Genomic DNA, 57,671 nt, shown 5'->3' on the forward strand with positions numbered 1-57,671 from the left:
ATCCAAGTGGTTTTGTTCGCGACGCACACGCTGGCCGGGCAACTGAATGACCATGCGCAACAGGCTGTGTTGCTTGTCATTGCGCTCGGCATAGCCGAACTGCACGAACCTCAACGGCCGCAGGCCAGTGGCGCGGTCGGTGGCCAGGGGGGCCAGGCGCAGCATCTTGAAATGTTCGGCCTGGACATCCGCCCACGGCAGAGGCGCCGCGTCGACGGCCTCGGTTTTTTCAGCCGGGGTGTCGGCGGTCGGTTCTGGTGTTGATTCAGTGGTTGTCATGCGGCGCGATCCTGTCCAAGCCCAGCAAGCCGACAGTCTTTTTGCTGTCGACTCTTGGCTTATCGGCCGTTTTTGCGAGGACTGGAGGCAAATTGTCGCTTAACGGGGTTGAAGTCCGGCGATAAAGCGCACCACGCGGTTACCTAGCTCTGCGGCGAGGGGTAATTGCGGGTCATTGTAGGAGGCCAATTGCTGCTTCACGTCATTGGGCACGATGCGCATGACGTGGTTCATGCCTTCGATCACCGTCAGCTCGGCATCAGGCTTGGCCCTTTTCAGTTGCTGGGCGTCACCGACACCGACCTGTATATCGTTGGTGCCCTGGACGATCAGTGCCGGCATGCGCAGTTTGGCAAAGGCTGCGGACGGATCGGCGCGGAACAGGCTGATCAGGTAAGGCTGCACACTGGGTCGGAAAATAGCCTCCAGCGGGCCAGGTACATCGGCATCCACCTGACCGGCCTTGAGGTGATCGAGGATTTCATTACTGCGCAGCAGCAGGGCAGGGGGCAAGTGATCGGCCAGTTGCTGGCGGATGACCTGGTCCACCGGACGAGCGCTACCTGACAGGGAGATCACACCGGCCGGGTCGAGTTGCGGGGCGGCGAGGGCGGCGACCAGCGCGCCTTCGCTGTGGCCCAGCACAATCAGCGGGCCCATGCGTTTGTCGGCCTTGAGCATTTTGCCCCAGGCCACTGCGTCGGCCACGTAGGCGTCGAGGGTCAGGTTACGCTCGTCAGGTGTGGCGGCGAGGCTTGCGGCCACACCGCGCTTGTCGTAGCGCACGCTGGCGATGTTGTGTCGTGCCAGCACCCACGCCAGGCGCTTGAGACTGTCGTTGCGCGCGCCGTCGGCACTGTTGCCGTTGCGGTCGGTGGGACCGGAGCCCGCGATAATCAGCACCACGGGCACCGGATGGTCGGATTGGGGCAGCAGCAGCGAACCAAACAGCTCGCCGCTGCCGGTGTCCAGGCTGATGGGCCGTTGCAGTACGACGGGGGACGCGGCGTGGGCCACGGCGGTAAACAGGGTGAGGGTAAACAGCAAAACTCGCAGCATCATCGCGCCATCATTGGTGAAGTGTCGGTTGGACCTGTGCCGACCGGTAAGGTTTCGAGGATGAACTAGTCGGTTGGCCCGCGTATACTGGCGCGCTTGGTTATCACCCCCGAGTGATTACAACTGATTTCACGGAGCGCCCTGCATGTCCGGCAATACCTTCGGCAAGCTGTTCACTGTCACCACCGCAGGCGAAAGCCACGGCCCGGCGTTGGTCGCCATTGTCGACGGCTGCCCGCCCGGCCTGGAACTGTCCCTGGAGGACCTGCAGCGCGACCTCGACCGCCGCAAACCCGGCACCAGTCGCCACACCACCCAGCGCCAGGAGCCCGACGAAGTCGAGATCCTCTCCGGCGTCTTCGAAGGTCGTACCACCGGTTGCGCCATCGGCCTGCTGATCCGTAACACCGACCAGAAGTCCAAAGACTACTCGGCGATCAAGGACCTGTTCCGACCGGCCCACGCCGACTACACCTATCACCACAAATACGGCGAACGCGACTACCGTGGCGGTGGCCGCAGTTCCGCGCGCGAAACCGCCATGCGCGTGGCCGCTGGCGCCATCGCCAAGAAATACCTGGCCACCCAGGGCATCGTGATCCGTGGCTACATGAGCCAGTTGGGCCCGATTGAAATCCCGTTCAAGACCTGGGACAGCGTGGATGACAACGCTTTCTTCTGTCCTGACCCGGATAAAGTGCCGGAACTGGAAGCCTATATGGACCAGTTGCGCCGCGACCAGGACTCCGTCGGCGCCAAGATCACCGTGGTCGCAGAGGGCGTCAAGCCAGGCCTGGGCGAGCCGATCTTCGACCGTCTGGATGCAGAACTGGCCCACGCACTGATGAGCATCAACGCCGTAAAAGGCGTGGAAATCGGCGCAGGCTTCGCGTGTGTGTCCCAGCGCGGCACCGAGCACCGCGATGAGATGACCCCACAAGGTTTCCTCAGCAACAATGCCGGTGGCATCCTTGGGGGCATTTCTTCCGGTCAGCCAATCGTTGCGCACCTGGCGCTCAAGGCCACGTCGAGCATCACCACCCCAGGCCGCTCGATTGACGTCAACGGTAACCCGGTGGATGTGATCACCAAGGGCCGCCACGACCCGTGCGTTGGCATCCGGGCTACGCCCATTGCCGAGGCAATGATGGCCATCGTGTTAATGGACCACCTGCTGCGCAACCGTGGGCAAAATGCTGAGGTGCAGGTGAGCACTCCGGTACTGGGCCAGCTGTGACGGGCTGGTTGTGACAGCGCTCCCTTATTGGCGCCTCTCCAGCTTCTACCTGTTCTACTTCGCCCTGCTGGGGGCGACGGCGCCGTTCCTGGCGCTGTACTTCGATCACTTGGGCTTTTCCAGCGCGCGTATCGGCGAGCTGGTGGCCATCCCCATGCTGATGCGCTGCGTGGCGCCCAACCTGTGGGGCTGGCTGGGCGACTACACCGGCCGCCGCCTGGCCATCGTGCGTTTTGGCGCAGTGTGCACCCTGGTCAGTTTTTCGCTGATTTTTGTCAGTAAGACCTATGCCTGGCTGGCTTTGGTGATGGCCCTGCATGCGTTCTTCTGGCACGCGGTGCTGCCGCAGTTTGAAGTGATCACCCTCGCGCACCTGCAAAAACAGACGTCGCGCTACAGTCAGGTACGGTTGTGGGGCTCCATCGGCTTTATCCTCACCGTGGTGATCATGGGCCGGCTGTTCGACTGGCTGAGCCTGGATATCTACCCGGTGGTGGTCGTGGTGATCATGGCCGGGATTATTGGCGCGAGCCTGTGGGTGCCGAATGCGCAGCCTGCCAGCCAGGGTAATCGCCTTGCCGGTGAGGGTTTCCTCAAGCAGCTGCGTAGCCCTGGCGTGTTGGCGTTTTACGCGTGTGTTGCGCTGATGCAGATGAGCCATGGGCCGTATTACACCTTTCTCACGCTCCACCTTGAGCACTTGGGCTACAGCCGTGGCGTGATCGGCATGCTGTGGGCCTTGGGAGTAGTGGCCGAAGTGCTGATGTTCCTGGCCATGAGCCGTATCCTCACGCGCTTCTCGGTACGTCGGGTGTTGATGGCCAGTTTCCTGTTGGCGGCGCTGCGCTGGTTACTGCTGGGCTCGTTTGCCGAATTTCTTTGGGTGCTGCTATTGGCGCAGGTCATGCACGCGGCTACCTTCGGCAGCTTTCATGCAGCGGCGATTGCCTTTGTGCAACGCAGCTTCGGCGATAAACAACAAGGCCAGGGCCAGGCGCTGTACGCCGCTTTGGCCGGCACCGGCGGTGCGCTGGGCGCGCTGTATTCCGGTTATAGCTGGAACCTGTTGGGGCCGACCTTCACCTTTAGTATTGCCAGCGTCGCCGCCCTGGCCGCGGCCGTTATCATGGGTCTTCGATTGCACGAACAGAACCAAGGAACCCTTCAATGAGTTATGTCGCTGTCTACCACGTCGCTTCACCGGATACGCCGAACAAGGTCTTGACCCATGCCGAAGACATCGCTGCGACCCTGGCCGAGCACGGTGTGCGGTTCGAGCGCTGGCAGCCCAGCCCGATCGAGAAGGGCGCCAGCGAGGCTGAAATGATTGCCGCCTATCAGCCGCAGATCGACGCGCTGGGCGACGTCTCGGTGGCAGTATTCAGTGTCACAAGCGACCACCCGCAGAAGGACGAGCTGCGGGCTCGGTTCCTCTCTGAGCGCCGTTACAGCGAAGATGAAGTGCGTTTTTTCATCGCTGGCCAGGGCCTTTTCAGCCTGCACATAGGCGACTACGTATATGCCGTGCGCTGTGAGAAAAACGACCTGCTGGCGATCCCGGCCGGCATGGCGCACTGGTTTGATATGGGCGAGAACCCCCACTTGTTCACACTGCACTTAGCTAAAACGGTGCAAGGGGCGGTCCCGGCATTCACCGGCGATGATATTGCCAGCCGTTTCCCAGGTTTGGATGATTGAAACCAGGCAGCTGGAATGTTCAACCCCGCCAAGTTGGAAATTGTTGTGGGAAGAGGCTTAGTTGCTTGTAGGGCTTGGCTGTTTATCGCGGCCAATGCGCACTGAAACCATTCGTTATGTAACTCTTTGCGGCACCAGTTGTATCACCTGTCAATAGGAGGAATCCGAAGGGTGATAGGAGATCAGCCAAAAAGAAGGAGAAATGTAATGAATGGGCCAGAGGAGCCGTGTCTGCCACCGTATTTCGTGCCCAACGCGCTCAGGAGACGCCTGAGCTTGTCCGGCAAGCCGCTGACTCCAGCGGAATTGGAGATCTTACGCTGGGCTTCCGAGGGCAAGACCGTCTGGGAAATCAGTCAGATCCGTGCGACGTCCGAGGCTACCGTCAAATTTCACCTGCGCAATATCTACGGCAAATTGGAAGTCACCAACCGTGTACAGGCGATGAACGAGGCCGCGCGCCAAGGCCTGTGCTGACCTCAACAAAAAAGGGCCGCGACGCTCAACGGCGTCGCGGCCCTTTTTTATGTGCAGTACTTAAGCCGAATGGTAAGTCGGCAGGGCAAAGCGGTTCTGGCTTTGCAGCATCGAAATTTGCGGCAGGTCACTGGCTTGTTCGGCCAGGTCGCGGCGAATGGCGCTGATCACCCAGGTAAGTTGGTCGGCAGTGTGCAACTGCTGGTAGGAGATCGAACGCTTGACCTGTTTGCCCTCACCATTGCGCAGTGTCAGCAGGATGCCGCCGTCTGGACGTGGCTGGGTGGTGACGTCGTAGTTGGAGAATACTGAAGCGAATTTATCTTGGATCAGGCTCATGTCTATCAGCTCCGTTGGCTCAATTTGGCAAGCATGGAGTGATAGGTGCAGTGATTGTGCCAGCTCCTGATTTATTAAAATATCCTTGTAAATCAATTGCTTATAAAAAATTGAGATTTTCAGATTCGTGCAAATTGCATGAAGGGCCATCATGCATCCTGCATTTTGCGTTACTTGGCGCGGCCGGATGGGCGTGCCGCTATCCATAAAGACTCCCTTTGCGGGGCTAAATTCCCTTTTTCAGTCGTCGTCTGTTGGGATACAAAACTTTTCAAATCCCGCGTGTACAGTCGAAGAAGGGCTGACGTATTTTCCTTCAATGCACTCGGCCTCCTTCTTACGGAGATATGGGTGCTTTTGGATCATACGAACAATAAGAAAAAGGATGTTCCACCATGAGCCACCCGCAGAACGACATGATCACCTGGGGCAAGCTGTTGCGTAAGGTGCCCTCCATTGTTCGTGCCCTGCCACGCGTCGTGCGTGGCATGCGTGCCGCCAATGTCACCGATCCCGCGCAGCCTTGCGGATTGGGCTGGCACTTTGAGCAAGCCACCCTGCGCAATCCGGATGGCAACGCTTTGTTGTATGGCGATCAGGTGCTCAGCTATACCGAAGCCAACCAGCGTGCCAACCGTATCGCCCATCACCTGCACGCCCAGGGCATCGGCAAGGGTGACGTGGTGGCTCTGTTCGTTGAAAATCGCCCCGAATTACTTTTGAACGTGCTTGCCGTGGCCAAGCTGGGTGGCATCTGCGCGATGCTCAACACTGCGCAAACCCAGGCGGCGCTGGTGCACAGCCTGAACCTGGTGAGCCCAGTGGCCATTATTGTCGGTGCGGAACTGGTGGCCTCCTATGAAACCGTGCGTGATCAGGTCGCGATCAAGGCTGATCGAACCTGGTTCGTCGCCGATCAGCAATCCACCGAGGTGCCCGACGGTTATATCGACCTGATGGCGGTCAGCGCCGAGTGCCCGCTGGAGAATCCGGCCAGCACCGCGCAGGTCTTCTTCAATGACCCGTGCTTCTATATCTACACCTCCGGCACCACCGGCCTGCCCAAGGCCGGGATCATGAAGCATGGCCGCTGGACCAAAACGGCCGTCAGCTTCGGCAGTATCGCCCTGGACATGGGGCCGGATGACGTCCTCTATTGCACCTTGCCGCTCTACCACGCCACCGGATTGTGCGTGTGCTGGGGCTCTGCAATTGTCGGCGCGTCAGGCTTTGCCATCCGCCGCAAGTTCAGCGCCAGCCAGTTCTGGGACGATGCGCGCAGATTCAAGGCAACCACCCTCGGTTATGTCGGCGAGTTGTGCCGTTACCTGCTCGACCAGCCGCCCAGTGAAAACGACCGTGATAACCGCGTCACCAAGATGGTCGGCAACGGCCTGCGCCCTGGCGTGTGGGCGCAGTTCAAGGCGCGCTACGGCGTTGAGCATATCTGCGAGCTGTACGCGGCCAGCGACGGCAATATCGGCTTTACCAACGTATTGAATTTCGACAACACCATCGGCTTTTGCCTGCAGCATTGGGCTCTGGTGGACTATGACCACGAAGGCGGCGAGCCGCTGCGCGGCAGCGATGGCTTTATGCGTAAGGTGCCCTCGGGCGGGCAGGGGCTGTTGCTGGCGAGGATCGATGAAAAATCGCCCTTCGACGGCTACACCGATCCGGAAAAAAATCGCCGGGTGGTGCTCAATGACGTGTTTGAAAAGGGCGATCGCTACTTCAATACCGGCGATTTGTTGCGCAGCATCGGCTTCGGCCATGCGCAATTTGTCGATCGCCTAGGGGACACTTACCGCTGGAAGGGTGAAAACGTCTCCACCACCGAGGTTGAGAATGTCCTGCTGCAACACCCCCAGATCGCCGAAGTGGTGGCGTATGGCGTTGAGATCGAGAACACCAACGGGCGCGCGGGCATGGTCGCCATCACCCCAAGCGAGTCCCTGGCCGCGCTGGACATGCGCGAGCTGCTGCAATTCGCCCACGGCCAGTTGCCAGCCTATGCGGTGCCATTGTTCCTGCGGATCAAGGTCAAGATGGAAACCACCGGTACCTTCAAGTACCAGAAGGTCAAGCTCAAGGAGGAGGCTTTCGATCCGGACAAGGCCGGCAATGACCCGGTGTATGCCTGGCTGCCGGGTTCGGACTGCTACGTGCCGGTCACCGGGCAATTACTCGCGCAGATCCAGGGCGGTCAGTTCCGCTATTGATTGTGGCTATGGGGGCTTTTGACAAAAAAGCCATGACAGGTGGGAACTCCCTCGCGACACTGGCGCCTATTCAGTACCAGATAAGGAGCCCCACATGTCCGACCAGCCTAAACAAATGACCGAAGACGAAGCCGCCGAATTTGCCGAGCAAGTCTTCGACGTGGCCCGCCGCGGCGACGCGGCCATGCTTGCCGCGCTGTTGGCCAAAGGCTTGCCGGCCAATTTCCGCAACCACAATGGCGACACCCTGCTGATGCTCTCGGCCTACCACGGCCACGCCGAGGCGGTGAAAGTGCTCCTGGAGTTCAAGGCCGATCCACTGATCGCGAACGACAAGAACCAACTGCCGATTGCCGGTGCAGCCTTCAAGGGCAACCTGCCGGTGGTCAAGGCGCTGATCGAGGGTGGGACGCCGGTAGAAGCCGCGTCCTCAGACGGTCGCACCGCGCTGATGATGGCGGCGATGTTCAACCGCGTCGACATGGTCGATTACCTGCTTGGTCAGGGCGCCAACCCCAAGGCCACAGATGCCCAGGGCGCGACGGCGCTGGCAGCGGCCCAGACCATGGGCGCGGTGGATACGGCGGCGCAGTTGCAGAAACTGGTGTAGGCTTTGCGCCCTCAAAAACCAGCCCGTTACAGGATCGCCCCATGAAAACCGCCCTCGTCGAACTTATCAGCAAAATCAGCGCCGGGGTCATGGGCGAGGACGAGGTCGCGCGCATCGCCGATGAGGCTGCCCAGGCCTACGCCGATCCTGCTGCATTTCTGGCAGCCAACCCAGACATCAACTACGACGACACCTTCCCGATTCCTTTGGGGGAGTGGGTGGTGGTCGGCAGCCTGCCAGAGACCGTGCTGTTCCAGGCCGACACCTATGGCGATCTGTTTGCGCAGATCGTCGCCTCGTTCGGTCCGGGTGTCGCGTTCAACCTCAAGCCCAAGCAACTGGCCAAGGCTGACGGCCTCACCGCGCTGAACCGCATTCAGATCCAGATGAGCGCCCTGAGCCCGGAGGATGGCGGCTATGTGCTGCTTGATTTCAGCCTGCCCTTGGATGACGAAATCCAGACCGTATTGGTGTTTGGCAACGACCTGCCTCGGGTGCTGGAGCTGTGCGCCGAAGTCGGTATCAAGGCGGAGCCGTCCCTGGAAGCGCTGAAGGTGGCGGTCCACGTCTGAAATAAAACGGAACCCCTGCCAGGGCTGACCATCCTACAAGTGCATGCCCTCACTTAGGAGCGACACCATGGGTTCCACATTTAATGGCTTGATTGGGCTGATCATCCTCGCGCTGGATATCTGGGCGATCATCAATGTGTTTAAAAGCGGCGCGAGCACTGGCGCCAAGGTGTTGTGGATCCTGTTGATCCTGCTGCTGCCGGTCCTGGGCCTGATCATCTGGGCGATTGCCGGGCCACGGGGTAACGTGCGGATTTGATCGCTTCACTCCGTCTGGAGTGGGCACAGTAAATGTGGGAGGGAGCTTCTCCCGATAGCGGTGTATCAGCCACTCATCTGGCACTGACACATCGCGATCGGGAGTCAGTCCCCTCCCACATTTCGTTTCAGGATGCCTGTGTGATTTTTGTATCGAAATATTCGCTGTACAGAATTTTCACAACCCATCCAAGACAATTCTCCGGCTTTTTCTGCCTGCTATTAAAGGCGGTGCAGCGGTGCACGTTCAGTAATTAATAGCCTTGCTGTGATTGATCGGGCACCATTCGCGCCACCGCGATATTTCGTCACTTAAACTTCCAATGGGTCCTGAAACGACATGGCAAACCCGGACGCCCTGAGTCAGCAGCGAGCTTCTAATCGCCTGCTGCAACCGACCGTCAAATCCCATCTGGCATACACGCTGCTCTGCGCACTGGTCATGATGGTGATGTTCTCCCTGCTGCGCCTGGCGCTGCTGGTGTACAACCGCGAGATGATCCTCGACACCCCGGCCTCGACCTTCTTGGAAGCGTTCGCCAACGGCCTGCGTTTTGACATACGCCTGGTGGTGTATCTGCTGATCCCGCTGCTGCTGGCACTGTTCAGCGTACGGGCCATGGCCGCGCGTGGGTTCTTCCGTTTCTGGCTGACCATTGCGTCCAGCATCGCCCTGTTCCTGGGCTTGATGGAGATGGACTTCTACCGCGAGTTCCACCAGCGCCTCAACGGCCTGGTTTTCCAGTACGTGAAGGAAGACCCGAAAACCGTGATGAGCATGCTCTGGTACGGTTTTCCGGTGGTGCGCTACCTGCTGGCCTGGGCCGTAGGCACGCTGATCCTGAGCATCGCCTTCAAAGGCGCTGATCGCGCGACGCGCCCACGCGGCCCATTCAGCGGTGGCAGTATCGGCACCCGCCAGGTCGCGCCGTGGTACAGCCGCATCGCGGTGTTCGTGGTCTGCCTGCTGATCGCTGTGGTTGCCGCCCGTGGCACTCTGCGTCAGGGCCCGCCGCTGCGCTGGGGCGACGTGTACACCACCGATTCGAACTTCGCCAACCAGTTGGGCCTCAATGGCACCTTGTCGCTGATCGCGGCGGCCAAGGCTCGGTTCGGTGAAGACCGCGCCAATATCTGGAAGGCCACTCTGGATCAGCCGTTGGCGACCCAGACCGTGCGCGACATGCTGGTATTGCCCCAAGAGAAACTGGTCGATACCGACACCGCCGCCGTGCGCCGTGACTACATGCCGCCGGCCGAGAAGACCCTGCCGATCAAGAACGTCGTGGTCATCCTGATGGAAAGCTTCGCCGGTCACTCGGTAGGCGCATTGGGTCGTCCGGGCAACATCACGCCATCCTTCGACAAACTGTCCAAGGAAGGCCTGCTGTTCGACCGCTTCTTCTCCAACGGCACTCACACCCACCAGGGTATGTTCGCCACCATGGCCTGCTTCCCGAACCTGCCAGGCTTTGAATACCTGATGCAGACACCGGAAGGCAGCCACAAGCTGTCGGGCCTGCCGCAGTTGCTCAGCGCGCGTCAGTTTGACGACGTGTATGTCTACAACGGCGACTTCGCCTGGGACAACCAGTCGGGCTTCTTTAGCAACCAGGGTATGACCAACTTCATTGGCCGCAACGACTTCGTCGACCCTGTGTTCTCTGATCCGACGTGGGGCGTGTCCGACCAGGACATGTTCAACCGTGGCCTGCAAGAGTTGAAAGCCCGCGAAGGCGGCAAGCCGTTCTACGCACTGCTGCAAACCCTGTCCAACCACACGCCGTACGCGTTGCCGACGCCATTGCCGGTCGAGAAAGTCACTGACCGTGGCAGCCTCAACGAGCATTTGACGGCCATGCGTTACTCCGACTGGGCCCTGGGCCAGTTCTTTGAAAAGGCCCGCAAGGAGCCGTACTTTAAGGAAACCCTGTTTGTAATCGTGGGCGACCACGGCTTCGGCAACGAACAGCAGATCACCGAGATGGACTTGGGCCGCTTCAACGTGCCGATGCTGATGATTGCACCGGGCATGCAGGAGAAGTTCGGCGAGCGTGACCACACCGTGGGCACCCAGATCGACATCGTGCCGACCATTATGGGCCGCCTCGGTGGCGACACCCTGCACCAGTGCTGGGGTCGTGATCTGCTGAACCTGCCGGAAGGCGACAAAGGCTTTGGCGTGATCAAGCCTTCGGGCAGCGACCAGACCGTGGCCTTGGTCACCGCAGACCGCATCCTTGTTCTGCCTAAGGAGATGCCGCCGAAGTTGTGGGAATACGAACTGGGCGCTAACCCGACCGGTAAGGTGATTCCTGAATCGCCGGACGAGGCTGCGTTGAAGCAGAAACTTGAGTCTTTCCTGCAGACGGCCACCAAGAGCCTGTTGGATAACACCGCCGGCGTAGTTGACGGCAAGCCGGACTAATTAACCGGCAATAAAAAAGAGGCCTTTTCAGGCCTCTTTTTTTATGCGGTTTTTATATCCGGCCGAGCAACAACAACACCAGCAGGACAACCAGAACAACACCCAGGATACCCGACGGGCCATAGCCCCAGTTGCGGGAGTGCGGGAAGACTGGCAGACCACCGACCAGCAGCAGGATCAGGATGATGATTAGAATGAGGCTCATGGTTTTATTTCCTTATAGGCCTTGTGCAAGGACTGATGATTTAACGTTACGACCGCAGGTTTAATTACGAACGCCTTAACAACTCCGACTCCTGCGCTTCGCATAAAATTCCGTGTTTTTTTAAAGCATTTTGCAAACACGCTTATTTCTTTTAATGCGCTCGCAGCTGCGTCGTACTAGTTGAAAAAGATTGAACTTAGGCTGTGCGCAGGCATCCGACCCGGCCCAAGGTTTGCCTGGGGCATTCATCAATCTGATGGTGCGTGGGTGCAGGAAAAACCTTCGCTACACTGCCGATCACTTCTTCTGTGAACCACAAGGCAGCTTCCTATGCAAAATCGCATGATGATCACTGGCGCCGGGTCCGGCCTGGGTCGTGAAATCGCTCTGCGCTGGGCCCGCGAGGGCTGGCAGTTGGCCTTGTCGGATGTCAGCGAGCCAGGCTTGCAGGAAACCCTCAAGCTCGTGCGCGAGGCCGGGGGCGATGGCTTTACCCAACGTTGCGACGTGCGCGACTACAGCCAGCTCACCGCGTTTGCCCAGGCGTGCGAAGTGAAGCTGGGGGGCATCGATGTGATCGTCAATAATGCTGGCGTCGCCTCGGGTGGTTTCTTTGCCGAACTGTCCCTGGAGGATTGGGACTGGCAGATTGCGATCAATCTGATGGGCGTGGTCAAAGGCTGCAAGGCGTTCCTGCCGCTGCTGGAAAAGAGCAAGGGCCGCATCATCAACATCGCCTCTATGGCGGCGCTGATGCAAGGGCCGGCCATGAGCAACTACAACGTAGCCAAGGCCGGTGTGGTGGCGCTGTCGGAAAGCCTGCTGGTGGAGCTCAAGCAGCAGGAAGTCGGCGTGCATGTGGTATGCCCGTCGTTCTTCCAGACCAACCTGCTGGACTCGTTCCGTGGGCCGACGCCGGCGATGAAGGCCCAGGTGGGCAAGTTGTTGGAGAGTTCGCCGATCTCGGCGGCGGATATTGCCGATTACATCTATCAGCGTGTCGCCGAAGGGGAATTCATGATCTTGCCCCACGAGCAGGGCCGGATGGCCTGGGCGTTGAAGCAGAAGAATCCGCAATTGCTCTACGACGAAATGACTACCATGGCCGACAAGATGCGCGCCAAGGCACAGGCTGTTAAAGGCTAATCAGGTGTTGGTCTGTCAGGCAAATTACCTACTGGTGTAGGTGTTGCCTGATTTAGCTGCGTGCCATTGCTGCATCAAACTTCTGCGCGCATGGTCGAGGTCCTGTCACTCCAAAAGGACAAACGCCATGCTGGTCTTAAGCCGCGCTGTAGGCGAAATCATCTCCATCGGTGATGAGATCACCGTGCGCATCCTGGAACTGAACGGCGACCAAGTGAAATTCGGCATCGCCGCACCAGCGGGGATCAATGTGCACCGCGCCGAGGTGCATCAGAAAATGCTCGAACGCCAAGCCACTCAACCCCAACCCGCCACCAACCCCTAGAACACCCTCAGTCGAACAGATGCTTGGGCACATCGTGCTTGAGCATCAACTGGCATTGCTCGCTTTCCGGGTCGAACACGATCAGGGCCTGGCCCTTGGTGAGCGCTTGGCGCACGCGCAGCACGCGGGTTTCCAGGGGCGTGTCGTCGCCATTGTCGGTGCCGTCGCGGGTCACGAAGTCTTCGATCAGGCGGGTCAGGGTGTCGACTTCAAGAGCGTCGTAGGGAATCAGCATACAAGCCTCAGATAGAGAATCCCGGCGATGCTACTGTGCCGGGACCCGGGTTGCCAGCAGTGGCTGTTACTCGCCTGAGGACTTGTTGCCCACCAGACTGTCCACCGACGGCACGCGCGTGTCGCTTTCCATCTGTGTTTCATGCTCGATTTGATGACTGAAGCGGTCCAGTGAACCCTGGGCCGGCTGCGCGTCGCTGGCAAAGACCGGCGGGCTGAGGATGTACGCGCCGAGCAAGCGGCTCAGCGCCGCCAGGCTGTCGATATGGGTGCGCTCGTAGCCGTGGGTCGCGTCGCAACCAAACGCCAGCAGCGCTGTACGGATATCGTGCCCGGCCGTCACCGCCGAGTGTGCATCGCTGAAGTAATAACGGAACAGATCGCGGCGCACTGGCAGGTCATTTTCCGATGCAAGGCGCAGCAGGTGACGGGACAGGTGGTAGTCGTACGGCCCGCCGGAATCCTGCATCGCTACACTCACCGCATGTTCGCTGGAGTGCTGGCCGGGGGCGACCGGGGCGATGTCGATGCCGACAAACTCACTCACATCCCACGGCAGGGCTGCCGCCGCACCGCTGCCGGTTTCTTCGGTGATGGTGAACAGCGGATGGCAGTCGATCAGCAACGGCTCGCCGCTGTCGACGATGGCCTTGAGCGCGGCGAGTAGGGCGGCGACGCCCGCTTTATCGTCCAGGTGGCGTGCGCTGATATGCCCGCTCTCGGTGAACTCGGGCAGCGGGTCAAAGGCAACGTAGTCACCGACGCTGATCCCGAGGGAGTCGCAGTCGGCGCGGGTTGCGCAGTAAGCGTCCAGGCGCAGCTCTACGTGGTCCCAGCTCACCGGCATTTCATCCACGGCGGTGTTGAACGCATGCCCGGAGGCCATCAGCGGCAACACGCTGCCGCGAATCACACCGTTGTCGGTGAACAGGCTGACGCGGCTGCCTTCGGCAAAACGGCTGGACCAGCAGCCTACTGGCGCCAGGGTCAGGCGGCCGTTGTCCTTGATCGCACGCACGGCGGCGCCAATGGTGTCCAAGTGCGCCGACACAGCACGGTCGGGGCTGTTTTTCTGGCCCTTGAGGGTTGCGCGGATGGTGCCGCGGCGGGTCATTTCAAACGGGATACCCAGCTCTTCGAGGCGCTCGGCGACGTAGCGCACGATGGTGTCGGTAAAGCCGGTAGGGCTGGGAATGGCGAGCATTTCCAACAGCACTTTTTGCAGGTAGTTGAGATCCGGTTCGGGGATGGTTCGGCTCATAAAGACTCCTGATGAAATAAGGGCAACCCGTGGGGCTGTAGTGGCGAGCGGGCTTTTTGTGGTGAGCGGGCTTGACCTGCGCTGGGCTGCGAAGCAGCCCCTAGTCCAGGCAACGCGCGCTTCGAGTCAACACTCATTGGCAGGTTTTGGGGCTGGTTCGCAGCCCCGCGCGGCAAGCCCGCTCACCACAGGGTTATTGAGCCGTCGGCTGGCTATGGGGAAATAACAGGTCCACAAACTTCTCTGCCGTTGGTTGCGGTTCATGGTTGGCCAATCCGGCCCGCTCGTTGGCTTCGATAAACACGTACTCAGGTTGATCGGCAGCGGGCACCATCAGGTCCAGACCGACCATGGGAATGTCGAGGGCACGGGCGGCGCGCACGGCGGCGTCGACCAGGGTCGGGTGCAGGATCGCGGTGACGTCTTCCAGGCAACCGCCGGTGTGCAGGTTGGCGGTGCGGCGCACGGCGAGTGTCTGGCCACGGGGCAGGACACTGCTGTAGTCATAACCGGCGGCGTGCAGGGTGCGTTCGGTTTCCGCGTCCAGCGGGATTTTGCTCTCGCCGTCGGTCGCCGCTTGACGTCGTCGGCTCTGCGCTTCAATCAGCGCGCCGATGGAGTGCTGGCCGTCACCGGTGACTTCAGCAGGGCGGCGGATAGCGGCGGCGACCACCTCGAAACCGATCACCAGGATGCGCAAATCCAACCCTTCATGAAAACTTTCCAGCAGCACGCGGCTGTCAAATTGGCGCGCAGCCTCAATGGCCTGCTGCACTTCTTCGATACTGTGCAGATCCACCGCCACGCCCTGGCCTTGCTCGCCATCCAGGGGCTTGACGACGATGCGCTGGTGTTCATCGAGGAATTCCAGATTGTCATCAGCACTGCCCGCTAATTGTTGCGACGGCAGCTTCAAACCGGCGGCTTTAAGCGCCTTGTGGGTCAGGCTCTTGTCCTGGCACAACGTCATGCTGATCGCGCTGGTCAGGTCGCTCAAAGACTCACGACAACGCACGCGCCGCCCGCCATGGCTGAGGGTGAACAAACCGGCGTCGGCGTCATCCACCTGCACATCAATACCGCGCCGGTGTGCTTCTTCGACAATGATCCGCGCATAGGGATTGAACCCCGCCTGCGGGCCAGGGCCGAGGAACAGCGGCTGGTTGATGCCGTTCTTGCGTTTGATCGCAAAGGTGGTCAGCGCGCGGAACCCGAGCTTGGCATAGAGGCTCTTGGCCTGGCGGTTGTTGTGCAGCACCGACAGGTCGAGGTAACTCAGGCCCCGGCTCATAAAGTGTTCCACCAAGTGGCGTACCAACACCTCGCCCACACCGGGGCGCGTGCACTGCGGGTCGACCGCCAGGCACCACAGGCTGCAGCCGTTTTCCGGGTCGTGAAAAGCCTTTTGATGGTTGAGGCCCATCACGCTGCCGATCACTGCGCCGCTGTCTTCGTCCTCGGCCAGCCAGTACACCGGGCCGCCTTGATGGCGCGGCGTCAGGCGCTCGGCGTCAACCGGCAACATGCCACGGCACTGGTACAACTGGTTGACCGCCAACCAGTCGGCCTCGGTCTGCACGCGGCGAATACGAAAGCCGCGAAACACCCGGGTGGCGGGGCGGTAGTCAGTGAACCACAGGCGCAAAGTGTCCGAGGGATCGAGGAACAACTGCTGCGGATCAATCCCGAGGATCTGCTGCGGCGCGGCCACATACAGCGCGATGTCGCGTTCGCCGGGTTGTTCGTTGAGCAGTTCCCCCGCCAGGCTCGCCGGGTCCGGAAACGTGTGGCCGATCAATAGCCGGCCCCAGCCGCAATGCACGGCAATGGGCTCGGCGGCCAGCGGGCTGCCATCTTCGGCGAGTCGGGCTTGTAGGCGCTCGTAGGTTGGCGCCTGGCCCTTCAGCAAGCGTTGGCTGTAAGCCGCTGCGTGGGGTTTCATCAATCAGATTCCTTGTTCGCTGAGCCACAGGTTCAGCGCTGCCAATTGCCACAGCTTGGAGCCGCGCAACGGGGTCAATTGGCCTTGGGGGTCGGTCAGCAAGCGGTCAAGCATGGCCGGGTTGAACAGGCCGCGATCCTGGCTCGGGTCCAGCAGCAATTCACGCACCCAGTTGAGAGTGTCGCCTTGCAGATGCTTGAGGCCGGGCACCGGGAAGTAACCTTTCTTGCGGTCGATGACTTCGCTCGGAATCACTCGGCGTGCCGCCTCTTTGAGCACTTGCTTGCCGCCGTCGGGCAACTTGAACTTGCCCGGGACGCGTGCCGACAGTTCCACCAGTCGGTAATCCAGGAACGGCGTGCGCGCTTCGAGGCCCCAGGCCATGGTCATGTTGTCGACGCGTTTGACCGGGTCGTCCACCAGCATCACCGTGCTGTCCAGGCGCAAAGCCTTGTCCACCGCCGCATCGGCGCCGGGCATGGCGAAATGTTCGCGTACGAAGTCGCCGGCGGCGTCGTTGGCGGTCAGCCATTTGGGCGCGACGGTGGCGGCATAGTCGTCGTAGCTGCGGTCGAAGAACGCCTCGCGGTAGGCGGCATACGGGTCGCTGGCGCCGTCGACATGCGGGTACCAGTGGTAACCGGCGAACAGTTCGTCGGCGCCCTGGCCGCTCTGCACCACTTTGCAATGCTTGGCCACTTCCCGCGACAGCAGGTAGAAGGCGATACAGTCGTGGCTGACCATCGGTTCACTCATGGCGCGGAAGGCGGCCGGGAGTTGATCGATGATCTCGCTTTCGGCGATGCGCAATTGGTGATGACGGGTGCCGTAGTGCTTGGCGATCAGGTCGGAGTATTGGAACTCGTTGCCGGCCTCGCCACCGGCGTCTTCAAAACCGATGGAGAAGGTGGACAGATCCTGCACGCCGACTTCGCGCAGCAGGCCAACGAGCATGCTTGAATCCACACCGCCGGAGAGCAATACGCCGACATCCACGGCAGCACGTTGACGGATCGCCACGGCTTCGCGGGTGCTGTCGAGTACGCGGTCGGTCCAGTCTTCCAGCGTGAGGTTTTTCTCGTCCTCATGGGGACCGTATGGCAGCGTCCACCAGGTTTTCTGTTCGGTGTTGCCATTGGCGTCGATGCGCATCCAGCTCGCTGGCGGCAGTTTTTCGATGCCTGCCAGCAAGGTGCGCGGCGCCGGCACCACGGCGTGGAAGTTCAGGTAGTGATTGAGCGCTACCGGATCGAGGATCGGGTTGATATCGCCGCCCTTGAGCAGCGCCGGCAATGCTGAGGCAAAGCGCAGGCGTTGACCGGTGCGCGACAGGTACAGGGGTTTTACGCCGAGACGGTCACGGGCGATGAACAGGCGCTGGGCGTCGCGTTCCCAGATGGCGAAGGCGAACATGCCATTGAGCTTGGGCAGCAGCGCTTCGCCCCAGGCGTGGTAACCCTTGAGCAGCACTTCGGTGTCACCACCGGAATAGAAGGCGTAGCCAAGGGCTTCCAGCTCTTCACGCAATTCCGGAAAGTTATAAATCGCGCCGTTGAACGCCAGGGACAGGCCCAATTGGGCGTCGACCATCGGTTGGGCGGAGCCGTCCGACAGGTCCATGATTTTCAGGCGTCGATGGCCCAGGGCAATCGGCCCTTGGGCATGGAAGCCCCACGCGTCAGGGCCGCGTGGCGCCAAGTGATGGGTGATTCGCTCCACCGCTGCCAGGTCGGCAGGTTGGTGATCGAAACGTAACTCGCCAGCTAATCCGCACATAAATTCCTTACCGGTTTTTCCGTTGGGGAGAGAAAAGGTCACCGCGCACAAATGGCGGGTACCCAGAAACTGACCGGGGTGCATCGGCGGAGTTTTAGATCAATCTGTTATAAGGCAAAAGGCCGTAGGTCGCGCATCAGCCAGGCGCCTACGCAAAACCGCAGCGCAGCAAGCGGGGTTTTTATACCGCTTTTGTCCGACATCGCCGGTTTAGCGTGGGCGTGGGCATGGGCTTCCTGGAAGACGACATCACCCGCCTCAACGAGCAGAAAGCCCGCTAATTGTGGCTGGACGAGCGCTTGCCGCGCGATTCGCGCAGCACCTCCACCTGGTAGGGACTTAGGGATGAACCGGGTTCGGATGGCCTGTTCAAGCTGCTCTCGGAGCTGGGTGGCACGGCGGACTCCATGAATGCCCGTGAAGACATGACGCACAGGGTCCGGCGCGTGCTGCAGGCGGCCGTCGATGACACGCGCTTGCGCGCGGCGATCAGCGCGCGGGCGTGTTCACGTTGCTGCGCACCAGCGCGCGCACCGCGAAGCGATTGGGGTGACACGCCTCGGCCACGCTGCGCGGCAGTGGCAGCGGCTCGTCGTGCAGCCAGGCGGCGAGCAGCTCGCCGCATAGCGGTGCGGTAATCAACCCGCGCGAACCGTGGCCGCTGTTGACGTACAGGCCGTCGAGCCACGGGCACGGCGCCTGCGGCACGTGGCGGGCGTCCTTGCGCAGCGCGGCGTAGGTGTGGGCGAACGGTGCGCTGTCTGCCAGCGGGCCGACAATCGGCAGGTAGTCGGGGCTGGTGCAGCGGAAGGCGGCGCGACCCTCAAGGTCCTCGGCCGGGAGGGCGTCGGCGTGCAGGCGCTGTACCAGGTCTGGGGAGATCTCGTGCAGCAGCGCCAGGTTGCCCGCGTGCTCGGCGGCGGTGGGCGTGAGGTCCAGGCTTTTGAAATCAAAGCTGGCGCCCAGGGTATGTTCGCCCAGGCGAGCCGGTGCCACGTAGCCTTCGGCGCACACCACACTGCTCAGCGCTGCGCTGGCGGCGGTTTGCGGCAGGCGCGTGATCTGCCCGCGGATGCGTTTGAGTGGCAGCTCCGCACAGGCGGCAAACCGCGTGACATCGGCGGCGCCCGCCAGCACCACCACCGGCGCGCTGGCCAGCAGGGTTTCACCGTCCCAGGCCTGCCAGTGGTCGTCGACTTTGCGCAGTTGCAGTACGTCACGATGGGTCAGCAACTCAACACCCGGTTGTGTGGCTTGCCACTGGCACAGTGCGGGCGGATGCACCCAGCCACCTTCAGGGAAAAACAGCCCGCCGGTTTGCAGCGCGATGCCGGCCCGGACCTGGGCCTGATCCTTGTCCAGCAGATGCAGCAGGTCTGGTGCAAACGCCTGCGCCAATTGCGCCTGGCGTTCGGTTTCCTTGGCATTGAAGGCCAGTTGCAGCACGCCGCAGCCGTCCCAATCCACCCCGCGTTGCAGCTGCTCCAACAAGCGCCGGGTGTGGCCGAAGCCACTGACGATCATCTGCGACAACGCTGTGCCGTGGGCCGATAGCTTGAGGTACAGCACGCCTTGCGGGTTGCCCGATGCCTCTTCGGCCAAGCCGGCGTGGCGTTCCAACAGGCTGACCTGCCAGCCGCGCGCCGCTAGGCTGGCCGCGCTGGCGCAACCGGCGAGGCCGCCGCCGATCACCAGGGCGCGGCGCTCGCCGTTAAATGCAGGTGGTCGCGCGAACCAGGGTTTGATGGCAGCCGGCGCGGGTGTCTCCGCCGGCCAGCCAAGGAACTCGCCGCGCAGGATTTCCCACTTGTGGCCAATCCCCGGCGTGCGCTTCATCTTGAACCCGGCAGCGTTGATCAGGCGCCGCACCCAGCCGGTGCTGGTGAAGGTGCTGATGGTCGAGCCCGGCGCGGCCAGGCGTGCCAACTCGGCAAACAGCTCGGCGGTCCACATGTCGGGGTTTTTCGCCGGGGCGAAACCGTCGAGAAACCACGCGTCGATCTGCGCATCCAGTTGCGGTAGCTGCTCCAGAGCATCACCGATCAACAGGGTCAGGGTGACGCGGCCATTGTCCAGCACCAGACGCTGGAAGCCCTGGTGGATGGCGACATACTGCGCCAGTAACTGCTCGGCCCAGGGCTTGAGTTCTGGCCACAGGGCCAGAGCACGTTGCAGGTCGGCGTGGCTCAGGGGGTACTTCTCCACGCTGACAAAGTGCAGGCGGGCGCCGGGCACGGCGTGCTGATCAAACAACTGCCAGGCACACAGGAAATTCAACCCGGTACCAAAGCCGGTCTCGCCAATCACCAATCGTCCGCCCACGGGAAGCGCGGCAAAGCGCTGTTGCAGGTGGTTCTGTTCAAGGAACACATAACGGGTTTCGTCCAGGCCCGACTGATCGGAGAAGTACACGTCGTCGAAGACCCGCGAACGCGGGCGTCCCTGGTCGTCCCAGTCAAGTTGGGCATGTGGCGATACGGGGTTCATGGGCAACTCGGCAAAGGCAAGGCGGCCATTCTAGCCGATCGTGGCGGTGGCGACCGATCCGCGCTGGGCGGGGGTGGTAGCCCGCTGATACTTGCATGCAAAAAATGCCCGAATTGGTCCGGGTAACGATCAACTATCTGCGTAAATTCAAAGGCTTGCGTCGGGGTATGGTGAATGACTGATTAATGGGCAATAAGGGATATTGCAGATGCCGGACCAGGATGATTTGACCAAGACATGCACCCAATTGACGCAGCGCCAGTTGCAAGCCGCGCTGCTGGAAATCACCAGCGACCTGCCCAAGGCCGAGGTCCTGCAAAAGCGCCTGCCGGGCTGGATGATAAACGCGCCCAAAGGTGTACTGGAGGCACTGGAACGGGACGCGGCGCAGATTGATGAGGCCAGGGCCGCAGTCGCCGGACGCTTGCTCCCATTACGCTCCCTGGATGAGTTTTGCAGTGCGCAATTGAAGGCTTACTGCCAGAAGCACTGGCAGGTCACGATTGAACCGCAGAAGGACCTGTTCGTGCGGGCCTTCTATGAATACCAGAAAGAAGTCCTGCCGCTGGATTATGTCAGGACCATCAAGCTGGAACAGCAGACCCTGCTGCACATGGCCCTGCAGAACTTTACCGAGGACGAGACGCAAGAGGCGCATTTTCCACAGCAGTCGCGGCTGCAATTCGGCTCAGCCTCAGGTGGGGTGATCCCCGTCTCCGTGCAGGCATTTGCCAAGGGCTGTCGCGACCTTGATGTAGGCGGCTTGTATCAGCAGCACATCAGTGACGTGTTCAACCTTGACGCTGGCGCGCCGGGCGATGACGCCTACCTCAATGGTGTAGCGCTCGACATCGGTTGGATGAAAACCCTGGATGTGAAAATCGACGCGCACATTGCCTGCATGCGTGGCGATATCACCCGCGAGACCTATGACCTGTTACGCACACTGCTGGATCGGAAGATGGATCCTGAGCAGGCCAGGGGTCTGTTGTTTCAAGGGCGCCAGGTCATCTGGCAAGGCTTGAATGCGCTGGATTGCTGCCTGTGGAGCGTGCTGGTGTTTTCCGGCTGGCCAATTGCCGATTACCCGCAGGAGCCCTGTGTGGTGTACATGCCCAATGAACCGGGGCGACCGTTTTTTGAGTACCCATCGCTCAACGATTTCAAGGTCTACCTGGATTTGAAGCTGGAAGTCAGCACCTACCGCACGTTCTTTGCGCGTTACCTGGGCGAAATAGACCGAGTCGGTTTTTTCAGCCGTTTTGACCAGCACCGTACCTTGGGCGTGTTGGAGGCCAGGGCCATCACCACTAGCCTGGCGCAGCACTTTTTTGCGACCTATGCGGGCAAGCTGCAAATCGACGCCCGCACCCTGGCGGTCCCGGTGGTGGATGTCGACGAGCAGGTGCGCAAACAGCGTCTGCAAGAGTATCTGGACGCCGGGCTGACGTTGCTCAACCTTGCTGGTTTTATAGTCCCGGCATTGGGCCTGTTGATGACCAGCGTGGCGGTGGGACAGATGCTCGGCGAGGTGTACGACGGTATCGAGGACTGGCGCCGTGGCGACAAGGAGGAGGCGCTCGGACAGTTGGTGGCCGTGGCGCAGGACATCACGTCAATGGTGTTGTTCGCCGCGGGGGCCAAGGTGGTGGGCAAGGTTTTCAAGCGCACCCGACAAAGCTATGCCGGTTACTTCAAAACGTTGGAAGCGGTGCGTTCGAGGGATGGGCAGCCACGGTTGTGGCGGCCTGACATCGGACAGTATTCCCACGATCATCACCTGATCGACGACGTGGCTGCCGACGCGCAAGGCCTCTACCAGGTGGGCGCTCGCTCATACGTCAAAGTCGGCGACAACCTGCATCAGGTGACCTATGAGCCGCAGCAGGGACTGTGGCGGGCCAGCCACCGTACGCGGCAGACGGCCTATCGTCCGGTGATGCTGCACAACGGTGAGGGGGCCTGGCGTTTTTCATTCGAAGATCCCGAGGAGTGGGAAGATCAGGACTATTTGTTTTCTCGCCTGGAGCCGAGCAGTCGTCACCCCGCATTGGACTCGCGCAAGCTGCGGCTGGTTAACGACATCATCGACAAGCCCCACCGCTGGGGGTATCACCTGGCGCAGGAATGCCTGCCCTTTGGGGCGCGTTTTCGTGATCTGTACGAGCGTTTTCGGTTGGAGCAGTCGATTCGCGACCTGGTGTGGCTGTTGGAGCGCGGGGGGTACCGCAATGGGCAAAGTGCGACCGCGCAAATGCACGCGTTGCCGCTGCTGCCGGGTTGGCCCCAAGGTCGTTATTTCGAGGTGCTGGATGCTCAAGGTGGCGTCACGGCGCGTTATCCCGCCGCCGGCCCGTTTGAGGCCGCTCAGGCATTGCGCCTCAGCGAGCAGGCCGTGGGTGAAGGGCGGGTGTTTGACGTGTTGCTTTCAGGCCTGGATACGCAACAAAAGGTCGGACTGTTGGGTGAAGGCGTGTCTGCCCATGAGGAGCACGCAGCGTTGGCGCGTCAATTGCTCGCACAGCTCAAGGCTGATCGAAGACCGTTGTTTGAACAGTTGTATCAGGCCTACGACGGGCCAGTGCCCGAGGAGTGGGCGCCGCTGCGTCAGGCCTGCCCGCAACTGCCCACCCGCGTGATGCGCGAGCTGATGGCCCAGGCGTCCTCCGTTGAGCGTCAAGCCCTGCGCGACAATCAGCGGGTGCCAATGGCCCTGGCAGAAGCGGTGCGCTTGAGCGCGGAGACACAGCGCCTGGATCGTGCTTTGGCCGGTTTCGAGCAGCCGGAGTTGGCTGGTCTCGACACCCAGTGTGTGGCGGTGCGCATGCTGCCGCGCGTCGAAGGTTGGGATAGCGCGTTGCAACTCGAATTGCGCCAGGATTCGCCCACCGGGTCACTGTTGGCCCTGGGTGCGAGGGAGGGCGCGAGCGTACGTCGAGTGGTGGTCAGTTCTGCGGCGGGCTTTGCGCCGTTCGACGCCAACGGCGTCAGTATGGGGCCGACCCAGGCCGGTTCCGACGGGCTGTTCGAGGCGATTATACAAACGCTCTCGGACACCCAGCGCAGCGCCCTGGAACTCCCGCTGAACCCGAGCGAAGGTGGATGGAGGCTGCGCCGCAGGGTGGCGGCCCGCGCGCAGAGCGAGCGTGTGGTGGCGGGCGAAGCGTTTTCCGACAAGGCTGGCGAGCCACTGGAACAGGAGGTCTCCTGCCGCATGGCGGACTCTCCGACCAGCCCGCTGCCGCTCGCTTCACCTCTGGTGCGCAAGGTGCGCAAAATCTATCCGCTGTTCAGTGACGTACAGGCAGCAGAGTTGCTGCGCAGCCTGGGGACCGATGCCCTGGCCCAAGCCAAGGCCGTTGCCCGTCTGCAGGCTGACCTGGAACGCCTGCGCACGGTCCTCAAACACTGGAAGAGCAACGTCGGCGACCTGGCGGCGCAGCCGGGCATGGGGGATGTCCGCGAGAGCCGCCAGCAAGTGGCCGAGCGGATTGAAGCCTGCTGGCGCCGCCAGAGCTTTGTCCTCGACGATCAACAAGTGCCCGTGCCGGGGCTGATATTGGATGGCATGCGCGTGGGCGCATTGCCGAACCTGCCCCCCGAAATCCGCTTTGACCATGTTCGGCAACTGTCCCTGAAAAACATGCGTCTGGGCGATGATGTGGCGTATTTCCTCAAGTGCTTCAAGGGGCTGCGGCGCCTCAACCTGGACCGCAACCGCCTGAGCCGGCTCCCGGAATACCTCTCGCGGATGCCCGAACTGAACAGTTTGTCCTTGCCCCACAATCAACTGGCGCTGACGACGTATACCCAGCGAAAACTGGCTGATATGCACACGCTGCGTCTGTTGGACCTGAGCCACAACCCCATCGAGGCGCATCTGGACGTGAGTAACATGCGCGATTTGCAAACCCTGTTACTGCAGGACGCCAGGCTGGTGGACCTGCCCGTCGGGATCGCACGCCTGGCCCATCTGGAACAGGTCGACCTGCGCAGCAACTGGATCACGGTATTGCCCGACTGGTTGTTTGCGTCGACACGCAGGTACAGCCAGGCGATCAATCTGGGTGGCAACCCATTGTCCTCGACGACAATGACGGCGCTGATTCGCTACCGCGATGCAGTGGGCATTGGCATGGGCTATGTGGAGGACGATCAGTCACGTTTCACCGAGTTGAAGGCCAGGCGGACCTGGCTGCCGGACGAGGTAGCGGCCGCCGATGCCGGCAAGCGGGCGATCTGGGCCAACTTGCGCGACGATCCGGAATCGGTGCCGCTGATGACGTTGTTGGCGCAACTCTCCGGCGCCGCCGACAGCCGTTACGTGCGTGAGGACATGACCCGGCGTGTCTGGGAGGTCCTGCAGGCGACCCATGACAGCGTCGAGTTGCGCGAGCAGGTGTTTCAACTGGTGGCCCATCCGGCGAACTGTGTCGATGGCGCGACAGAGATTTTCAGCCAGGTCGAAGTGCTCAAGGCCGTGGCGAACGCCACGCGCCAGGCCGGCCGTGGGCAAGGCAACTCCGGGGTGCTGCTGACCCTGGGGCGCGGCTTGTTTCGCCTCAGTGAGCTGGAAAAGATTGCGGCCACTTACGCCGCCGAACATGCCAGCGAAGACCCGCTGGAGGTCAGCCTGGCGTATCGGGTCGGTTTGGCGAAGATCCTGCAGTTGCCGGGGCAACCCAAGCACATGCGCTACGGGTCATTGGCTGACTTGACCAGCGAGAACCTGGAGCGGGCGCATGAGCAAGTCCTCATTGCCGAGCTGTCGCCGGTATTTTTGCGGTTTATTGCCCAGCTCTCGTTCTGGAAGGCCCATCTCAAACAGCAGTTTCCCGAGACGTTCAGGCGCGCTGCCGAGCCGTTTGACAGTCAACAGCAGGCGCTCTTCGAGAACAGTCAGAACCTCACCGATGGCGAATACCTTGCACAAATGGAAGGCCTGCGCGCGCCGCGCAGGCAGGCGATCAACGAGGTGATGGAGCGGCTGACCCAGCAGATGATGAAGTATCAGGACCTGGATATCTGCCATCTACCTGAAGACTAGCCGGCAGGGTTGCTGATTGATCCATGGCAAGCGCTATTCAATTGCTTGCCCGTGGTGCAGCCCAATCCGCTAGTCTTGATTGATCTTGGAAGGGAGTTGCCCATGTTCGAATCCGCAGAAATTGGTCACGCCGTCGACAAAGACACCTACGACGCCGAAGTGCCGGCCCTGCGTGAAGCGTTGTTGGAAGTGCAGTACGAGCTGCAACAGCAAAAGCGCTTCCCGGTGATCATCCTGATTAATGGCGTAGAAGGTGCTGGCAAAGGCGAGACCGTCAAGCTGCTCAATGAGTGGATGGACCCGCGCCTGATCGAAGTCCGTACCTTCGATCAGCAAACCGATGAGGAACTGGCCCGCCCGCCGGCCTGGCGGTACTGGCGGCAGTTGCCCGCCAAGGGCCGCATGGGTGTCTTTTTCGGCAACTGGTACAGCCAGATGCTGCAAGGCCGCGTACATGGGCAGATCAAGGACGCGCGTCTCGATCAGGCCATCGCCGGTGCCGAGCGCCTGGAAAAAATGCTCTGTGATGAAGGTGCGCTGATCTTCAAATTCTGGTTTCACCTTTCCAAGAAACAGATGAAGGCGCGGCTAAAGGCCTTGGCCGACGACCCACTGCACAGTTGGCGCATCAGCCCGCTGGACTGGCAGCAATCACAGACCTACGACAAGTTCGTGCACTTTGGCGAGCGGGTGCTGCGTCGCACCAGCCGCGACTACGCGCCGTGGCATGTGATCGAAGGTGTCGACAGCAATTACCGCAGCCTCACCGTGGGCAAGCTATTGCTCGAAGGCATGCAAACCGCGTTGAAACTGCCCAAAGGCAAGGCCAGCGGCATGAACCCCGCGCCGCTGATACCGTCGGTGGACAAGAAGGGGCTGCTCGACAGCCTCGACTTGAGCCAGCATCTGGACAAGGACGATTACGAAGAACAACTGATCACCGAGCAAGCGCGATTCTCTGGCCTGATGCGTGACAAACGCATGCGCAAGCACGCATTGATCACGGTGTTCGAAGGCAATGATGCGGCGGGCAAGGGCGGCGCGATTCGCCGGGTTGCAGCGGCGCTGGACCCACGCCAATACCATATCGTGCCGATTGCCGCGCCCAGTGAGGACGAACGCGCCCAACCGTACCTATGGCGGTTCTGGCAGAAGATCCCGGCGCGCGGCATGTTCACCGTGTTCGACCGCTCGTGGTACGGCCGCGTGCTGGTGGAGCGAGTCGAAGGTTTCTGCTCTGCGGCGGACTGGATGCGCGCCTATGGCGAGATCAATGATTTTGAAGAACAACTGCGTGATGCGGGCGTGATCGTGGTCAAGTTCTGGCTGGCGATTGACAAGGACACGCAGCTGGAACGCTTTCAGGCCCGTGAGGAAATCCCTTTCAAACGCTTCAAAATCACTGAAGACGACTGGCGCAACCGCGACAAGTGGGACGACTACCGCGCGGCGGTGGGCGATATGGTTGACCGGACCAGCACCGAAATCTCGCCCTGGACCCTGGTGGAGGCCAATGACAAGCGCTGGGCGCGGGTCAAGGTGCTGCGCACGATTAACCTTGCTTTAGAAGAAGCGTTCGCCAAGTCCGACAAGCACGATAAAAAGAAGAAGAAATAACTACGCGGTTTGCGCGCCGTGCTGGTTGGGGAGCGCAGACTTTTTTTGGTGAGCTGGCGTTGTGTGGTGCGTTTGCTTTTTGTGGTGAGCAGGCTTTGTATGGTGGGTTCGCTTTTTGTAGTGAGCAGGCTTGCCCTGCGCTGGGGCGCGAAGCGGCCCCAATCTAGTCGCCGCGTTTCTCCAGGCAGAACCCAATGGCCGGTTTTAGGGCCGCTTCGCAGCCCAGCGCAGGACAAGCCTGCTCACCACAAAAAAGTTGTGTTCGCCATCAGGTATAGGCTCACCGCAAAGAGTCTGTTCACCTCAACAAACGACTTCACCCGGGCTAGTTGAGGAGAGCAGGCTTTTTTGCGGTGATTGTGCTTTTTTTGGTGAGCCGTCTGTGTGTGGTGAGTTTTCTTTTTGTGGTGAGAAGGCTTTGTATGGTGGGTTCGCTTTTTGTAGTGAGCAGGCTTGCCCTGCGCTGGGGCGCGAAGCGGCCCCAATCCAGTCGCCGCGTTTCTCCAGGCAGAACCCAATGGCCGGTTTTAGGGCCGCTTCGCAGCCCAGCGCAGGGCAAGCCTGCTCACCACAAAGGTTGTGTTCGCCATCAGGTATAGGCTCACCGCAAAGAGCCTATTCACCTCAACAATCGACCCCACCCGTGCTGGTTGAGGAGAGCAGGCGTGTTTGTGGTGGCTGTGCTTTTTGTGGTGAACCGCCTGTGTGTGGTGTGTGGTGACTTTGCTTTTTGTGGTGCGCCAGCAGTGTGTGGTGAGTTTGCTTTTTGTAGTGAGCAGGCTTGCCCTGCGCTGGGGCGCGAAGCGGCCCCAATCCAGTCGCCGCGTTTCTCCAGGCAGAACCCAATGGCCGGTTTTAGAGCCGCTTCGCAGCCCAGCGCAGGGCAAGCCTGCTCACCACAAAGGTTGTGTTCGCCATCAGGTATAGGCTCACCGCAAAGAGTCTGTTCACCTCAACAAACGACCCCACTCGTGCTGGTTGAGGAGAGCAGGCGTGTTTGTGGTGGCTGTGCTTTTTGGGGGGAGCCGTCTGTGTGTGGTGTGTGGTGACTTTGCTTTTTGCAATGAGCAGGCCTGCCCCGCGCCGGGGCGCGAAGCGGTCCCACCCCAAAGTCCCACTGCTTCAGTCAGCCATGGTTTTGTATATGCCGGGTGAATGATCATCGCGGTTGCCTGGGCCTGGATCTATCCTCGATCCATCGCCCAACAACCATAAGATCGAGGTAGCCCATGCGTGAAGTAGTCATCGTCGACAGCGTACGAACCGGCCTGGCCAAGTCCTTTCGCGGCAAGTTCAACCAGACCCGTCCGGATGACATGGCGGCTCATTGCGTCAACGCGCTGCTCACCCGCAACGGCATCGACCCGGCGACGGTTGAAGATTGCATCGTCGGCGCGGGCTCCAATGAGGGGGCCCAGGGCTACAACATCGGGCGTAACGTGGCGGTACTGTCGCAACTGGGCACTGGCACGGCGGGCATGACCCTCAACCGTTTCTGCTCATCGGGCTTGCAGGCGATTGCCATCGCTGCCAACCAGATCGCCTCGGGCTGCAGCGACATCATCGTCGCCGGTGGCGTCGAGTCCATCAGCCTGACCATGAAAAGCGTCAACACCGATAACCTGATCAACCCGCTGCTCAAAGAGCAAGTACCGGGCATTTACTTCCCCATGGGCCAGACCGCCGAAATCGTCGCGCGCCGCTACAACGTCAGCCGCGAAGAACAGGATCTCTACGCCCTGCAAAGCCAGCAACGTACCGCCCAAGCCCAGGCCGATGGTTTGTTCAATGACGAAATCGTGCCGATGGCGGTCAAGTACAAGGTCGAGGACAAAAACACCGGCGCGGTGCAGATTCTCGACGGCGTGGTCGATCGCGACGACTGCAACCGCCCCGACACCACCCTGGCGAGCCTGCAAGGCTTGAAACCAGTGTTCGCCGAGGACGGCTCGGTGACAGCGGGTAACTCGTCGCAACTGTCCGACGGCGCCTCGATGACCCTGGTGATGAGCCTGGAAAAAGCCCTGGAACTGGGGCTCAAGCCCAAGGCGTTTTTCCGTGGCTTCACCGTGGCTGGCTGCGAGCCGGACGAAATGGGCATCGGTCCGGTGTTCTCAGTGCCCAAGCTGCTCAAGGCGCGTGGCTTGCAAGTGGCGGATATCGACCTGTGGGAACTCAACGAAGCGTTTGCCTCGCAGTGCCTGTACGCGCGCAATCGTCTGGAAATCGACAACGCCAAATACAACGTCAACGGCGGATCGATTTCCATCGGCCACCCGTTCGGCATGACCGGTTCGCGGCAAGTGGGGCATCTGGTGCGTGAGTTGCAACGGCGTAACCTGCGTTATGGCGTCGTCACCATGTGCGTGGGTGGGGGCATGGGCGCCACCGGTTTGTTTGAGGTCGCACGCTAGTCACTTGAGTTTCGCGCTTCGGGTCGTTCGTACTCGATCAATGCAGAGGGGGGCTTGTCCTCCCTTTGCGCATCTGCTGTTCAGTTATCTCAAAACCGCACTTTTAGTTGCTTGCTTAGTTGGGGTTTTCCAACGGGAGCGGTGATTTTTTAGTGCCTGTAATCTCATTCTTACAGATATAATCTTGGTTAAAATATTCTCATTAATCTGCGTGTAGTCTAATTCCTTCAGCACTTTTTAAAGTTTTGGCAGATTGCCATGTTTTTCCTGCGAGTGTTAGTGGCTCACGGCTACTTCGTTAAGGGAAATGGACGGCTTACTTGTTTGTGCGTCATGTACAAACTTTCCCTGTGTTTAGCGGTGTCGCGAATTGCAATGCAATAAGTTGGAAAAACAACTTGGCGGTCACCGACTTAATGGCACGGGTCACACCGTTCGTTTAATCAGTCCTGCGCTGACGTGTTGCAGGACGCCTTATGACATTTGATAAGTGGGAAATTGTGAATGAAAACTAAACTGAAAACTGTGCTCTTGGCTGTCGGCGTTTTGGCGGGGACTGCGTCCGTTGCTCAGGCCGCGGATGGAACGGTCACGTTTCTGGGCTCGGTACATTCGGGCGCCTGCTCCATCAAACCTGACTCCGTCGATCAGACCATCCGACTGGGTGCGATCGCCAAACACCAGTTGGAATCAGGCGGCAAGTCCGAGGCCCGTCGTTTGCTGATCGAGCTTGAAGGCTGCGACTTGTCCAACCTCACCGACAATACCGTCACCACGACCTTCACGGGAGCACCTTCCAGCGTTGTTCCAGGGGCGATCGGCACGGTGGGTGGCGCAGGCGGCGTGGGCATCATGATGACCCACGGCGGTGACGTGGTTGAGCTTGGCGTTCCTACAACTCCGCAGATCATTGCTGCCGGCAATAACACGCTGGAGTTCGGGGCTTACGTCCAAGGTGCCGCCACGGGCGCCATCACTCCTGGCGATTTCAGCGCAGTCACCAATTTCACCTTGGCTTATCAGTAAGTGTTTCCCCCGCCACCGCGGGTGGCGGGGGACGCTGTCGGGAGATCCAGGTGAAAACATTCATGCGTTTCGCTATCGCTTCTTCACTAACGACGTTGGTCTGCCCTTACGTTTTTGCGCAAGAGGCCTCACAGGGCGAGGGCGTTGTCCTGCTTGGGGGACAAGTCGTCGACTCAGCCTGCGGGTTGGAGCTGGCCAGTATCGACCAGACCATCGAGATGCCACCAGAGCCGGTTGGCCGGCTTTTACGTAACACGCGCGGAGAAGACCATCCCTTCCAGTTGCGCCTGATCAATTGCTCGTTGACTCGGCCGGACCCGTTGCGCCCGGGGGTAACTCTGCCTGATTGGGAGCATATGCGAGTGACGTTTGACGGGCCCACCGACAGGCTAGGGCTCTCCTTTGCGGTGTTTGGCGACTCGCAGGGGGTCGCCCTGCACATTGTGGACGCCGCCGGCGAAGAGAGTATTCCGGGTCAGCGGATGGCACCGACACCGTTGGCGGAGGGCGACATGACACTCAACTACAGATTCTATCTGGTCGGCAATGGACTGCCGCTGGTGGCGGGACCCCACAGCGCCGCAGTGCGGTTCAAGTTGGAATATTTTTGAACATTGATGGGCAGGCATGCATGTTGAATACGGCGAAGATCAAAAATACGCTGCGCCCGGGCCTGTTTGGTGGGCTTATATCACTGGCGGGAAGTGCATTGGGCGCCGCAGATATCGAGTTTAATACGGACGTTCTTGACCTGACTGATCGCACTAATATTGACTTGTCTCAGTTTGCGCGCAGCGGGTTTATTTTACCCGGCACTTATTCGATGGTTGTGCAGATAAACGGTCAGCCTATTGCTGAACAACCGGTGGCGTTCTATCCGCCCGATAATGATCCCAAGGGTAGCCAGGCCTGTTTGTCCCACAGTCTTGTGGAACAGTTGGGCCTTAAAGTGTCCGAAGCCGACAAACTGGCATGGTGGAAAGGCGGCGAGTGCCTGGACATTCAAAGTTTGCCTGGCATGGACGTCCAGGGTGATCTGGCCAGCTCCACGCTGAGCATCAACTTGCCCCAGGCATACCTTGAGTACAGCGCCATCAACTGGGATCCGCCTTCACGCTGGGATGAAGGCGTGCCGGGGCTGTTGATCGATTACAGCCTGACGGCGCAGTCCAACTATCAACGAAACGACGGTAACCGCAAAAACCTCAGTGGCAATGGCACCGTGGGGGCTAACGCCGGTGCCTGGCGCCTCAGGGCGGACTGGCAAGGGCGCGTCGAGAGCGGCCGACAAGAAGCCGCAGGGCCTCAAAAGCTGGAGTGGAGCCGCTACTACGCGTATCGCGCTATTCCGGCGTTGAGAGCGCGCCTGTTAGTGGGGGAGAACTACCTGTATTCGGATCTGTTTGACAGCTTCCGCTTTACCGGTGCCGCGCTGAACTCTGATGAAAGCCAGTTACCACCCAACCTGCGTGGTTACGCGCCGGAAGTTGTCGGGGTGGCCAAAACCAATGCGAAAGTCATCATCAGCCAGCAGGGGCGCGTGCTCTACGAAACCCTGGTGGCGGCAGGCCCCTTTCGCATTCAGGACTTGCAGGACGCGGTGACGGGCAAGTTGGACGTGCGGATCGAAGAACAGGATGGCGTGGTAAACAGCTTCCAGATCGACACGGCGGGTGTTCCCTACCTGACGCGTCCGGGCCAAGTGCGTTACAAGCTGGCCGCGGGTCGACCGTCCAATCTGCAATACGGTGCGGATGGCGACTTTTTCGGTACCGGGGAGTTTTCCTGGGGGATCAGCAATGGCTGGTCGTTGTTCGGCGGCGGCATGACCGACAACAACTACCGAGCCGTGTCCGTGGGCGCAGGGCGCGACTTGCTGGCGTTCGGCGCCGTTTCGCTGGACGTGACGCAGTCGCGCGCCCATGTGTGGAACGAGACGCTCTCGGGTAAATCCTACCGCCTTCAATACTCCAAGAACTTTGAAGAGTATGACAGCCAAGTAACCTTCGCCGGTTACCGGTTTTCCGAGAAGAATTTCTTGAGTATGAGTGAGTACTTGGACGCCCGGCATTACGGTTTGAACGGCGAACTCGGCGGGCGCGGCGATTATCGCGATTCAAGCGAGGGCTGGAAGCCTATTGGCGGCAGCAAGGCGCTTTATACGGTGACGGTCAACAAACAGTTTCGTGACCTGGGCGCTACCGTCTACGCCAGTTACCACAAGCAAACCTATTGGGACCGGCCGGACACTCAGCGTTGGAACCTGTCGTTGTCGCGTTACTTCAATGTGGGCACGGTCAAGAATATGAACCTGTCCCTGAATATGTATCGCACCCAGGAATACAACTACAACGACAACGGCATGGCGCTGACGGTCAGCCTGCCGTTTGGACGCACCGGCACCCTGTCGGCGGATGCCAATAGGGCCGCCGGCAAGAACACCTTTGCAACCCGCTACAGCGATCGGATCGATGAGCGCAACAGCTACCAGCTCAGTGCCAGCAATGCCTACGGCAGTGGGTATCTGAGTCATATGGGGGATCAGGCCGACATCGATATCAGCGCCAGTACGCAAGAGGGTGGCTACAGCAGCCTGGGTGTGTCTGCCCGTGGTGGTGGCACGCTCACGGCCCACGGTGCGGCTCTGCACCGTACCACCAGCACCGGCGGCACGCGCCTGATGATCGATACCGGTGGGGTGCCCGATGTACCTGTACGCGGTTACGGCTCACCGACTCGCAGTAACGTCTTTGGCAAGGCTGTCATCTCCGACATCAGCAGCTACCAGCGTACGGTGGCCAGCGTTGATCTGGAGCGCTTGCCGAGCAATGTCGAAGCGACTGAGTCGGTCACGCAGTTAACGCTCACCGAAGGAGCGATTGGTTACCGCGCGCTGGATGTGATTGCCGGCGAAAAAGCCATGGCCATTCTGCGCCTGCCGGATGGCAGTTCACCGCCCTTCGGCGCGACGGTGAAGAACATGAAGCAACAGGACACCGGGATTGTGAATGACAGCGGCAGTGTCTACCTGAGTGGCTTGCGGGCTGGCGAGCAGATGGTCGTCAGTTGGGGCGGCGACGAACAATGCGTCCTTACGCTTCCCGCCATCCTGCCCGTTGATGGTTTGACGGACACCTTGCAACTGGGCTGCCACAGGATCGCCGCAACCCCATCTTTGCCCGGGCCAGCCACGCTGACCGGGGAACTTATTGATACGGAGAACACAGCCTCATGATGCTTGATATGCGCCTCACCCCTCCGGCTTTCGCGCTCCTGGCTCTGGTTTTGAGCCAGAGCGCCGGCGCCGCCGTCGGCCTGGACCGTACCCGCGTGATTTTTGATGGCGGCAAAGATGCCACCAGCGTGAGCATTACCAACAACAATACCCAGCTGCCGTATCTGGCCCAAGGCTGGATTGAGGATGAGGCGGGTAAAAAAATCACCTCGCCCTTGATCGTGCTCCCGCCGGTTCAACGCTTGGAGCCTGGTAAACAAAGCCAGGTGAAAGTTCAGGCTTTACCGGCAGCCAAGTCGTTACCGCAGGATCGGGAGACGGTCTACTACTTCAACTTGAGGGAAATCCCGCCGCGCAGCGATAAATCCAACACCCTGCAAATTGCATTGCAGACCCGCATCAAGTTGTTCTATCGACCACAAGCTATTACGCCAAGCCAGCAAGACCTGTCCAACCCCTGGCAGCAGAAACTGACCCTGACCCGCGAAGGCGATCAATACCGGGTTAACAACCCGACGCCTTATTACGTGACCCTGGTGGATGCGCGCAGCAGCAAGGACGGCAAAACCGCGCCGGGCTTCGCGCCGCTGATGATCCCGCCCAAAGACGCATTGACCTTGGGCCCCACGGCCAGCGCACTGGGTACGGCCCCTTACCTGGCCTATGTGAATGATTACGGCGGCCGTCCGCTTCTGGCCTTCACCTGCAATGGCAACACGTGCCAGGTGAACACGCAGGCCGCATTGCCGAAAGAGTAATGCGGCTGGAGAACGTCATGAAATCGAACAATGTGAAGGTCTTGGGCAGCTTGTTGTGGCTCCTGGCGATGGGCGTACACGCCGAGGATGACGAGGATATTGAAGGTATGAGCGGGATGCTGAATGTGCTCGGGTCCATGCATGAATCGCCTTGCAGCCTGGAGATGGCGTCACTGCATCAAACGGTTGATCTGGACGCCGTGTCGAGCAGCCAGCTGCAGCGGCCCGGTGACCAGGCGACTGCAAAGGCTTTTCAACTGCGCTTTACCGATTGCCAGCGCACCGCCGGCCGCGTGCGCAGTGAACGCACCGGCAACCTGGTATGGAGTGCCTACCAACCCGTGCTGTCGGTGGCGTTTTCTGCGCCTGCCGATCCCGATGATCCACGGCTGGTCAAAGTGCAAGGCATCACCGGGATGGGCCTGCAATTGACCGACGCCCTGGGCCGGGACGTCCAGTTGGGTTCAAGGGGCGAAGCTTTGTTTCTGCCCGTGGGACGCAACATTCAGACCTGGCACGTACGGCCCACACGCACCGCTGCGCCACTGACCAGTGGAGCATTCAGGGCCGTGGTGGATTTCAGGCTCAACTATGAGTAAGGGCAGAGCGATGGATAGACCAATCAGCCCACGGGCCATTCTGATCGCTGTTTGCCTGATAGGGGCCGTCAGCCAGAGTGTGCAGGCACAGACCAATTTGACGATTCGCGCGGTCATCATTGCCCCTCCGCCGTGTGTCATTAACAGTGGCAATACGCTGGACGTGCCGTTTGGCAATGACTTGCAGACGTCACGGGTGGACGGGGTGAATTATCGTCGCGATGTGCCGTACACCGTCACCTGCAGCGCTCCCCACAGCAATGCGTTGACCCTGGCGCTCAACGGCACAGGCGCCTCGTTTGACAGCCGCGTGCTCTCTACGCGCAAGGCGGACCTTGGGGTCAAGCTTTTCGTGAACGGCGCTGACTGGCCGCTCAACACCCGGGTGAACTTTACCTATCCCAATTTCCCGGTGGTGCAGGCGGTGCCCGTCAAACGCGCGGGCAGCCAACTGAGCGGCGGGGCGTTCGATGCCGCTGCGACCCTTGTGGTCGATTACCAATGACGGCGACCTATATGAGGAACGACCAATGAAGGTTTGGCCACAGCGAGCATTGCTCGCGCTGTGCTCCATCGGCCTGTGCAATGTTGCATCGGCCAACCTGACGTTCAGCGGTACGTTGAACGAGCCGCCACCCTGCACGATTGAAGGTGGCAAGACCATTGAAGTCGACTTTGGCGACGTCGGGGTCAAGCGCATTGATGGTGTGAAATACCGAAAAGGTATCGGTTACGCGATTAATTGCGGCACCGACACGTTGCCGTGGGCGTTGAAGTTGAGTGTCAACGGCACCCCCACCGCGTTTGATGGCTCTGCCGTGCAGACCAGCGTGCCGGCGCTGGGTATTCGGGTTTTTCAGAACAGCCTGCCATTGCCCCTCAATACGCCAATGGACATCACCCTGTCGTCACCGCCGACATTGGAGGTCGTTCCGGTGCAACAGCCCGGGGCAGTCCTGACGCCGGCCCGGTTTACGGCGGTGGCCACGTTGTTGGCCGAATACCAGTAGGAGCTGAGTCGATGCGATATGAAATTGTGCATAAGGGTGCGTTGGCAGTGCTGCTCGTCCTCGGCCTGACCCCCTTGGGGTATGCGGCGGACAACCTGAGCTTCAAGGGCAACCTGGTTGAAGAGGCCTGCACACTGCGCCCCGGTGACGAGGCCGTAACTCTGGAATTGTGGGACCTGACCAGCAAATACCTCTATCTCAACACGCGATCCGTGGGCAAGCGTTTCAGGCTGCACCTGGAGGATTGTGACACCACGATCGGCGACTCGGTGACCATCACGTTCGGCGGCACGGAAAACACCGCGCTGCCCGGTTTGCTCGCGCTCGATGGCGGCAGTGGTGCCTCGGGGATCGGGGTGGGCATGGAAACGCTGAGTGACAAGCCCTTGCCCTTGAATGCCGTCAGCGACAGGCAACTGCTGAGCGATGGCAGCAATGTCATTGAGCTCAAGGCCTACGTACAGGGCGAGCCGAATGCGATCAGGGATCAAACCATCGGGCACGGCGCGTACACGGTGACCTCCACTTTTACATTGGACTATCCGTAATCGTTCACAGCTGAAAGTGGCCTTGGCTAACCTCCAGCGCCTCCGGGGGGGCTGCAAGGCACGGTGTGACGTGCGATGAGTATTCGGATTTTTCACGACAGCTTGCCAGTGCCCCTCATTACGTCAGTGGACATCACCTTTTCGTCACTGCCGACATTGAAGGTGGTGGCAGTGCACATAAAAAGCCTCAGGCGAACCTCAACGCTCTCTCGGGCGGCTTTGACGCACACGGTGAAAGCGCGTTGGGTCACGCGGGGAGACAGGCAAAGAGAGATTAGAAATGAAACGATTATTTGGAACCACGGTGCTTCTCGTCTTGATTGGCGTGACTACAAACTTGCGCGCTGCTGAGTGCCGGGTAGACGGTGGTGCGTGGATAGGCGGAAACCCTAACCTGCAGGTTCCCGTCAGGGTTCAGGCGGATGCTGATAAGACACGTATCATGCTTGAGGGCGCGAATCTTGAGTGCAGGTTTAAACCCTTCCCGGGCTTTCCTCCCTCGAGAGAGGACTACTGGCGAACCTCGACCAGGGTCGGTTCGGCCTGGACTCCAGGCCCAAAGTTTGCCGCCCAAATCACCGGCCTTCGTATAAATGGAGCGTTTTACAACAATCCCGTTCCCAACGGCATTTATATCGCCACGATGCCCAATAACCTCATCGGTTATCCCATCAATGTGACCCCTTACATCATGCTGCGTAACAATCCCAGCAACCCCATCGACATTCGCGTAGGGGACGCCCTCGGTGTGCTGCGTCTGGAGCAGACAAACAATTACGACACATCCTCGGCGAGTCTGACGGTCACTTATTACGCCGCCAACAATTTCACCATCTCGCCCTCAACCTGCACGATCAACAATAACAACCCGATCGAAATCAACTTCGGCGACGTCCACCAACGGGCAATCGGCACCGATCCGCTGTCAACGTCCGTGGTCAGTAACCGCAGACTCACTTACTCGTGCCCGGACGGCGGAATCAACACACCGATCACCATTACTTATAAAGGCACGCGCTCCTCGTTCGACTCGCGGTTGCTGCTCATGAGCAATGCCGACGTGGGCACGGCGCTCGTGCGCGGCGGGGCTGCGGTAGCCGTTAACGGTTCATTCCTCACCCGAATCACCAACAGTGTGGGCGGAGACGATGTGACGTTTTCGCTGGTGCGGCGAACCGGCTCACTGCCGACTCCGGGGGCTATCAGCGGCAGCGGTGTACTGGTGATGGGGGTGCCATGACTCGGTCTGCGGCAGATGAATGATCGATACCCAAAACACACCGCATCGCCCTAGAATGCCAGCTCCTCCACCTCTGGTTTTTTGGGGCACTCATGCACATCTCTTCCGGCCGCTGGGTCTATGGCTTTGGCTTGACCCTGCTGACCGCGTTCCTCTGGGGCATTCTGCCGATCAAACTCAAGCAAGTGCTGCAGGTGATGGACCCGATCACCGTCACCTGGTTTCGCCTGACCGTGGCCGGCGGTTGTCTGTTCGTCTACCTTGCGGCCACCAAGCGTTTGCCCAGCCGCAAAGTGCTCGGCCCCAAGGGCGGTTGGCTGGTGGCGATGGCGGTATGCGGCCTGGTGGGCAACTACGTGTTGTACCTGGTGGGCCTGAAATCGCTCAGCCCCGGCACCGCACAGTTGGTCGTGCAGATGGGGCCGATCTTTTTGATGATCGCCAGCGTGTTTGTGTTCAAGGAGCGTTTCAGCCGCGGGCAAGTGGTGGGATTGGTCGTCTTGATCGCAGGCTTCGGCCTGTTCTTCAACCAGCGCCTGGAGGAATTACTGACGTCCCTCGGCACTTACACCGCCGGGGTGCTGACGATCCTGCTCGCCACCTCGATCTGGGTGTTCTATGCCCTGGGTCAGAAGCAATTGTTGACCGTGTGGAATTCGCTGCAAGTCATGATGGTGATCTACCTCACCTGCGCCTTGTTGCTCACGCCCTGGGCCCATCCGTTGGAAGCGCTGCAACTGAGCCCGCTGCAAGGCTGGCTGCTGTTGGCGTGCTGCATGAATACGCTGGTGGCCTACGGCGCGTTTGCCGAAGCCCTGGCCCATTGGGAAGCCTCGCGGGTGAGTGCGACCCTGGCGCTCACGCCGCTGGTGACCTTTGTGGCGGTCGCCTTGGCGGCCTGGCTATGGCCGGACTACGTGCAGGCAGAAGAGATCAACGCCCTGGGCTATGCCGGGGCGCTGGTGGTGGTGCTGGGGTCGGCGACTGTCGCGCTGGCGCCGTCGTTGCTCGCCGGGCTCAAGGCCCGGCGGCTGCGTTTGGCGTCTTAATGCCCGGCTTCGAGCATATTTTCCGGGCGTACCCACTGGTCGAACTCTTCGTCAGTGAGGTAGCCCAACTCCAGCGCGGCTTCCCGTAGCGTCAGCCCCTCGGCGTAGGCTTTCTTGGCGATCTCTGCTGATTTGTCGTAGCCGATATGCGGGTTGAGCGCCGTCACCAGCATCAGTCCGCGCTCCAGGTGTTCGGCCATTTTCTCGGCGTCGGGCTCCAGGCCGGCAATGCAATGCTCCTGAAAGTTATTGCAGCCATCGGCGAGCAGGCGGATCGACTCCAGCAGGTTGTGGATGATCACCGGCTTGTACACGTTCAACTGCAAGTGTCCCTGGCTCGCGGCCATGCCGATGGTCACGTCGTTGCCCAGTACTTGGCAGGCGAGCATCGACAGCGCTTCGCACTGCGTCGGGTTGACCTTGCCCGGCATGATCGAACTGCCCGGCTCGTTGGCCGGCAGCTTCACTTCCGCAAGCCCCGCGCGCGGTCCGGAACCGAGCAGGCGCAGGTCGTTGGCGATTTTCATCAGGGCCACGGCCAGGGTTTTCAGGGCGCCGTGCAACGTCACTAGCGGCTCATGGCCGGAGAGGGCGGCGAATTTGTTCGGTGCGGTGACGAATGGCAGCCCCGAGAGCGCTGCCAACTCGGCTGCAATGGCCTCGCCAAAACCATGGGGCGAATTGAGCCCGGTGCCCACGGCCGTGCCGCCCTGGGCCAGTTCACACACTTGGGGCAGGGCGCTGCGGATGGCGCGTTCGGCGTAGTCGAGTTGGGCGATAAACGCCGAGAGTTCCTGGCCGAACGTGATCGGCGTGGCGTCCATCATGTGCGTGCGGCCGGTCTTGACCAGCTTCATATGCCGCGCGGCCTGCTCGGCCAGACCGCCGGAAAGCGTAGCGATCGCCGGTAACAAACGTTGATGGACGGCCTGCACCGCCGCAATGCTCATGGCCGTCGGGAAGCAATCATTGGAGCTCTGGGAACGGTTCACATGGTCGTTCGGGTGCACCGGGCTCTTGCCGCCGCGTTGATTGCCTGCCAGTTCGTTGGCACGGCCGGCGATCACTTCATTGGCGTTCATGTTGCTCTGGGTGCCGCTGCCGGTCTGCCACACCACTAATGGGAATTGGTCGTCATGGTTGCCGGCGAGGACTTCATCGGCGGCCTGTTCGATCAGGCGGGCGATGTCGGCGGGCAGGTCGCCGTTGCGGTCGTTGACCCGCGCGGCAGCCTTTTTGATCAGGGTCAGGGCGTGCAATACCGGCAAGGGCATGCGCTGGTCGCCGATGGCGAAATTCACCAGCGAGCGTTGGGTCTGGGCGCCCCAGTAAGCGTCATCCGGGACATGCACTTCTCCCAGGCTGTCGGTTTCGATACGGCTCATCGGGCACACTCCTTAGGTTCGTTTGCGCAGTTTAGGCCGTGATTGACCTGGTGGGTTCCCTAAAAGACTTTTCATCGGGCAATCCGCGCCCGGCAAGGCCTGGGGTTGAGCCGCGAGGTTTTTTAGGCGCAGAATGGGCGCCCTTGGGGTCTTACCTCGCCAGCTAGAAAGGAAACTCGATGACTCGTCTTCGTGCCATCTGTACCGCGGTTGCTCTGGTTTGCGCCAGCGGCCAGGTTTTTGCCGATACCGCCAGCCACAACGCCAGTGCCGAAGCCTTCCTTACCCTGGCCCATGCCGACAAGCTGGGTACCCCGGTGTACATGCAAGTGCAGCAAATGTTCGCCCAGCGTTTCGAGCAGACTAAGGCGCCTGCCGCCAAGCAGTCCGTATTGGACAGCTACCAGGCCAAGGCCAACGCCGCCCTGGACCAAGCTATCGGCTGGCCGAAGCTGAAGCCGGACATGGTCAAGCTCTACACCACCAATTTCAGCGAATCCGAGCTCAAGGACCTGGTAGCGTTCTACCAGTCGCCACTGGGCAAGAAAGTCCTGGAAAAAATGCCGCAACTGACCCAGCAATCGGCCCAGATGACTCAGGCCAAGCTGGAAAGCGCCGTTCCGGTGGTCAACAAGCTGTTGGAAGACATGACCAATGAGCTGACGCCTAAAGCCGCTCCGGCCAAGAAGAAGTAAGCAGGAATGATCATGCAACAGCGTATCGAAACGGCGCTCGCCGCCCTGGACCCGCAACACTTGAGCGTGCTGGATGAAAGCCATATGCACAGCCGTGGGTTGCAGACCCACTTCAAGGCCGTGCTGGTCAGTCAGCAGTTCGAAGGGCTCAATCGCGTCAAGCGCCACCAGAAGGTCTACGCCACCCTGGGTGACCTGATGAGCGAGTTTCATGCGCTGGCGCTGCATACCTACACGCCTGAAGAATGGGCGACAATCGACGCAGCCCCGGCCTCGCCGACCTGCGCCGGCGGACATTGACGGGTTATCCCTGATAGAATCCGCAACGCGCCGCTTAGTCGGCGCGTTTTTTTTGCATCCGGTTCACCCTTTACGAGGGTAGCCACCTGGAGAGAACACCCATGACTCAACCGATTGTCGTGGCGGCACTGTATAAGTTCGTCACCCTCGAAGATTACGTCGCTCTGCGCGAGCCCTTGCTGCAGGCGATGGTCGACAACGGCATCAAAGGCACCTTGCTGATCGCCGAAGAAGGCATCAACGGCACCGTTTCCGGTAGCCGCGAAGGCATTGATGGCCTGATGGCCTGGCTGAAGAACGACCCACGCATGGACGACATCGATCACAAAGAGTCGTACTGCGAGGACCAACCGTTCTACCGCACCAAGGTCAAGCTCAAGAAAGAGATCGTGACCCTGGGCGTAGAAGGCGTCGACCCGAACAAGAAGGTCGGCACCTACGTCGACCCGAAAGACTGGAACGCCCTGATCAGCGACCCGGAAGTGCTGCTGATCGACACCCGTAACGACTACGAAGTGTCCATTGGCACCTTTGAAGGCGCAATCGACCCGAAAACCACCAGCTTTCGCGAATTTCCCGACTATATCAAAGCCAACTTCGACCCGGCCAAGCACAAGAAAATCGCCATGTTCTGCACCGGCGGCATTCGGTGCGAGAAAGCGTCGAGCTACATGCTCAGCGAAGGTTATGGCGAGGTTTACCACCTCAAGGGCGGCATCCTGAAGTACCTCGAAGAGGTGCCTCAGGCAGAAACCAAGTGGCAGGGCGACTGCTTTGTTTTCGATAATCGCGTGACCGTGCGCCACGACTTGAGCGAAGGCGACTACGATCAATGTCATGCCTGCCGCACACCTGTGAGCGTCGAAGACCGCGCCTCCGAGCACTACGTGGCCGGCATCAGCTGCCCTCATTGCTGGGATAAGCTGCCGGAGAAAACCCGCCGCAGCGCGATCGACCGGCAAAAGCAGATTGAACTGGCCAAGGCCCGTAATATGCCGCACCCGATTGGCTTCAACTACAAGCAAACCCCTTCCGAGGCCTGACCTATGTCCGCGCGCCTGCTCTATGTAATGGATCCGATGTGTTCCTGGTGCTGGGGCTTTGCCCCGGTGGCGCAGGCGCTGGTTGAGCAGGCCCAAGCGGCCGGTGTGGACGTGCACCTGGTGGTGGGCGGCTTGCGCACCGGCAGTGGCGCGGCGCTGGAGCCGACGACCCGACGCTACATCCTCGAACACTGGCAGGCCGTCACTGACGCCACGGGCCAGCCGTTCAAGCGCGAAGGCGCGCTGCCCGACGGTTTTGTGTATGACACCGAGCCGGCCTGCCGCGCCATCGTCACCGCCCGTAGCCTGGCGCCGGATTGTGCCTGGAAACTGCTGGGCCTGATCCAACGTGCGTTTTATGTGGAGGGGCGCGACGTGACCCTTGCCAGCGTGCTGGTTGAGCTGGCCGAGCAGGCGGGCATCCCGCGTATCGAGTTTGCCGGTGCGTTTGACCGCGCCGAGCAGCACGCGGCCACGGCGGCGGACTTTACGTGGGTGCAGGACCTGGGTATCGCCGGTTTCCCGACGTTGTTGGCCGAGCGCAATGGTCAACTGGCATTGCTCACCAACGGCTATCAGCCGCTGACGGAACTGTCGCCATTGCTCGCCCGATGGCTGGAGCGAGCAACCTGTGCAGGATGAGCCTAAACGCATTGACCGTCTGACCTGGGCGGAAATTCGCCGCCTGGCCTTGCGTCACAAGAAATCCCTGTGGATCGCCAATGGCGTTGCCGTGCTGGCGACCTTGTGCAGTGTGCCCATCCCCTTGCTGTTGCCGTTGCTGGTGGACGAAGTGCTGCTGGGCCATGGTGATGCCGCGCTCAAGGTGATGAATCACGCATTGCCCCTGGGTTGGCAGAAGGCCGCCGGTTATATCGGCCTGATGCTAATGGTCACCCTGGCCCTGCGTTGCGGCGCACTGGTGTTCAACGTGGTACAGGCGCGGCTGTTTGCGCGGTTGGCCAAGGACATTGTGTACCGCATTCGCGTGCGTCTGATCGAGCGGCTCAAGCGCATCTCCCTGGGCGAATACGAAAGCCTGGGCAGCGGCACGGTCACCACTCACCTGGTCACCGACCTGGATACCCTGGATAAATTCGTCGGCGAAACCCTCAGCCGCTTTCTGGTGGCGATGCTGACGCTGATCGGCACTTCGGCGATCCTGGTGTGGATGCACTGGCAACTGGCATTGCTGATCCTGCTGTTCAACCCGTTGGTGATCTACGCCACGGTACAGTTGGGCAAGCGCGTCAAACACCTCAAGAAGTTGGAAAACGACAGCACCTCACGCTTCACCCAAGCCCTGACTGAAACCCTTGACGCCATCCAGGAAGTCCGCGCCGGCAACCGCCAGGGCTTTTTCCTCGGGCGCCTGGGCCAGCGCGCCCAGGAAGTGCGTGACTACGCGATCCATTCCCAGTGGAAAACCGACGCGTCCAGCCGCGCCAGCGGGTTGCTGTTCCAGTTCGGCATCGACATCTTCCGCGCAGCGGCAATGCTCACCGTGCTGTTTTCCGACCTGTCCATCGGCCAGATGCTCGCGGTGTTCAGCTACCTGTGGTTCATGATCGGCCCGGTCGAACAATTATTGAACCTGCAATACGCCTATTACGCGGCGGGCGGGGCGCTGACGCGCATCAATGAACTGCTGGCGCGTGCCGACGAGCCGCAATACGCCGGGGGTGAAGACCCGTTTACCGGGCGTGAAACCGTCGGCATCGAAGTGCGCGGCCTGGACTTCGGTTATGGCGATGATCTGGTGCTCGATCAACTGAACCTGCAAATTGCTCCCGGCGAAAAAGTCGCGATTGTCGGCGCCAGCGGTGGCGGTAAAAGCACCCTGGTGCAACTGCTGCTCGGCCTGTACACGCCGCAGGCGGGCACTATCCGATTTGGCGGTGCAACCCAGCAGGAGATCGGCCTCGAGACTATCCGCGAGCACGTCGCGGTGGTGCTGCAGCACCCGGCGCTGTTCAACGATACCGTGCGTGCCAACCTGACCATGGGCCGCGAGCGCAGTGACCAGGCCTGCTGGCAGGCCCTTGAAATTGCCCAGCTGGAGGCTACGGTTAAAGCGTTGCCTCAGGGCCTGGACAGCGTAGTGGGGCGTTCCGGGGTGCGTTTTTCCGGTGGTCAGCGTCAGCGCCTGGCGATTGCGCGCATGGTGTTGGCCGAACCCAAAGTGGTGATACTCGACGAAGCGACCTCCGCCCTGGATGCCGCCACTGAATACAACCTGCATCAGGCGCTGGCGCGGTTCCTCAGCGGGCGTACTACACTGATCATCGCGCACCGTCTGTCGGCGGTAAAACAAGCCGATCGAGTCTTAGTGTTTGACGGTGGTCATATCGCTGAGGATGGCGACCATCAGCAGTTGATTGCCGATGGTGGTTTGTACGCAAAACTGTATGGGCATTTGCAACAAGTACGTTGATTTAGCCTAGGCTGTGCTATCCGAATGGGTGTTTTGCGTGCGTATCCAGCAGTGCATATGCAAGGGAATTCATGAAGCAAAAGCGGACTCTAGGAACGCCTAGGCTGTTGGGCATTGTCTGGCCCTTTATCGCCGTCGTGCTGTTCCAGGCATTATTGGGCTGCGTCAGTCTCTACATGCTCTCAGCGGTACGAGGCTATGTGGGCGGCGAGAGCTTATGGTCCAAGGGCCAGAAGGACGCCATCTATTATCTGACGCTCTATGCCGACAACCGCGACCAAGCCACCTACCTCAAATACCAGCAAGCCATCGCCGTGCCTCAGGGCGGGCACGAACTGCGCATTGCCCTGGACCGCCCCACGCCAGACTTGGAGGCCGCACGTCTGGGCATTCTCAAGGGCGGCAACCATCCGGATGACGTCAACAGCCTGATCTGGCTGTACCTCAACTTCCGACATTTCAGCTACCTGGAAAAAGCCATCGAACTGTGGACAGTAGGGGATGGCTACCTGGTTCAACTGGATGAGCTGGCCCGCGAGATGCACAGTGCAATCAGGGCCGATCAAGTCAACCCTAACGATGTGCGGCAGTGGAAGGCCCATATCACGGCCATCAACGAAGGCGTGACGCCGGCTGCCAAGGCCTTCAGCGATGCTCTGGGCGAAGGCTCGCGCATGATTCTGCGGTTGCTGCTGATCACCAACCTGGCAACCGCCCTGGGCCTGATCGTGCTGGCGCTGTTGCGTACCCATAAGCTGCTGACGCAGCGTCATGCCTTCGCCGATGCCTTGCAGGCCGAGAAGGAGCGGGCGCAGATCACCCTGGAGTCAATTGGCGACGGGGTGATTACCACCGATGTAGACGGTGCAATCACCTATATGAACCCCGCCGCCGAGGCCATGACCCACTGGAACTCTGGCCAGGCTCAGGGCCTGCCCCTGGCGGCGCTGTTCAACCTGCTGGATGACGACGCCCAACCCGATGGATTTACGCTGATCGAGCACATCGTCAAGGGGCAGTTTAAGGGGGGCAGCGAGCATTCAAAAACCATCCAGCGCCTGGACGGCAGTACGGTATCCGTCACCCTGGTGGGCGCACCGATCAGAAGCGCCGGCAAAATCAGCGGTGCGGTGCTGGTGCTGCACGATATGACCCAGGAGCGCCAATACATTGCCAACCTGTCGTGGCAGGCCACGCATGACGCCTTGACCGGCCTGGCCAACCGCCGCGAATTTGAATACCGGCTGGAACAGGTCCTGCATATGGCGCAGCAACCTGAGGGCGGGCGGCATGCGTTGATGTTCCTCGACCTCGACCAGTTCAAGCTGGTCAACGACACCTGCGGCCATGCGGCGGGAGATGAGTTGCTGCGGCATATCTGCGCGCTGCTGCAATCGGACCTGCGTGAGGGCGACACCCTGGCGCGCCTGGGCGGCGACGAATTCGGCATCCTGCTGGAGAATTGCCCGGCGGCTGCGGCGGAAAAAATCGCCGAGAGCCTGCGCCACACGGTGCAGAGCCTGCATTTTGTGTGGAAGGGCCGGCCGTTCATGACCTCCGTGAGCATTGGCCTGGTGCATATCTCGCAAACCCCGACCACCTTGGAGACTTCGCTGCGCGCCGCCGATATGGCCTGCTACATGGCTAAGGAAAAAGGCCGCAACCGCGTGCAGGTTTACCACGCTGACGACTCGGAGCTGTCCCTGCGTTTTGGCGAGATGGCCTGGGTGCAGCGCCTGCACATGGCACTGGAGGAGAACCGGTTTTGCCTGTACGCCCAGGAAATCTCACCGCTGGGAAATACCGATGCTGGCAACGGGCATATCGAAATCCTGCTTCGCCTGCATGATGAGGCGGGTCGGACCATCCTCCCCGACAGCTTTATCCCTGCCGCCGAGCGTTACGGTTTGATGACGTCCCTCGACCGTTGGGTGGTCGAGAACGTGTTCAAGATCATCGCCCGTTGCATGCACGAGCGTCCGGGCCGGCCTATGGCCATGTGTGCGATAAATCTGTCAGGAATCACCATTGGCGATGATGATTTTCTCGGGTTTTTACATGAGAAATTCGGCACTTACGGCATCCCGCCAGAAATGATTTGTTTTGAAATAACTGAAACCAGCGCAATAGCAAATTTAGGCAGTGCCATTCGCTTTATTAATGAACTCAAGGCCTTAGGTTGCCATTTCTCCCTGGATGACTTTTGCGCCGGGATGTCCTCGTTCGCGTATCTGAAACATTTACCTGTAGACTTCCTGAAGATCGATGGAAGTTTCGTAAAGGATATGCTGGACGACCCGATTAACCGCGCAATGGTCGAAGTGATCAATCACATCGGCCACGTCATGGGTAAGCGCACAATTGCCGAGTTTGTTGAAACACCGCACATCGAACAGGCGTTACTCGATATTGGTGTGGATTACGCTCAGGGCTACCTGATTGAACGACCGCAATTGTTTACCTTTGATAGTTTGCAGTGTCGACCTGTGCGGCCGCAGCCTCTGTTATTGAAGGCGCCCGGCACATTCCGCTGAAACATTTGCTGGTCTGTAAATCACACTTAAAAAGGAGCCTTAACAGTGATCGACACCTTCAACAGAACCGGCCCGCTTATGGAAGCCTCAAGCTACCCCGTCTGGGCTCAGCAATTGATCCAGGACTGTAGTGAGAGCAAGCGCCGAGTTGTCGAGCACGAACTGTACCAACGCATGCGTGACAACACGCTCAGCGCCAAGACCATGCGTCACTACCTCATTGGTGGCTGGCCTGTGGTGGAACAGTTTGCCTTGTACATGGCACAGAACCTCACCAAGACCAAATTCGCGCGCCATCCAGGAGAGGACATGGCGCGACGTTGGCTGATGCGCAATATCCGCGTGGAGCTGAACCACGCCGACTATTGGGTGCATTGGGCCCGCGCCCACGGAGTCAGCCTCGAAGAGCTGCAGGCCCAGAATGTACCGCCGGAGCTGCATGCGCTGAGTCATTGGTGCTGGCACACCAGCTCATCCGATTCGTTGATCGTGGCCGTGGCTGCGACTAACTATGCCATCGAGGGGGCGACTGGGGAGTGGTCGGCCGTGGTCTGTTCCACCGGCGTGTACGCGGCGGCTTTCCCCGAGGAAGACCGCAAGCGTGCGATGAAGTGGCTGAAGATGCACGCCCAGTACGACGACGCTCACCCTTGGGAAGCCCTGGAAATCATCTGCACCCTGGCCGGCATGAACCCGACCAAGGCGTTGCAGGCAGAGCTGCGCCAGGCCGTGTGCAAGAGCTATGACTACATGTACCTGTTCCTGGAAAGCTGCATGCGCTTGGAAAAAGACAAGCCAGCCACCGCCGTGCGTGAACGCCCGCTGCGCGTCGCCAGCGAAGCTTGATGTAACTCGATGGCGGGGTTCTACCCCGCCATTGCCAAGCGGTTACGGCCTTCGCGCTTGGCCACGTACAACGCGTTGTCGGCCCGGCGCAACAGGCTTTCGACCGACTCGGCGGCCAGCAAGGTCGAACAACCGAGGCTTACCGTCAATTCGATCCGCTTTCCATCCGCCCAGTAATCCTGAGCCTGTGCTGCCTGCCGCAGCCGCTCGCCCACCATCGCCGCCGCATCCCGGCCGGTGTTGGAGAGCAGGATCAGAAACTCCTCGCCGCCAAACCGAAACACCATGTCCACGTTACGCAACTGGGCCTTGATGGCTGCTGCGACGGTGCGCAGTACGGTATCGCCGGCCGCGTGACCGTGGGTGTCGTTGATTACCTTGAAGTGGTCGATGTCCAGCATCAGCAAGGACAATGGGTGCAGGTGCCGGCGCGCCATGTCTATTTCCCGTTGCAGAGTCTGGTCCATGGCAATGCGATTGCCCGTCTCGGTCAGCGGGTCACGCAGCGCGCTACGGGTCGCGGTGCGGTAGAGCAGGGCATTGCGCATCGGGTAGAGCAGGGTGGCCAGCAGTGACTCAAGCTGACCGAGTTCGTCTTCGGCCAGGCGTTGGTTACGACGGAAGATCAGCTCACCCAAGTGTTCGCCTTCATGGCTGAGGCTGTAATTCACCGAGTGGTGGCCGCGCTGGCCGAACTCCAGCCGCAGATCACTGGCCTGATGGCGATAGTGCAGGGCATCAAGGGGCACCAAGCGTTGGATCTCACGGAAGAACAACCCGAGGATGCGATCCGGCTCCAGGCTGGTCTGCAATTGCATTCCCAGTTGCTGGCGAAGTTGCGCGACGGTCGTCGGGCGGCGAGGCAGGAGCGATGGCTGGCCAAATCCCAGGCGTTGCAATTTGGCACTGTCGAAGTCAATTGCGTTGGTCTGGGTAGGTGTTTTCATAAGCGATCGGCCTCTAAGCTCTTAGCTGTCTTACAGGCTCGATGAGAGTGGCGAGTGCCAAGCGTCTAACTGTTCCTTCAGTTCCGTAAAACATTGGGAACAGTTTAGACCGCTTTGCAAAGCGTTATAACCCTTGGGTGCCCCCGCACGTCATGTCATCGCTTAGCCTGCTTGAACGTGGTTAGAGCGAGATTCATGCCATTTCGTTTACTTTAAAAATATTCCTTATGAATCAACGGTCTTTTTCCACGCAGCAAAAGGCCATCGGCGCATGACGTCAGTTATTTGGCTGATTGAACCAAAGTGGTGTGGTCAATCTGGTCAATTGACGTGACGCCAGTGAGTGTCATCGCCACGCGCATTTCCTTGGCAAAGATGTCCAGCAGGTTCTCCACGCCATGCTGCCCGTCGGCGGCCAACGCGTAGGCGGTGGCACGCCCCAGCAGACAGGCCTTGGCACCCAGGGCCAGCATGCGCACCACGTCGAGCCCGGAGCGGATGCCGGAGTCCACCAGCACCGTCAGCTCATCGCCCACGGCTTCGGCAATCGGTGGCAACGCTTTGGCAGTGGACAACACGCCGTCCAACTGGCGGCCGCCATGGTTGGAGACCACGATGGCATCGGCGCCAAAACTCACGGCGTCCTTGGCGTCCTGGGGGTCGAGGATGCCCTTGATGATCATCGGGCCTTTCCAGAACTCGCGGATCCACTCCAGGTCTTTCCAACTGATGGACGGGTCGAAATTGTTCGCCAGCCAGCCGATGTAGTCTTCCAGGTGGGTAGGCTTGCCGAGGTATTTGGAGATATTGCCCAGGTCGTGTGGACGGCCCATCAAACCCACGTCGAAGGCCCATTGCGGCTTTGTGACCGCCTGCAGCATGCGCCGTTGCGCCGCAAACGGCCCGGACATGCCCGAGTGGGCATCACGGTAGCGTGCGCCCGGCGTGGGCATGTCGACGGTGAACACCAGCGTGGTGACGCCGGCCGCCTGGGCGCGCTCCAGCGCATTACGCATAAATCCGCGGTCCTTGAGCACGTAGAGCTGGAACCAGATCGACTGCGGGCTCTGGGACGCCACTTCTTCGATCGGGCACACCGACACCGTCGACAAACAGAACGGAATACCCTTGTTGGCCGCCGCCTTCGCCGCCTGCACTTCGCCGCGCCGCGCGTACATGCCGGTCAGGCCCACGGGGCTGAGGATCACCGGCATGTCCAGTTCCTGGCCAAATAGCGTGGTCTTGAGGCTCAGGTTGTCGACATTGCGCAGGATGCGCTGGCGCAGGCTGATCTCGGCCAGGTCCGAACTGTTCGCGCGCATCGTGTGCTCGGCGTAGGCGCCGCCGTCGATGTAGTCGAACAGGAAGCGCGGGAGCTTGCGCTTGGCGGCAGCGCGGTAGTCAGAGGCGGACGAAATGATCATGCACGGAATCTCGGCAAGGCAAGGTGCCTCCAAGATAGGCAAACTTCTGTCATGATAAAAACAACTTTTATCGCTAGTAGTCAGTCGAAAAAGGAATACTGATGAACCTGAGAACACTGCGTGCCTTTGTCGAAGTGGTTCGCCAAGGCGGTTTCTCTCAAGCCGCTGAAGTGGTGTCCCTGACCCAGTCGAGTGTGAGCAAGGCGATCAAAACCCTGGAGGACGAACTGGGCATGCCACTGCTCAACCGCCTTGGCCATCGCAATGAACTCACCGCCGCTGGCGAAATCGCCTACAGCCGCGCCCTGGTTTTGCTGGCCGAACACAACGATCTGGTCGCTGAGATCAATGACTTGCGTGGTCTCAAACGCGGTGTATTGCGCATCGGCCTGCCGCCGGTGGGCTGTGGCGTGTTGTTTGCGACGATGTTTGCCACCTATCGCACACGCTACCCCGACATCGACATCGAACTGACCGAGTACGGCAGTAAACGACTGCGTGAATGCCTGGAAGCAGGTGAGGTCGACCTGGCGGCCCTCTTGCTGCCCATAGACGAAGGTTTCGACTACCAACCCGTGCGTAACGAACCGCTGATGGCCGTCCTGCCGATCAGCCACCCCCTGGCCCAGCGCAAACGAATCGACTTCACCGACCTGGCAGATTCGCCATTTATCCTGTTCGAAGCCGGCTTCGCCCTCAACGCCAAAATCCTCGCCGCGTGCGAGCGCAAAGGCGTGCAACCGCGTGTGGCAGCGCGCAGCGGCCAGATCGACTTTATCGTCGACCTGGTATCCGCCGGCCTCGGCGCGGCCTTCCTGCCGCGCATGCTCGCGCACAAGCACCAACACCCCGGCATCGCCCTGATCCCCCTGGACGAACCTCATACTGACTGGCACATCGCCCTGGCTTGGCGCGCCAGCGCCCACTTGCCACCCGCCGCTCGGGCCTGGTTGGAATTGGCCAAGGAGTCACAGCTTTCAACCGGCCATCCGGATTAATCGCCCAAAATGTCATGGAAAGCTTGACTTCTCCTTTTCAATCAGTAACATACGGCGCATTCCGCGATAGCTCAGTTGGTAGAGCAAATGACTGTTAATCATTGGGTCCCTGGTTCGAGTCCAGGTCGTGGAGCCAGATAGAGAAAGCCTGCAGAGATGCAGGCTTTTTTTTGCGTTGAATTTGGTAAGGCCCTGTGTGCCCGCCGACAAAGAAAGGCCCGCTGCGAGCAATCGCGCGGGCCTTCTGTGTTTTTAACTGCCCCGTAAAGCAGGATCTCGTCGATTGTTGCGCCGTTGCACCGTGCAGGTCGCGCAATCTGTGCCTATGCTGGCTTCGTTAGTATCAAAATATTCCAAAGATCTTCTCTGCAGTGTGCGTATGGGGCCCTGAAGGCAGCTACATCGAAAGGCACAACGGAACGTGTGGGCAAAACGGCTGGTGAATAGCGCAGTGATTGAGCTTCCTTCGAATAGGGAAACAGGTCTGTGTCGGCAAAAAAAATCCTTTGTGTTATCGGGACGCGTCCCGAGGCCATCAAAATGGCCCCGGTCATTCTGGCCTTGAAAAAAGAGCGTTGGGCCGATGTGCGGGTCGTTGCCACAGCGCAGCATCGTCATTTGCTCGATCAGCTCCTGCGTTTTTTCGGGATCGAGCCCGATATTGACTTGAACATCATGCGGCCAAGTCAAACCCTCGCCACTCTGACCGCCCAGTTATTGCTCGACATGGATACGGTCCTGCTGGAACAGCAGCCCGATGTCGTGCTGGTGCAAGGCGATACCACGACGGTGATGGCCTGCGCCTTGGCATGCTTTTATCAGCGTATACCGCTGGGCCATGTTGAAGCCGGCCTGCGCACCTGGGACAAGCAATCGCCCTTTCCCGAAGAAGCCAACCGGGTCATTACCGGTGAGTTGGCGCGTTGGCACTTCGCACCGACTCAAGGTGCCCGGCAAAACCTGCTGAAAGAGGGCGTCTGCAGCGCGGACATTTTTGTCACAGGCAATACCGTGATTGATGCGCTGCTCGCGACGGCCACCCTGGCTCCGCAACTGGGCCTTGAGCTTGACCCGAGCAAGCGCCTGGTGCTGGTGACGGCTCACCGTAGAGAGCATTTTGGCGAACCTTTTCGCAGCATCTGCCGAGCGTTGCGAACCCTGGCAGAGAACAACCCGCAGGTTCAGTTTCTGTATCCCGTGCATCCGAATCCGAATATCCAGGAAGTCGCCCAGGCGTCCTTGGCGGGTATTGCGAACTTCAGATTGTGCGCGCCATTGGATTACGCGGCGTTCGTGGCTGCCATGAAAGCGGCGTATTTCATCCTGACCGATTCGGGAGGCGTCCAGGAGGAAGCGCCTGCGTTGGGTAAGCCGGTGCTGGTCATGCGTGATGAAACCGAGCGGCCGGAAGCAGTGGAGCAGGGCGGGGTAAAACTGGTGGGCGCGAACTGTGAGCGCATCGTTGAAGAGGCGCAGCGCCTACTGGACGATGAGTCCGCCTATCGCGCCATGGCGCGTGGTTTCTCGCCCTATGGCGATGGGCAGGCGGCCGGGCGCATTGTCAGCGTTCTGCGCGAGCACTTTTCGTGAAGCGTCTGGTCTTCCTCTCGCCGTTACCCTGGGACAGTTTCGCCCAGCGGCCGCACAAGTTTGTCGAATGGGTTCACCGCCGCACGGGCGCGCAGGTGCTGTGGGTAGACCCTTATCCCACGCGACTTCCCCGGTGGAGCGATCTCAGGCGCTCATCGGTAGCCCCAACTACGCACCAGCCTGCCGGCATGCCGTCGTGGCTTAGCGTGATCAACCCCGGCGGTTTGCCCATCGAGCCGCTGCCAGGCGTCGGTTGGGTGAATCAGTTTTTGTGGCGAAACACGCTGAAGCAGATCGATGCATTCATCCACGACGTCCCTGCATTGCTTGTCATCGGCAAGCCCTCAGCGCTTGCGCACTTGCTGTTGCGCCGGCTTCCTCATTGCGCGTCTTTGTACGACGCCATGGATGACTTCCCGGCGTTTTATACCGGCCTGTCCCAGTCTGCGTTGGCGCGCTGTGAGCGGTTGATCGCTCAACGCGTGGACGTTATTTGGGCGTCCAGTTCCGGCCTCGATGCGCAGTGGAGGCGTTATCGACGTGAGGTACAACGGGTATTCAACGGGCTCGACCTGTCGGCGATTTCCGCCGTGCAACCCGCCCCGGTCGCGTCGGCACGCAAAGTGTTCGGTTACGTCGGCACGATGGCGGCCTGGTTTGACTGGGACTGGGTCGCCGCGTTGGCCAAGGCCCGGCCGAACGATGAAATTCGTTTGATCGGGCCGGTCTTCGGGACGTTGGGCGCTCGACTGCCGCCCAACGTGGTGGTGTTGCCCGCCTGTGACCATGGGGCCGCGCTGAGTGCTATGGCCGAGTTTGATGTGGGGTTGATTCCGTTCAAGCAGAACGCGCTGACTGCAGCCGTCGACCCTATCAAATACTACGAGTACCGAGCTTTGGCGTTGCCGGTGATCTCGACTGATTTCGGCGAGATGCATGAGCGTGGTGACCTGCCGGGGGTTTTTATCAGCCACTCGCTGACTGATCTTGCTGCGTTGGCTGAGGCCGCTTTGCAGTGTGAACGCGATACCGATGAAGCCTGTGCCTTTGCACGGCAACACTCATGGGAGGCGCGTTTTGATGCCGCCAAGCTTTATTCATAACTGTGATGTGATCGTAGTTAACTACAACGCTGGCAAGCTGATCGGCGACTGCGTCGCGTCGGCGCTGAAGGAAGGCGCCTTGCGTGTGATCGTGGTGGACAACGGTTCGAGCGATGGGAGCCTGGCGCACTTGAAGGCGTATGAGGCCGATGCCCGCGTAAGCATCATCAGGAACAACCACAACAGTGGTTTTGCCGCGGCCTGCAATACCGGCGCGGGCGTTTGCGATGCGGGTACGTTGTTATTTCTGAACCCCGATTGCGTGCTGATGCCGGGGGCGCTGGGGCACATGATGGACGTGCTGCACAGCGATCCTGCCACGGGCATGGTGGGTGGGTTCCTGTGCAACCCCGACGGGTCCGAACAGCCGGGCGGACGACGGGTGTTCCCCACGCCAAGGCGTGCATTCGTACGGGCGTTTGGGTTGTCCCGCCTGGACTGGCTGTTTCCTTCTTTATGCTCGGACTTCTTGTTGCATCGCGAGCCACTGCCCGACGAACCGGTCGCCGTGGAAGCTATTTCTGGCGCCTGCATGCTGGTCAAACGTGAGGCCCTCGTCGATGTAGGCCTGTGGGACGAAGGCTATTTTCTGCACTGCGAAGACCTGGATTGGTGCATGCGTTTCCGATTGAAACAGTGGCGCGTGGTGTTTGTGCCCCAGGCGCGCGTCATGCACTGGCGGGGTGCGTGCAGCCGGAGCCGGCCATTCTTTGTCGAATGGCACAAACACCGTGGCATGGTGCGTTTCTACGAGACGTATTTCAGGGCGCAGTATCCCAAGGTGCTCTGGTGGTGGGTGGTGATGGGGGTGTGGCTGCGCTTCGGTATGGTCTCAACCTACTATGGCGTCAAGTTGATGCTGGCTCGACTGGGCGTTGGGCGTGCCTGAGGTCACGGTGGGGGTGCTGGGGGCCAGCAGCTTGGTGGGGCGTTATGTACTGGCGTTGCTTGCGCGCGAACACTGCAAGGTCGTCGCGTTTTCCCGGCAGGAACAGCACGGTACGGAGAGTGGCACGATTCATTGGCAGCGTTTAGCCGAACTGGCGAAACCTGAGCCTGTGCAGACCATTTCGTTGTGGATCTGTGTGGCGCCGATCTGGGTGCTACCGCAGTATTTTGCGCTACTGCAGGCCTGCGGTGCCCGCAAAGTCATCGCTCTCTCTTCCACCAGTTGCTTTACCAAAAGCCACTCCGATGACCTGCACGAGCAGCACCTGGCCAGCCAGTTGCGCGACGCCGAGGTCCGCGTTGAAGATTGGGCGCTGCATCACCAGGTCCACTGGGGCATCCTGCGGCCTACGTTGATCTACGGCGACGGGCGCGACAAAAACATCGCGGAGATTGCCCGGTTTATCCGCCGGTTCGGTTTTTTTCCGGTGTTTGGCCGTGCGATGGGGCTGCGCCAACCCGTGCACGCCGAGGATGTGGCGATGGCTTGTGTGCATGCAGTGCAGGCGCCCCACGTGTGCCGTCACGCTTATAACCTTTCAGGCGGGGAAACACTGGCGTACCGGGACATGGTGAGCCGAGTGTTCAGCGCCCTGAACCGGCGCCCGCGTTTGCTCACGGTGCCGCTTTGGGTATTCAGGATTGCCGTGCCGCTGCTGCGCTGCCTTCCGCGCTATCGTAAGTGGTCGGCGGCGATGGCGCAGCGCATGAACCAGGATTTGGTCTTCGATCATGGGGATGCAGCGCGGGACCTTGGCTTTGTGCCCAGGACGTTTTTGCTGTCGGAACAGGAACTGCGTTAGTCACTCATGCTCATGGGGCACCCACGGGCCCCACTTCGCTTCGTAAAGCGCCTTGTTGCGTTCAAACAGCGCCAGACGCTCGCCTTGGTGCATGAGTTTGAACGACGCCGACAGGTGATGATGGATGAACACATCACGCGCGCAGGCGCTCACCAATCCGGCTTGCTCGACCCGTCGGCAGTAGTCGTCATCCTCGAAGAATCCCCGTCCATACGCCTCATCCAGCGGGCCGATGCGTGTGTAGGTACTGCGCGGCATCATCACGCAGAAAAACGCCAGGGTCGGCAGCCGGACAACTTCGCCCAGGTGCCGGCAGGTATAGCGCCGAGCCGCCTGCGGCATGTCCGCGAGGCTGGCGTAGCCAATGTCGACCTTGGCCTGATTGCCGATGTTATTGGTCACCGGGCCGATCAGGCCGAGTTCGGGGTGGCGTTGCAAATGCCGCTGCAATGTACTTGCCCACCCCGACGTCACCTGCGTGTCGTTGTTGAGCAGCGCGAGGTAATCGCCGTTGGCAACCGCTAAACCCTGATTGTTTGCGGCAGCGAAGCCACGGTTGTCGGTGTTGAGTATGAGTGTCTGCCCGCTCCCGGCAGCCCACTCGGTGAGAAATTCGGCGCTGCCATCATTGGAGGCGTTATCCACCACGATGATCTCCAGCGCGGCGGATTCGCGGTTGCGCTCCAGGCTGTCCAGGCAGGCGCGGGTCAGCGCTAGGTTGTTGTAGGTCACCACGATGACGCTGGTCCGTGGGGCGTGTTCGCTGTGTTCGGCCAGGGTTATGAGCGTATCGGCACGGTGTGCCCAGGTTTGTTGGGCGGCGAACGCCTGCCGTTGGGCAATCTGTTCAATGGTTGACGGCACCAGCGCTTGGGCAATGGCCGCAATAAACCCTGGCGTATCCCGCGCGACCTGCACTTGTTCGCCGAATTGCTGCATTTCTGGCAGATCCACCGTAACCACTGGTTTGCCGGCGCTCAGGTACTCATAGACTTTGACCGGGTTGGTGGCGAGTGTCAGCGGCGTCACCTTGAACGGCACGATGCACAGGTCGAAACCGTGCAGGTAATAGGGCAGTTCGGTATAGGGCACTTCACCGATAAATTCGACGTTCGGGCAGCCGCGCAATCGGGCACGAACCCCTACTGTATCGGCGCCGATCAGTAGCACGACATGCTGGGGAAAGGCCTTGGCGATCTGGACCACCAACGCGTGGTCGAACCAGTCGGCGATGGCGCCGTAATAACCAATCACCGAGCGTTGCAAGCGATCACGGTAGATCGACGCCGGCACGCTGGAGAACTGGCTGAAATCTGCGGCATTGCGCAGGACGGCGCTGGGCCTGTTGGCTTGGACCGGCCATTGCTGGGCCAGCCAGTCGGAGGTGAACAGTCGGATGTCGGCGTCCCGGACCAGTCGCTGCTCAAGGAGCAGGATGTCCGCTGCGTTGTCGCCGAAGCCTTGATGATGGTCCATGCAGTCGTAGATCAATCGGCTATCGGGTAACTCAGCGGCGACGTCGC

General features: G+C 60.3%; 49 protein-coding genes, 1 tRNA gene and 1 pseudogene (2 of these 51 only partly in view). 38 read left to right on the forward strand and 13 right to left on the reverse strand.

The window, feature by feature from the left end; all coding sequences use genetic code 11:
- Both CKW32_RS17035 and CKW32_RS17040 read right to left on the reverse strand, forming a co-directional pair.
- Nucleotides 1–279 carry the start of a hypothetical protein gene (locus CKW32_RS17035; RefSeq protein WP_095185467.1) on the reverse strand. It extends 528 nt beyond the left edge of the window, so only the first 279 of its 807 coding nucleotides appear in the window; it begins with the start codon at nt 277–279; its stop codon lies beyond the left edge, outside the window.
- A gap of 99 nt (nt 280–378) precedes the next feature.
- Entirely contained in the window at nt 379–1,341 is a 963-nt protein-coding gene (locus CKW32_RS17040) for an alpha/beta hydrolase (protein WP_095185468.1), read from the reverse strand.
- A 142-nt stretch (nt 1,342–1,483) separates the two neighbouring features.
- Here CKW32_RS17040 and aroC point away from each other — a divergent pair, with 142 nt between their 5' ends.
- From aroC to CKW32_RS17060, 4 genes are all read left to right on the forward strand, one after another.
- A complete protein-coding gene (gene aroC, locus CKW32_RS17045; protein ID WP_032888040.1) occupies nt 1,484–2,575 on the forward strand; it encodes a chorismate synthase in 1,092 nt (363 codons plus the stop codon).
- 4 nt (nt 2,576–2,579) lie between these two features.
- Nucleotides 2,580–3,746: an MFS transporter gene (locus tag CKW32_RS17050; RefSeq protein WP_163035001.1), complete on the forward strand. Its 1,167-nt coding sequence runs from the start codon at nt 2,580–2,582 to the stop codon at nt 3,744–3,746.
- Nucleotides 3,743–4,273, forward strand: coding sequence for an acireductone dioxygenase (locus tag CKW32_RS17055; protein ID WP_095185470.1), 531 nt, complete (start codon nt 3,743–3,745; stop codon nt 4,271–4,273). The genes CKW32_RS17050 and CKW32_RS17055 overlap by 4 nt, the downstream gene beginning before the upstream one ends.
- A 207-nt stretch (nt 4,274–4,480) precedes the next feature.
- The gene (locus CKW32_RS17060; RefSeq protein ID WP_095185471.1) at nt 4,481–4,750 is read left to right on the forward strand and encodes a response regulator transcription factor; all 270 of its coding nucleotides are present in this window, start codon (nt 4,481–4,483) and stop codon (nt 4,748–4,750) included.
- A gap of 60 nt (nt 4,751–4,810) precedes the next feature.
- On the opposite strand, the gene CKW32_RS17065 is transcribed toward CKW32_RS17060, so the two are convergent.
- Nucleotides 4,811–5,089, reverse strand: a complete 279-nt coding sequence (locus CKW32_RS17065; protein WP_032888048.1) for a DUF3509 domain-containing protein — start codon at nt 5,087–5,089, stop codon at nt 4,811–4,813.
- Between the two features lie 395 nt (nt 5,090–5,484).
- Here CKW32_RS17065 and CKW32_RS17070 point away from each other — a divergent pair, with 395 nt between their 5' ends.
- The 5 genes from CKW32_RS17070 to CKW32_RS17090 all read left to right on the forward strand — a co-directional run bounded on the left by CKW32_RS17070 (nt 5,485) and on the right by CKW32_RS17090 (nt 11,179).
- Nucleotides 5,485–7,311 carry a long-chain-acyl-CoA synthetase gene (locus tag CKW32_RS17070; protein ID WP_095185472.1) on the forward strand — a complete coding sequence of 609 codons (1,827 nt, stop codon included), beginning with the start codon at nt 5,485–5,487 and terminating at the stop codon, nt 7,309–7,311.
- 94 nt (nt 7,312–7,405) lie between these two features.
- The gene (locus CKW32_RS17075) at nt 7,406–7,921 is read left to right on the forward strand and encodes an ankyrin repeat domain-containing protein (protein WP_032888051.1); all 516 of its coding nucleotides are present in this window, start codon (nt 7,406–7,408) and stop codon (nt 7,919–7,921) included.
- A gap of 41 nt (nt 7,922–7,962) precedes the next feature.
- The gene (locus CKW32_RS17080) at nt 7,963–8,493 is read left to right on the forward strand and encodes a hypothetical protein (RefSeq protein WP_032888053.1); all 531 of its coding nucleotides are present in this window, start codon (nt 7,963–7,965) and stop codon (nt 8,491–8,493) included.
- 67 nt (nt 8,494–8,560) lie between these two features.
- The gene (locus CKW32_RS17085; RefSeq protein WP_003172956.1) at nt 8,561–8,752 is read left to right on the forward strand and encodes a PLDc N-terminal domain-containing protein; all 192 of its coding nucleotides are present in this window, start codon (nt 8,561–8,563) and stop codon (nt 8,750–8,752) included.
- Nucleotides 8,753–9,091: 339 nt separating this feature from the next.
- Nucleotides 9,092–11,179 carry an LTA synthase family protein gene (locus CKW32_RS17090; RefSeq protein WP_032888055.1) on the forward strand — a complete coding sequence of 696 codons (2,088 nt, stop codon included), beginning with the start codon at nt 9,092–9,094 and terminating at the stop codon, nt 11,177–11,179.
- 52 nt (nt 11,180–11,231) lie between these two features.
- On the opposite strand, the gene CKW32_RS17095 is transcribed toward CKW32_RS17090, so the two are convergent.
- Nucleotides 11,232–11,384, reverse strand: coding sequence for a DUF3309 family protein (locus CKW32_RS17095; RefSeq protein WP_015885095.1), 153 nt, complete (start codon nt 11,382–11,384; stop codon nt 11,232–11,234).
- 330 nt (nt 11,385–11,714) lie between these two features.
- Here CKW32_RS17095 and CKW32_RS17100 point away from each other — a divergent pair, with 330 nt between their 5' ends.
- Nucleotides 11,715–12,530 carry an SDR family oxidoreductase gene (locus CKW32_RS17100; RefSeq protein WP_032888057.1) on the forward strand — a complete coding sequence of 272 codons (816 nt, stop codon included), beginning with the start codon at nt 11,715–11,717 and terminating at the stop codon, nt 12,528–12,530.
- A 127-nt stretch (nt 12,531–12,657) separates the two neighbouring features.
- Nucleotides 12,658–12,855, forward strand: a complete 198-nt coding sequence (gene csrA / locus CKW32_RS17105) for a carbon storage regulator CsrA (protein ID WP_095185473.1) — start codon at nt 12,658–12,660, stop codon at nt 12,853–12,855.
- A 7-nt stretch (nt 12,856–12,862) separates the two neighbouring features.
- On the opposite strand, the gene CKW32_RS17110 is transcribed toward csrA, so the two are convergent.
- From CKW32_RS17110 to CKW32_RS17125, 4 genes are all read right to left on the reverse strand, one after another.
- A complete protein-coding gene (locus tag CKW32_RS17110; protein ID WP_003192759.1) occupies nt 12,863–13,090 on the reverse strand; it encodes a YheU family protein in 228 nt (75 codons plus the stop codon).
- Between the two features lie 66 nt (nt 13,091–13,156).
- The gene (locus CKW32_RS17115) at nt 13,157–14,350 is read right to left on the reverse strand and encodes an osmoprotectant NAGGN system M42 family peptidase (protein ID WP_032888060.1); all 1,194 of its coding nucleotides are present in this window, start codon (nt 14,348–14,350) and stop codon (nt 13,157–13,159) included.
- Nucleotides 14,351–14,543: 193 nt separating this feature from the next.
- Entirely contained in the window at nt 14,544–16,292 is a 1,749-nt protein-coding gene (gene ngg / locus CKW32_RS17120; RefSeq protein ID WP_032888062.1) for an N-acetylglutaminylglutamine synthetase, read from the reverse strand.
- A 3-nt stretch (nt 16,293–16,295) separates the two neighbouring features.
- Nucleotides 16,296–18,068 (reverse strand): N-acetylglutaminylglutamine amidotransferase, encoded by a 1,773-nt coding sequence (locus CKW32_RS17125; protein ID WP_032888064.1) that lies wholly within the window; start codon nt 18,066–18,068, stop codon nt 16,296–16,298.
- 386 nt (nt 18,069–18,454) lie between these two features.
- Here CKW32_RS17125 and CKW32_RS28850 point away from each other — a divergent pair.
- Nucleotides 18,455–18,526 (forward strand): annotated as a pseudogene (locus CKW32_RS28850) (hypothetical protein); the annotation flags it as partial.
- Nucleotides 18,527–18,557: 31 nt separating this feature from the next.
- On the opposite strand, the gene mnmC reads toward CKW32_RS28850, so the two are convergent.
- Complete coding sequence (gene mnmC, locus CKW32_RS17135) at nt 18,558–20,555, reverse strand: bifunctional tRNA (5-methylaminomethyl-2-thiouridine)(34)-methyltransferase MnmD/FAD-dependent 5-carboxymethylaminomethyl-2-thiouridine(34) oxidoreductase MnmC (RefSeq protein ID WP_095185475.1); 1,998 nt, start codon at nt 20,553–20,555, stop codon at nt 18,558–18,560.
- Nucleotides 20,556–20,763: 208 nt separating this feature from the next.
- Between mnmC and CKW32_RS17140 the strand changes: the two genes are divergently transcribed.
- The 13 genes from CKW32_RS17140 (at nt 20,764) to CKW32_RS17205 (ending at nt 39,098) form a co-directional block, all read left to right on the forward strand.
- Nucleotides 20,764–25,602: an NEL-type E3 ubiquitin ligase domain-containing protein gene (locus tag CKW32_RS17140; protein ID WP_095185476.1), complete on the forward strand. Its 4,839-nt coding sequence runs from the start codon at nt 20,764–20,766 to the stop codon at nt 25,600–25,602.
- Nucleotides 25,603–25,704: 102 nt separating this feature from the next.
- Nucleotides 25,705–27,219, forward strand: coding sequence for a polyphosphate:AMP phosphotransferase (gene pap, locus CKW32_RS17145; RefSeq protein WP_032888070.1), 1,515 nt, complete (start codon nt 25,705–25,707; stop codon nt 27,217–27,219).
- A 1,229-nt stretch (nt 27,220–28,448) separates the two neighbouring features.
- A complete protein-coding gene (locus CKW32_RS17155; protein WP_095185477.1) occupies nt 28,449–29,633 on the forward strand; it encodes a thiolase family protein in 1,185 nt (394 codons plus the stop codon).
- A gap of 504 nt (nt 29,634–30,137) precedes the next feature.
- Nucleotides 30,138–30,659: a fimbrial protein gene (locus CKW32_RS17160; protein WP_032885959.1), complete on the forward strand. Its 522-nt coding sequence runs from the start codon at nt 30,138–30,140 to the stop codon at nt 30,657–30,659.
- Between the two features lie 50 nt (nt 30,660–30,709).
- The gene (locus CKW32_RS17165) at nt 30,710–31,270 is read left to right on the forward strand and encodes a fimbrial protein (RefSeq protein WP_032885957.1); all 561 of its coding nucleotides are present in this window, start codon (nt 30,710–30,712) and stop codon (nt 31,268–31,270) included.
- A gap of 20 nt (nt 31,271–31,290) precedes the next feature.
- Nucleotides 31,291–33,894: an outer membrane usher protein gene (locus tag CKW32_RS17170; protein ID WP_160016649.1), complete on the forward strand. Its 2,604-nt coding sequence runs from the start codon at nt 31,291–31,293 to the stop codon at nt 33,892–33,894.
- Nucleotides 33,891–34,652: a fimbria/pilus periplasmic chaperone gene (locus tag CKW32_RS17175; RefSeq protein ID WP_095185478.1), complete on the forward strand. Its 762-nt coding sequence runs from the start codon at nt 33,891–33,893 to the stop codon at nt 34,650–34,652. Before CKW32_RS17170 ends, CKW32_RS17175 begins: the two co-directional genes overlap by 4 nt.
- 17 nt (nt 34,653–34,669) lie before the next feature.
- Nucleotides 34,670–35,251 carry a fimbrial protein gene (locus tag CKW32_RS17180; RefSeq protein WP_095185479.1) on the forward strand — a complete coding sequence of 194 codons (582 nt, stop codon included), beginning with the start codon at nt 34,670–34,672 and terminating at the stop codon, nt 35,249–35,251.
- A 10-nt stretch (nt 35,252–35,261) separates the two neighbouring features.
- Nucleotides 35,262–35,756, forward strand: coding sequence for a fimbrial protein (locus tag CKW32_RS17185; protein ID WP_233896878.1), 495 nt, complete (start codon nt 35,262–35,264; stop codon nt 35,754–35,756).
- Nucleotides 35,757–35,781: 25 nt separating this feature from the next.
- A complete protein-coding gene (locus tag CKW32_RS17190; protein ID WP_032885951.1) occupies nt 35,782–36,261 on the forward strand; it encodes a fimbrial protein in 480 nt (159 codons plus the stop codon).
- Nucleotides 36,262–36,272: 11 nt separating this feature from the next.
- Entirely contained in the window at nt 36,273–36,809 is a 537-nt protein-coding gene (locus tag CKW32_RS17195) for a fimbrial protein (RefSeq protein ID WP_095185481.1), read from the forward strand.
- A 280-nt stretch (nt 36,810–37,089) separates the two neighbouring features.
- On the forward strand, nt 37,090–38,049 hold the full coding sequence (locus CKW32_RS17200) for a fimbrial protein (protein ID WP_095185482.1): 960 nt from the start codon (nt 37,090–37,092) through the stop codon (nt 38,047–38,049).
- A 92-nt stretch (nt 38,050–38,141) separates the two neighbouring features.
- Nucleotides 38,142–39,098 (forward strand): DMT family transporter, encoded by a 957-nt coding sequence (locus tag CKW32_RS17205; RefSeq protein ID WP_032885947.1) that lies wholly within the window; start codon nt 38,142–38,144, stop codon nt 39,096–39,098.
- On the opposite strand, the gene CKW32_RS17210 is transcribed toward CKW32_RS17205, so the two are convergent.
- Nucleotides 39,095–40,483, reverse strand: coding sequence for a class II fumarate hydratase (locus tag CKW32_RS17210; RefSeq protein WP_095185483.1), 1,389 nt, complete (start codon nt 40,481–40,483; stop codon nt 39,095–39,097). The two genes, CKW32_RS17205 and CKW32_RS17210, sit on opposite strands and share 4 nt — an antisense overlap.
- Before the next feature lie 179 nt (nt 40,484–40,662).
- Here CKW32_RS17210 and CKW32_RS17215 point away from each other — a divergent pair, with 179 nt between their 5' ends.
- The 7 genes from CKW32_RS17215 to CKW32_RS17245 all read left to right on the forward strand — a co-directional run bounded on the left by CKW32_RS17215 (nt 40,663) and on the right by CKW32_RS17245 (nt 48,335).
- Nucleotides 40,663–41,178: a DUF2059 domain-containing protein gene (locus tag CKW32_RS17215; RefSeq protein WP_032885944.1), complete on the forward strand. Its 516-nt coding sequence runs from the start codon at nt 40,663–40,665 to the stop codon at nt 41,176–41,178.
- A gap of 6 nt (nt 41,179–41,184) precedes the next feature.
- Nucleotides 41,185–41,478, forward strand: coding sequence for a BolA family transcriptional regulator (locus CKW32_RS17220; RefSeq protein ID WP_032885943.1), 294 nt, complete (start codon nt 41,185–41,187; stop codon nt 41,476–41,478).
- A 101-nt stretch (nt 41,479–41,579) separates the two neighbouring features.
- Nucleotides 41,580–42,521: a rhodanese-related sulfurtransferase gene (locus CKW32_RS17225; protein ID WP_095185484.1), complete on the forward strand. Its 942-nt coding sequence runs from the start codon at nt 41,580–41,582 to the stop codon at nt 42,519–42,521.
- Nucleotides 42,522–42,557: 36 nt separating this feature from the next.
- A complete protein-coding gene (locus CKW32_RS17230) occupies nt 42,558–43,163 on the forward strand; it encodes a DsbA family protein (protein ID WP_177434285.1) in 606 nt (201 codons plus the stop codon).
- Nucleotides 43,153–44,955 (forward strand): ABC transporter ATP-binding protein, encoded by a 1,803-nt coding sequence (locus tag CKW32_RS17235; RefSeq protein ID WP_095185486.1) that lies wholly within the window; start codon nt 43,153–43,155, stop codon nt 44,953–44,955. The genes CKW32_RS17230 and CKW32_RS17235 overlap by 11 nt, the downstream gene beginning before the upstream one ends.
- 71 nt (nt 44,956–45,026) lie before the next feature.
- Nucleotides 45,027–47,489, forward strand: coding sequence for an EAL domain-containing protein (locus tag CKW32_RS17240; protein WP_095185487.1), 2,463 nt, complete (start codon nt 45,027–45,029; stop codon nt 47,487–47,489).
- Between the two features lie 78 nt (nt 47,490–47,567).
- A complete protein-coding gene (locus CKW32_RS17245) occupies nt 47,568–48,335 on the forward strand; it encodes a TenA family transcriptional regulator (RefSeq protein WP_185160056.1) in 768 nt (255 codons plus the stop codon).
- 20 nt (nt 48,336–48,355) lie between these two features.
- Here the strand turns inward: CKW32_RS17245 and CKW32_RS17250 are convergent, their stop codons facing one another.
- Both CKW32_RS17250 and lldD read right to left on the reverse strand, forming a co-directional pair.
- Nucleotides 48,356–49,282 carry a GGDEF domain-containing protein gene (locus tag CKW32_RS17250; protein ID WP_095185488.1) on the reverse strand — a complete coding sequence of 309 codons (927 nt, stop codon included), beginning with the start codon at nt 49,280–49,282 and terminating at the stop codon, nt 48,356–48,358.
- Between the two features lie 281 nt (nt 49,283–49,563).
- Entirely contained in the window at nt 49,564–50,706 is a 1,143-nt protein-coding gene (lldD, locus tag CKW32_RS17255; protein ID WP_095185489.1) for an FMN-dependent L-lactate dehydrogenase LldD, read from the reverse strand.
- 101 nt (nt 50,707–50,807) lie between these two features.
- Here lldD and CKW32_RS17260 point away from each other — a divergent pair, with 101 nt between their 5' ends.
- The 6 genes from CKW32_RS17260 (at nt 50,808) to CKW32_RS17285 (ending at nt 56,148) form a co-directional block, all read left to right on the forward strand.
- Complete coding sequence (locus tag CKW32_RS17260; protein ID WP_032885932.1) at nt 50,808–51,704, forward strand: LysR family transcriptional regulator; 897 nt, start codon at nt 50,808–50,810, stop codon at nt 51,702–51,704.
- Between the two features lie 60 nt (nt 51,705–51,764).
- Nucleotides 51,765–51,840: transfer RNA gene (locus tag CKW32_RS17265), tRNA-Asn, on the forward strand.
- Between the two features lie 350 nt (nt 51,841–52,190).
- The gene (wecB, locus tag CKW32_RS17270; RefSeq protein ID WP_256583497.1) at nt 52,191–53,294 is read left to right on the forward strand and encodes a non-hydrolyzing UDP-N-acetylglucosamine 2-epimerase; all 1,104 of its coding nucleotides are present in this window, start codon (nt 52,191–52,193) and stop codon (nt 53,292–53,294) included.
- Nucleotides 53,291–54,397, forward strand: a complete 1,107-nt coding sequence (locus tag CKW32_RS17275) for a glycosyl transferase (protein ID WP_256585339.1) — start codon at nt 53,291–53,293, stop codon at nt 54,395–54,397. Before wecB ends, CKW32_RS17275 begins: the two co-directional genes overlap by 4 nt.
- The gene (locus CKW32_RS17280; RefSeq protein ID WP_095185491.1) at nt 54,375–55,286 is read left to right on the forward strand and encodes a glycosyltransferase family 2 protein; all 912 of its coding nucleotides are present in this window, start codon (nt 54,375–54,377) and stop codon (nt 55,284–55,286) included. Before CKW32_RS17275 ends, CKW32_RS17280 begins: the two co-directional genes overlap by 23 nt.
- Nucleotides 55,279–56,148, forward strand: a complete 870-nt coding sequence (locus CKW32_RS17285) for an NAD(P)-dependent oxidoreductase (protein ID WP_095185649.1) — start codon at nt 55,279–55,281, stop codon at nt 56,146–56,148. The genes CKW32_RS17280 and CKW32_RS17285 overlap by 8 nt, the downstream gene beginning before the upstream one ends.
- Here CKW32_RS17285 and CKW32_RS17290 read toward each other — a convergent pair whose 3' ends face one another.
- Nucleotides 56,149–57,671, reverse strand: partial view of a glycosyltransferase gene (locus tag CKW32_RS17290; RefSeq protein ID WP_256585340.1) — the 3' portion only. The gene runs 424 nt beyond the window's last position; 1,523 of the gene's 1,947 nt are visible here — the last part of the coding sequence; the start codon falls outside the window, past its right edge — the gene reads right to left on this strand; its stop codon occupies nt 56,149–56,151.

It is taken from the genome of Pseudomonas sp. Irchel 3H9, assembly GCF_900187495.1.
Lineage (GTDB): Bacteria > Pseudomonadota > Gammaproteobacteria > Pseudomonadales > Pseudomonadaceae > Aquipseudomonas > Aquipseudomonas sivasensis.

Coding starts and splice junctions, on each gene's coding strand:
- CKW32_RS17160 (WP_032885959.1), top strand. CDS start 30,138: ATGAAAACTAAACTGAAAACTGTGCTCTTGGCTGTCGGCGTTTTGGCG.
- CKW32_RS17065 (WP_032888048.1), bottom strand. CDS start 5,089: ATGAGCCTGATCCAAGATAAATTCGCTTCAGTATTCTCCAACTACGAC.
- CKW32_RS17055 (WP_095185470.1), top strand. CDS start 3,743: ATGAGTTATGTCGCTGTCTACCACGTCGCTTCACCGGATACGCCGAAC.
- CKW32_RS17215 (WP_032885944.1), top strand. CDS start 40,663: ATGACTCGTCTTCGTGCCATCTGTACCGCGGTTGCTCTGGTTTGCGCC.
- CKW32_RS17180 (WP_095185479.1), top strand. CDS start 34,670: ATGAAATCGAACAATGTGAAGGTCTTGGGCAGCTTGTTGTGGCTCCTG.
- CKW32_RS17225 (WP_095185484.1), top strand. CDS start 41,580: ATGACTCAACCGATTGTCGTGGCGGCACTGTATAAGTTCGTCACCCTC.
- CKW32_RS17260 (WP_032885932.1), top strand. CDS start 50,808: ATGAACCTGAGAACACTGCGTGCCTTTGTCGAAGTGGTTCGCCAAGGC.
- CKW32_RS17205 (WP_032885947.1), top strand. CDS start 38,142: ATGCACATCTCTTCCGGCCGCTGGGTCTATGGCTTTGGCTTGACCCTG.
- CKW32_RS17125 (WP_032888064.1), bottom strand. CDS start 18,068: ATGTGCGGATTAGCTGGCGAGTTACGTTTCGATCACCAACCTGCCGAC.
- aroC (WP_032888040.1), top strand. CDS start 1,484: ATGTCCGGCAATACCTTCGGCAAGCTGTTCACTGTCACCACCGCAGGC.
- CKW32_RS17200 (WP_095185482.1), top strand. CDS start 37,090: ATGAAACGATTATTTGGAACCACGGTGCTTCTCGTCTTGATTGGCGTG.
- CKW32_RS17280 (WP_095185491.1), top strand. CDS start 54,375: ATGCCGCCAAGCTTTATTCATAACTGTGATGTGATCGTAGTTAACTAC.
- CKW32_RS17240 (WP_095185487.1), top strand. CDS start 45,027: ATGAAGCAAAAGCGGACTCTAGGAACGCCTAGGCTGTTGGGCATTGTC.
- CKW32_RS17250 (WP_095185488.1), bottom strand. CDS start 49,282: ATGAAAACACCTACCCAGACCAACGCAATTGACTTCGACAGTGCCAAA.
- CKW32_RS17080 (WP_032888053.1), top strand. CDS start 7,963: ATGAAAACCGCCCTCGTCGAACTTATCAGCAAAATCAGCGCCGGGGTC.
- CKW32_RS17155 (WP_095185477.1), top strand. CDS start 28,449: ATGCGTGAAGTAGTCATCGTCGACAGCGTACGAACCGGCCTGGCCAAG.
- CKW32_RS17170 (WP_160016649.1), top strand. CDS start 31,291: ATGTTGAATACGGCGAAGATCAAAAATACGCTGCGCCCGGGCCTGTTT.
- CKW32_RS17040 (WP_095185468.1), bottom strand. CDS start 1,341: ATGATGCTGCGAGTTTTGCTGTTTACCCTCACCCTGTTTACCGCCGTG.
- CKW32_RS17110 (WP_003192759.1), bottom strand. CDS start 13,090: ATGCTGATTCCCTACGACGCTCTTGAAGTCGACACCCTGACCCGCCTG.
- CKW32_RS17245 (WP_185160056.1), top strand. CDS start 47,568: ATGGAAGCCTCAAGCTACCCCGTCTGGGCTCAGCAATTGATCCAGGAC.
- CKW32_RS17095 (WP_015885095.1), bottom strand. CDS start 11,384: ATGAGCCTCATTCTAATCATCATCCTGATCCTGCTGCTGGTCGGTGGT.
- CKW32_RS17085 (WP_003172956.1), top strand. CDS start 8,561: ATGGGTTCCACATTTAATGGCTTGATTGGGCTGATCATCCTCGCGCTG.
- ngg (WP_032888062.1), bottom strand. CDS start 16,292: ATGAAACCCCACGCAGCGGCTTACAGCCAACGCTTGCTGAAGGGCCAG.
- pap (WP_032888070.1), top strand. CDS start 25,705: ATGTTCGAATCCGCAGAAATTGGTCACGCCGTCGACAAAGACACCTAC.
- CKW32_RS17090 (WP_032888055.1), top strand. CDS start 9,092: ATGGCAAACCCGGACGCCCTGAGTCAGCAGCGAGCTTCTAATCGCCTG.
- CKW32_RS17100 (WP_032888057.1), top strand. CDS start 11,715: ATGCAAAATCGCATGATGATCACTGGCGCCGGGTCCGGCCTGGGTCGT.
- CKW32_RS17210 (WP_095185483.1), bottom strand. CDS start 40,483: ATGAGCCGTATCGAAACCGACAGCCTGGGAGAAGTGCATGTCCCGGAT.
- CKW32_RS17220 (WP_032885943.1), top strand. CDS start 41,185: ATGATCATGCAACAGCGTATCGAAACGGCGCTCGCCGCCCTGGACCCG.
- CKW32_RS17075 (WP_032888051.1), top strand. CDS start 7,406: ATGTCCGACCAGCCTAAACAAATGACCGAAGACGAAGCCGCCGAATTT.
- csrA (WP_095185473.1), top strand. CDS start 12,658: ATGCTGGTCTTAAGCCGCGCTGTAGGCGAAATCATCTCCATCGGTGAT.
- CKW32_RS17175 (WP_095185478.1), top strand. CDS start 33,891: ATGATGCTTGATATGCGCCTCACCCCTCCGGCTTTCGCGCTCCTGGCT.
- CKW32_RS17190 (WP_032885951.1), top strand. CDS start 35,782: ATGAAGGTTTGGCCACAGCGAGCATTGCTCGCGCTGTGCTCCATCGGC.
- lldD (WP_095185489.1), bottom strand. CDS start 50,706: ATGATCATTTCGTCCGCCTCTGACTACCGCGCTGCCGCCAAGCGCAAG.
- CKW32_RS17185 (WP_233896878.1), top strand. CDS start 35,262: ATGGATAGACCAATCAGCCCACGGGCCATTCTGATCGCTGTTTGCCTG.
- CKW32_RS17140 (WP_095185476.1), top strand. CDS start 20,764: ATGCCGGACCAGGATGATTTGACCAAGACATGCACCCAATTGACGCAG.
- CKW32_RS17230 (WP_177434285.1), top strand. CDS start 42,558: ATGTGTTCCTGGTGCTGGGGCTTTGCCCCGGTGGCGCAGGCGCTGGTT.
- CKW32_RS17195 (WP_095185481.1), top strand. CDS start 36,273: ATGCGATATGAAATTGTGCATAAGGGTGCGTTGGCAGTGCTGCTCGTC.
- CKW32_RS17115 (WP_032888060.1), bottom strand. CDS start 14,350: ATGAGCCGAACCATCCCCGAACCGGATCTCAACTACCTGCAAAAAGTG.
- CKW32_RS17060 (WP_095185471.1), top strand. CDS start 4,481: ATGAATGGGCCAGAGGAGCCGTGTCTGCCACCGTATTTCGTGCCCAAC.
- mnmC (WP_095185475.1), bottom strand. CDS start 20,555: ATGAACCCCGTATCGCCACATGCCCAACTTGACTGGGACGACCAGGGA.
- CKW32_RS17070 (WP_095185472.1), top strand. CDS start 5,485: ATGAGCCACCCGCAGAACGACATGATCACCTGGGGCAAGCTGTTGCGT.